This window comes from uncultured Marinobacter sp. (assembly GCF_913055835.1).
Lineage (GTDB): Bacteria > Pseudomonadota > Gammaproteobacteria > Pseudomonadales > Oleiphilaceae > Marinobacter.
The window spans coordinates 1-57,671 of sequence record NZ_CAJXKQ010000025.1 but is presented as its reverse complement, the minus strand read 5'-3'; the positions used below and the strand labels follow the sequence as shown (position 1 = coordinate 57,671).

Genomic DNA, 57,671 nt, shown 5'->3' with positions numbered 1-57,671 from the left:
GGCCATGAATTTCTTCCGCTTCGTGGCGGAGGAAACCCGTGAGTGGATGGCGAAACTGGGCGTACGGAGCCTGGAAGAGCTGGTCGGTCGCGTTGACCTGCTGGAACGTCTGCCGGGCGATACCGAGCGCCAGAAGAAGCTCGACCTGAGTCGTCTGCTGTCCAACGACCATATTCCCGCGGACAAGCCGCAGACCTGTCAGGTGGAACGGAATCACCCGTTCGATGAAGGCAAACTTGCGGAACAGATGGTTCAGGATACCGCTGCAGCCATCAAGGAGAAGAGTGGTGGAGCCTGGTCTTACCGTGTAACCAACTGCGATCGCTCCATTGGTGCCCGCCTGTCCGGGGAAATTGCCCAGATCCATGGCAACCAGGGCATGGTCGATGCGCCCATCACTCTGGATCTCACCGGTACCGCCGGCCAGAGTTTTGGTGTCTGGAACGTGGGTGGTCTCAATCTGATCCTTGAAGGGGATGCCAACGATTACGTCGGCAAGGGGATGACTGGTGGCAAGCTGGTGGTGAAGCCGCCCCGCGGCAGCACCTTCAAGACCCAGGAAACCTCCATCGTCGGTAACACCTGCCTGTATGGGGCAACTGGCGGCAAACTCTTTGCAGCTGGCACTGCCGGTGAGCGTTTCGCGGTTCGTAATTCTGGCGCACACGCGGTTGTAGAGGGCGCTGGCGACCACTGCTGCGAATACATGACTGGCGGCCTGGTCACTGTACTCGGTTCTACCGGGCACAATTTTGGTGCTGGTATGACCGGTGGCTTTGCCTATGTGATGGATCTCAACAACACCTTCGTGGACAAGTACAACCACGAGCTGGTCGAGATTCAGCGGATATCCAGTGAAGATATGGAGTCCTACCGTAATCACCTGCGCGGTGTTATCCGGGAACATATTTCGGAAACCGGCAGCGAGTGGGCTGAGCACATTCTTGAGAATTTCGACGATTACATCGGCCGATTCTGGCTGGTGAAACCCAAGGCGGCGAACCTGCGTAGCCTGCTGGCCAGCACCCGGGCCCGCCCGGAATAAGAAGCTGATAGGGTTCGGGGCGAGCAGCCTGGCTGCCGCCCTTGTCGAAATTGAGTTGATGAGAGCATCCAGATGAAAGAACGACTGAGTAACGACTTCCAGTTTGTTGAAGTAGGGCGGGTCGACCCGAAGAAGGTCCCGGCCAAGAAGCGGAAGAAAGAATTTGGTGAAATCTACCACCCCTTCACGGCAGACAACGCGGCATCCCAGTCTCACCGCTGCCTTGAGTGTGGTAACCCTTACTGTGAGTGGAAGTGCCCGGTTCACAACTACATTCCGAACTGGCTGAAGCTGGTTTCCGAAGGCAACATCATGCGTGCCGTTGAGCTGTGCCATCAGACCAACTCCCTGCCGGAGGTCTGCGGTCGCGTTTGTCCGCAGGATCGCCTGTGTGAAGGTGCCTGTACACTGAACGACGGCTATGGCGCAGTCACCATCGGGTCTGTCGAGAAATACATCACCGACACCGCCTTTGCCCTGGGCTGGAAACCGGATATGTCCGCAGTGAAGTGGACAGACAAGAAGGTTGCCGTCATTGGCGCCGGCCCCGCGGGTCTGGGATGCGCAGACGTCCTGGTTCGCAATGGCGTCAAGCCGGTTGTCTTCGATATCTATCCGGAAATCGGCGGTCTGCTGACGTTCGGTATTCCCGAGTTCAAGCTGGAAAAATCCGTCATGACCCGCCGTCGCAAGGTGTTCGAGGAGATGGGCGTAGAATTCCGCCTGTCCACCGAGGTGGGCAAGGACGTTCAACTGCAGGACATCATCGACGAGTACGATGCCGTTTTCATGGGCATGGGCACGTACACCTATATGAAGGGCGGTTTCCCGGGTGAGGACCTGCCGGGCGTGTATGACGCTCTGCCGTTCCTGGTTTCCAACGTCAACCGCCGTCTCGGCTTCGAGAAAGACGAAGCGGACTTCATTGACATGAAAGGCAAACGGGTTGTTGTACTGGGTGGTGGTGATACGGCCATGGACTGTAACCGCACCTCGATCCGTCAGCAGGCCGAAAGCGTTACCTGTGCCTACCGCCGGGATGAAGCCAACATGCCGGGTTCCCGTCGTGAAGTGGCCAATGCCAAGGAAGAGGGCGTTAAGTTCCTCTTCAATCGTCAGCCCATTGCCATCATTGGTGAAGACCGGGTTGAGGGTGTGAAGGTGGTCCAGACCCGCCTGGGCGATCCCGACGAGAATGGCCGTCGCCGTCCGGAAGTGGTTCCGGGCAGTGAGGAAGTCATTCCTGCCGACGCGGTTCTGGTTGCCTTCGGCTTCCGTCCGAGCCCGGCCGACTGGTTTGATGAACTGAAGGTGAATACCGACGATTCAGGCCGGGTAACCGCGCCGGAGGAGTCCGAGTTCATGTTCCAGACCAGCAACGAGAAAATCTTCGCAGGCGGTGACATGGTCCGCGGTTCGGATCTGGTCGTAACCGCTATCTGGGAAGGCCGTCAGGCTGCCGAAGGTATCATGGATTACCTCGATATCTGATTCGGGGATTGATCCTGATCAGAAGGGCGGTTTCCTAAGGGAAAGCCGCCCTTTTTTATTCCCGCAAACCGGGTATTATGGCTCCCCATCCAATTTTCCCCTTAGTACAGAACACGCTGGACTTCCTATGACCGAGCTGAAAAATGATCGTTTCCTGCGCGCCCTGATGCGCCAGCCCGTGGACCGCACACCGGTCTGGATGATGCGACAGGCAGGGCGATACCTGCCGGAGTACCGTGCGACCAGGGCCAAAGCTGGTGACTTTCTCAGCCTGTGCAAGAACACGCCGTTGGCCTGCGAGGTAACTCTGCAGCCTCTCGAACGTTTCCCACTGGACGCGGCGATCCTGTTTTCAGACATCCTGACCATTCCGGACGCTCTGGGTCTCGGCCTGTACTTCGAAACCGGGGAAGGCCCGAAATTCCGGAATACGATCCGCTCCGAAGCCGATGTTGCGGCTCTGCCGAAGATCAACGCAGAGGTAGATCTGGACTACGTCATGAACGCGGTTTCCACCATCCGCGGTGCCTTGAACGGCAGTGTTCCCCTGATCGGTTTCTCCGGCAGCCCATGGACCCTGGCGACTTACATGATTGAGGGTGGCTCTTCCAAGGATTTCCGGGAGGCCAAGAAGCTCATGTACGGTCAGCCTGAAGTTATGCACCGCTTGCTGGACCATCTTGCGGATGCGGTCATTGATTACCTCAACGGACAGATCAAGGCCGGTGCCCAGGCTGTTCAGATTTTCGACACCTGGGGTGGCGTTTTGAGCAGCTGGGCCTATGAGGAGTTCTCGCTTCGCTATATGAAGAAGATCGTCGACGGCCTGATTCGCGAGAACGATGGTCGCCGGGTGCCGGTAATCCTCTTTACCAAGAACGGTGGTCAGTGGCTGGAATCCATTGCCGATTCCGGTGCCGATGCCGTTGGCCTGGACTGGACCACCGATATCGGCAACGCCCGAGCCCGCATCGGCGACCGGGTGGCGCTCCAGGGCAACATGGACCCGGCCATGCTGTATGCACCGCCTGAGCGGATTCGCCAGGAAGTGGCCGATATCCTCCGGCGCTTCGGTTCCGGCAATGGCCATATCTTCAACCTTGGCCACGGCATTACGCCGGATGTCGATCCAGAGCATGCCAAGGCGTTCATTGAGGCTGTGGTTGAACTCAGCCCGGAGTATCACCGCTGAGGCTGAGGCGTCGTTCCTAGCCTTCGAGCCGGGAGTCTGAGTCTGTTGTGGGGCCCTTTCCAAAAACCGCTACGAGCACGTCCCTGTGGCTTGTCTCCGGCCGTCCATGGCCTCCAACATTTTTGGAAAGGGCCCCACAACAGCCTCGCTCATACATCGGAGATATGTCTGCCTATTCCACGACCCTTTCTGAGCTCAAGATCCCCTTGATGCATCAAACCGTCCGGACCATAGTCAGTACCGTAGGTCGGATTAGGTGCGCAACGCGTGCCGTAATCCGACGACCTCTATCCCACTCAAAAACTCCCCTGGATGCAATCTCCTGTCCGGTCTATAGTCAGGTAAAACAAGACCGGTAAACAGGAGTAACCCGTTGTCCACCAAAACCCCCGAAAAGCGCCGTTTTCACCGGATCGAGTTTGACGCGCCCTGCGAGCTTCACTGCCAGGAGTCTGTCTGGAAGACCGAGGTGCTGGATATTTCGCTGAAAGGTGTTCTGGTCAAACGGCCGGAGGGTTGGCAGGTCCCTTTAAAGCAGCCCTGCGAAGTGATTATTCACCTGAATGATCATGAGGCAGGTATTGTGATGGCTGTAGAGTTGCGGCACATAGAACCCCACCGGTTGGGGTTTAAGTGCCAATACATTGACCTCGACAGTGCCACTCATCTGAAACGTCTGGTTGAACTTAATCTTGGTGATCAAGCTCTTCTGGAGAGGGAGTTTGCGCATCTTATTGATTAGGCAGGTTTTGTCGGATTACGGCTTAGCCTAATCCGACCTACTTGGCTGTCTGTTACCAGTTTTCGCCTTCCGGAATCCGTCTTCTAGAATTTTAAAAATCGGAGTCCTGCACTGCAGTAAGCAGGATAGACTGGCATAGGAGCTTCCAAAAATGTCGGAGGCCAGGGATGGCCGAGGACAAGCGCACATGGGTGAGGCCGAGCGTTTATGAAGCGAAGCTTCATGCGACAGCCGAACGACAGCAATCTATGATTGCTGGCTGGACCCCGGAGGGGGGCTTGTAGCGGTTTTTGGAAGCTCCCCCTGCCAACCGCTCCGTAAACTCTGAACCACGAAGGCCTAGAGTTCCTCCAAGGCTGAGAGCGCATCACTCAGCTTGGTCACCGGAATCACCTTCATGCCTTCGATGGCCTTCCTTGGGGCATTGGATTTCGGCACCAGCGCCCGTGTGAAGCCGTGTTTGGCGGCTTCGTAGATTCGTTCCTGGCCGCTGGGCACCGGACGGATTTCGCCGGAGAGGCCGACTTCGCCGAAGATGACCAGATCCTGGGGCAGGGCGCGGTCTCGGAAGGAGGAGACGATGGCGGCCAGCAGGGCCAGGTCGGCGCTGGTTTCGTTGACCTTTACGCCACCCACCACGTTCACGAACACATCCTGATCGGACACGTGCATGCCGCCGTGGCGGTGCAATACGGCAAGGAGCATGGCCAGTCGGTTCTGGTCCAGGCCAACGGCAACACGTCGTGGGTAGCCGCCCTGGGCCATATCGACCAGTGCCTGGATCTCCACGAGCATCGGGCGGGTGCCTTCCCAGACCACCATCACCACGCTTCCCGGGGCCGCGTCTTCACCACGGTTCAGGAAGATCGCGCTGGGGTTCTTCACTTCCTTCAGCCCCTGCTCCAGCATAGCGAATACGCCCAACTCGTTTACCGCACCAAACCGGTTCTTGATCCCCCGAAGGGTTCGATAGCGGCTGTCGCTGGAGCCTTCCAGCAGGATCGAGCAGTCAATCATGTGTTCCAGGACTTTCGGGCCGGCCAGGCTGCCGTCTTTGGTGACGTGGCCAACCAGGAACAGGATGGTGCCGGTCTGCTTGGCGAAACGGGTCAGATAGGCTGCGCTTTCGCGTACCTGGGAGACACTGCCAGGGGCGGACTCGATGTCCGCCATGTGCATCACCTGAATACTGTCTACCACCAGAATCCGGGGTTTTTCGGTCTCGGCTACCTGCATGACCCGTTCGACACTGGTTTCGGACAGCATCTTCAGGTCTTTGGTGGGCAGACCCAGGCGTTTGGCGCGCATAGCGACCTGTTGCAGGGATTCCTCACCAGTAACATACAAGGCGGGGACCGTTGCGGCCAGATGGCAGACAGCCTGGAGAAGAAGGGTGCTTTTGCCGGCTCCCGGGTGGCCGCCCATCAGAACAGCCGAGCCTTCGACCAGACCACCGCCCAAGACCCGATCGAACTCCTGCATGCCGGAGCTGATACGGGGCTGCTCTGCGAGACTGACGTCATCCAGGCTCTGGACCCCGGACAAGCTGCCGGCGAATCCCTCAAAGCGGGCACCGCGCGCGCCTTTGCTGTTGCTGCTGACGCCGCGCACTTCGCTGATGGTGTTCCAGGCCTGGCAGGCGGTGCACTGGCCCTGCCATTTGGAATAGTCGGCACCGCATTCAGTGCAGACGTAGGCGGTTTTGGGTTTGGCCATGGGGTTGTTGCTACCTTCCGGGGTTGGCTGTCGGATTACGGCTGCGCCTAATCCGACCTACGCGGGATCTATCACCATTCTGGACCATAGGTAGGTCGGATTAGGTCCGCAGGGCCGTAATCCGACACAGGATCTTACGCGAGCTTTTTATACTTCATGCGCTGAGGCTGCATGGCTGAATCACCCTTGCGCTTCTTGAAGTCCTCATCGTACTCGGTGAAGTTGCCTTCGAAGTACACCACTTCGCCATCATCCTCGAACGCCAGGATATGGCTGGCCACACGGTCGAGGAACCAGCGGTCGTGCGAGATAACCAGGGCAGAGCCCGGGAAGTTCAGCAGGGCTTCTTCCAGGGCGCGGAGGGTTTCCACGTCGAGGTCGTTGGTCGGCTCGTCCAGCAGCAGGACGTTGCCGCCCTGTTTCAGCAGCTTGGCCAGGTGCAGGCGGTTGCGCTCACCGCCGGACAGGTCGCCAACCCGTTTCTGCTGGTCGCTGCCCTTAAAGTTGAAACGACCAACGTAGGCCCGGGAAGGTGTCTCGTAGTTGCCCACCTTGATAATGTCGTTGCCGTCGGAGAGTTCCTCCCAGACGGTTTTGCTGCCATCCAGATCGCGCATCTGATCCACGTAGGCCAGTTCCACGGTTTCGCCCACGGTGATGTCGCCAGAATCCGGCTTGTCGAAACCGGCGATCATCTTGAACAGGGTGGATTTGCCGGCACCGTTGCCACCGATAATGCCCACGATGGCGCCGGGCGGTACGCTGAAGGACACATCCTCATACAGCAGACGGTCACCGAAGGACTTGCTGATGCCGTCCACCTCGATCACCTTGTTGCCAAGCCGCGGCCCGGGCGGAATATAGAGCTCGTTGGTTTCGTTGCGCTTCTGGAATTCCTGGGAGCTCATCTCCTCAAAGCGGGCCAGACGCGCCTTGCTCTTGGACTGACGGCCCTTGGCGTTGCTGCGCACCCACTCCAGTTCCTGCTTGATGGCTTTCTGGTGAGAGGCTTCCTGTTTGGACTCCATCTCCAGACGCTTTTCCTTGTTCTCCAGCCACTGGCTGTAGTTGCCTTCAAACGGAATACCATGGCCACGGTCCAGTTCCAGGATCCAGCCGGCGACGTTGTCGAGGAAGTAGCGATCGTGGGTGATGGCGACCACGGTGCCTTCGTAGTCGTGGAGGAAGCGCTCGAGCCAGGCCACGGATTCGGCATCCAGGTGGTTGGTAGGCTCGTCCAGCAGCAGCATGTCCGGACCGGACAGCAGCAGGCGGCATAGAGCCACCCGGCGGCGCTCACCACCGGAAAGAACGCTGACTTTCTGATCCCATGGTGGAAGGCGCAGTGCGTCCGCGGCAACTTCCATCTTGCGCTCAATATCGTGGCCGTCAGTGGCCTGGATGTAGGCTTCCAGTTCGCCCTGCTTCTTGGCCAGGGCATCAAAATCCGCATCCGGTTCGGCGTAGGCGGCGTACACCTGGTCCAGTTCGGCCAGGGCGTCGTGGACGCCGGAAACCGCCTCGTCGACGATTTCCTTGACGGTTTTGTCTTCGTCCAGCTCTGGCTCCTGGGGCAGATAACCCACGTTGATGCCGGGCTGCGGGCGGGCTTCACCGATGTAATCCTGGTCCACGCCCGCCATAATGCGGAGCAGGGTGGATTTACCGGCACCGTTGAGGCCCAGTACGCCAATCTTGGCGCCGGGGAAGAAGCTCAGTGAAATGTCTTTCAGAATCTCCCGCTTGGGTGGAACCACCTTGCCCACGCGGTTCATGGTATAGACGTATTGAGCCATGTTGGCAGAATCCTTTTATCAAACAGTCGCTTGAGAAATGAATACACGTCAGGTGCCTGATCAAGGCCTTCGGGGCGGGCGGTCCGGGATCGTCAAAATCATGGATGATTTTGTCGAGCGTACAGGGACGTATTTACAGCGTATCCCGGATCGCCCGCCCCGGAGGCCGACACCACCGATGCCGGTACCTGAGAACAGTAATCGGCTAAGGTAACGAAACCCACCAGTGATAGCAATTGAGCAGAAACCGGAGTAGGCCGCATGCCGGTATCTGCGGACGGTATAAAGGGTGATTTTTCACCCGTTTGTGAGATAGAATAGCGGCCCAATTTTTCAGGGAGCCTGCGGAGATTGCCAATGCTCTCCGGGCCAGCCAAGCACACAGAGGCAGCGCATCCATGTTTAATCGTGAAATGAAAATCGCCGGCTTTGACGACGAACTCTGGAACGCCATGCAGGCGGAAGAGAAGCGCCAGGAAGCTCACATCGAGCTGATCGCGTCAGAGAACTATACCAGCCCCCGGGTGATGGAAGCTCAGGGCAGCGTGCTGACCAACAAGTACGCGGAAGGCTATCCCGGCAAGCGTTACTACGGCGGTTGCGAGTTCGTGGATATTGCCGAAGATCTCGCGATTGAGCGTGCCAAAGAGCTGTTCGGTGCTGCCTATGCCAACGTACAGCCGCATTCCGGTTCCCAGGCCAACTCGGCTGTCTTCATGGCTCTGCTCAAGCCCGGTGACACTGTTCTGGGCATGAGTCTCGCCCACGGTGGGCACCTGACTCACGGCGCCAGTGTCAACTTCTCCGGCAAGATCTACAATGCCGTTCAGTACGGTATCAATACCGATACAGGCCTTCTCGACTACGATGAAATCGAAGCGCTGGCTCTTGAGCACAAGCCGAAGATGATCATTGCCGGCTTCTCTGCCTATTCACAGGAGCTGGATTTCGCCCGTTTCCGCGAGATTGCGGACAAGGTTGGTGCCTACCTGTTTGTGGATATGGCCCACGTGGCTGGTCTTGTTGCCGCTGGCGTTTATCCGGATCCGATTCCCCACGCTCACGTGGTTGCAACCACGACACACAAGACCCTGCGCGGTCCCCGTGGTGGTCTGATCCTGGCCTGTGACGATGCCGATCTGCAGAAGAAGTTGAACTCCGCCGTTTTCCCCGGTGGCCAGGGCGGTCCGTTGATGCACGTAATCGCTGCCAAGGCTGTGTGCTTCAAGGAAGCCATGAGCGATGAGTTCAAGGCCTACCAGCAGCAGGTTGTGAAGAACGCTTCTGCCATGGCACAGGTTTTTGTTGATCGCGGGTACGACGTGGTTTCCGGTGGCACCAAGAACCACCTGTTCCTGGTCAGCCTGATCAAGCAGGACATTACCGGTAAAGATGCGGATGCTGCGCTGGGTCGTGCTCACATCACCGTGAACAAAAACGCGGTTCCCAATGATCCCCGGTCACCGTTCGTCACTTCCGGTCTGCGTATCGGCACCCCGGCGATCACCACCCGTGGTTTCGGTGAGTCCGAGTGTCGTGATCTGGCCGGCTGGATCTGCGATATCCTCGATAACGTGGACGACGAGGCTGTAAATAGCCGTGTTCGTGAGCAGGTGGGAGCGCTTTGCGCCCGTTTCCCCGTCTACGGCTGATCGTTTTATAGCTAGACTACAGGCATGACCTGCCGGGCCGACTTTTCGGCCCGGCTTCCTCTTCGGAGCTCCTGACTATGCATTGTCCCTTCTGTGGTGAAGCAGATACCAAGGTGATTGACTCCCGGCTGGTGGCCGAGGGTGATCAGGTGCGTCGCCGCAGGGAGTGTCTGTCCTGTCGGGAGCGGTTTACCACTTTCGAGTCTGCCGAGCTGGTGATGCCAAGGGTCGTCAAGCAGGACGGTACCCGGCAACCGTTTGATGAGGAAAAGCTGCGCGCCGGGCTGATGAAAGCGCTCGAAAAGCGTCCTGTGAGCATCGAGCAGATCGATGCTGCCCTGAATCGTATCAAATACCGTCTTCGGGCAACGGGTGAGCGGGAAGTGAAATCCATGCAGCTGGGCGAGGAGGTCATGACCGAATTGCGCCAGTTGGACAAAGTTGCCTATGTCCGCTTCGCTTCGGTGTATCGCAGCTTCCAGGATATCAACGAGTTCAAGGAAGAAATCGAGAGGTTATCGGCAAGCAATGGCGAGGCTGCTGTGGATGTCGCCAAAGCACTGGCGGATAACCACGCCCCGAAAGGCAAGGCATGATCGAGAACCGCGACAGGGCCATGATGGCGCGGGCTGTCCAGCTTGCCTGGCGCGGTCGGTACTCTACCCATCCTAATCCCCGAGTTGGCTGTGTCATTGCCCGGGGAGATCTGGTGCTTGGTGAGGGCTGGCATGAGCGTGCCGGAGAGGCCCACGCCGAGACTCGCGCTCTGAGTCAGGCAGGTACTGACGCCCGTGGCGCGACAGCGTACGTAACACTGGAGCCCTGCAGCCATTTCGGTCGCACGCCGCCCTGTGCCAGAGCGCTGATTGATGCCGGTGTCGCGCATGTGTACGCCGCGACCAAGGACCCGAATCCCTCAGTGTCTGGCCGGGGGCTGGATATGCTGAGGGATGCAGGTGTGCGGGTTACCGAAGGCCTGCTGGCGGAAGAAGCTACCCGCCTGAATCCGGGGTTCATGAAGCGCATGAACACCGGGCGCCCCTGGGTGCGACTTAAAATGGCGGCAAGCCTGGATGGTCGAACCGCCATGGCCTCCGGTGAGAGCCAGTGGATCACCGGCTCAGAGGCTCGCCGGGATGTTCAGCGCCTGCGGGCGATCAGCGATGCCATTCTCACTGGTGTAGGTACAGTGCTGGCCGACGACCCGTCACTGACAGTCCGGCGGGAGGAGCTTGGGGATATTGGCGACGCGACGGAGCCGTCCAGACAGCCGCTTCGGGTAATTGCCGATCGCGATGCGCGTACACCATCCTCCGCGAAGATCCTCCAGGGCGGCAACGTGCAGGTGTTCTGCGCGTCATCGACCCTGGCGACAGCGCCAGCTCAGGATCTGGCGGCGCTGGGCATCAGCCTTACTGGTGTGGCCTGGAAGGATAACGGCATTGATCTTGCCGAACTGCTGGACTCGCTGGGAGAGCTGGGGATCAACGAGCTGCTCGTTGAAGCAGGCCCCACTCTGGCTGGCACATTCATAAGCGAAAATCTGGTCGACGAACTCTGGCTCTATCAGGCGCCGGTTTTCCTCGGCAGTACGGGACGTCCAACCGCAAATCTGCCGCTGGAGACCATGGCAGATAAAGTACAATGGAAAGTGCTGGACCGACGTCAGGTAGGTGAGGATCAGCGTCTGATCCTTGCCCGCCGGTAATCCATAAACTCAGGATGTTCCGGACGCCAATAGTTGCCGGAACGCCGCAAGGGTGCAAAAACCATATGGCACTGAACAGCATTGAAGACATCATAGAAGATATCCGTCAGGGCAAGATGGTCATACTGATGGATGACGAGGATCGCGAGAATGAGGGCGATCTCGTGATGGCTGCTGAGCATTGCACGGCCGAGGCAATCAATTTCATGGCCCGTTTTGGGCGCGGCCTGATCTGTATGCCCATGACCCGGAACCGCTGCGAACAATTGGGTTTGCCGCTAATGGTCCAGCAGAACGCCTCCGGTTTCGGAACCAAGTTTACCCTTTCCATCGAAGCGGCAGTGGGCGTGACGACTGGCATCTCCGCGGCAGACCGGGCTCGCACGGTGCAGGCAGCAGTGGCCCGAAATGCCAAGGCTAGCGATCTGGTCCAACCTGGCCATATTTTCCCGCTAATGTCTGATCCGGGCGGCGTATTGAGCCGTGCAGGGCACACCGAAGCATCCTGTGATCTTGCCGCACTGGCCGGCTGCGAGCCGGCGGGTGTGATCTGCGAGATCATGAATGACGATGGTTCAATGGCCCGCCGGGAAGATCTGGAACGATTCGCCGAAGAGCACGGCCTGAAGATTGGTACCATTGCCGACCTGATCCACTACCGCACCATGAACGAGCGCACCGTTGAGTGTGTGGAAGAGAATGACCTGGACACCGAATACGGTGTATTCAAGCTTCGGACCTATCGCGACAACATCCAGGGAGCCACTCACCTGGCCATGTTGATGGGGGATATCTCTCCCGACGAACCGGCTTTTGTACGAGTTCATATCACAGATACTCTTCGGGACCTCCTGGGGGCCCGCCGCAAGGATTCCCGCAGCTGGCCTCTGCATCACGCCCTGGAAAAAGTGGCGGAGGAAGGCAAGGGCGTGGTTGTCCTGCTGAACAGTGCCGAGGACAGCTACAACCTGGAAGACCGGATCCAGGAATTCTTTGATGAGGGTAAGGGTTCTTCCGGTAAGGGGAGTTCCGGTGTTTACTTCACCGTAGGTACTGGCTCCCAGATTCTTCGGGATATCGGCGTCGGCAAGATGCGCCTGCTAAGCCCGCCGATCAAATTCTCGGCCATCTCCGGATTCGATCTGGAAGTGGTCGAATACGTTCCCTATACCCCCGAATGATCAACCCGGTCGTGGCTCCGATGCCGCGACACGTGAAGGAGCCATCAATGGCAGATATCAGAGTAATAGAAGGTGATTTTACCGAATGCAGCGGACGTTACGCACTCGTGGTGGGCCGTTTTAACGGCTTCGTGGTGGAAAGCCTGGTCGAGGGCGCGTTGGATACCCTGCGCCGCCACGGTATTTCCGATGACGATGTCACCATCGTTCGCGTACCAGGGGCCTATGAAATGCCCCTGGCCGTCAAGCGCGTCGCCGAAACCGGTGACTATGATGCGATCATCGCCCTGGGTGCGGTCATCCGTGGTGGAACGCCCCATTTCGAGTACGTTGCTGGCGAGGCCTCCAGTGGCCTTGGCGCGGTCAGTCTGGATACCGATGTGCCGGTGACTTTCGGTGTACTGACGGTGGATTCCATCGAACAGGCCATCGAGCGCTCCGGAACCAAGGCTGGTAACAAAGGTGCTGAGGCGGCAATAACGGCCCTTGAAATGGTCAGCCTGTTCAAGAAACTGGGTGAGTAATGAGCGAAACCGAAGGTACATCGCCGCAGCCGGCTCCGTCCGGCCAACCGAAAGCCGGTGATCGACGCCGCGCCAGAGCCCTGGCCATGCAAGGGCTTTACCAGCGTCATTTCAGCAAAACGGCGATTTCTGACATTGAAGCCGAGTTCATGGTCGACAATGACATGAGCAAGGTTGATCTGCTGTATTTCCGCGATCTGCTTCGTGGTGTCCATCGAGAACAGGGCGAGCTGGACAAGCTGATCGAGCCTTTTCTTGATCGGCCGATCAACGAGGTTGACCCGGTGGAGCTGGCCATCGTCCGTTTGGGGGCCTATGAGCTCAAGCATCGGCTCGATGTGCCCTACAAGGTGGTGATCAACGAAGGCATTGAAATGGCCAAACGCTTCGGTGGCACCGAGGGCCATAAGTTTGTAAACAGCATCCTCGACAAGCTCAGCGGCCGACTCCGCCTTGCCGAGACCCGCGCCCGCTAGCCGATGGGTGAGTTCGAGCTGATTCGGCGTTACTTTCTGCCGCTTGGCGAGCGGCAGGAATCCCGTTCTCTGATCCTGGGGCTCGGAGATGATTGCGCGATTCAGCGAATTCCCGCTGGCCGGGATCTTGTCTTTTCCGTGGATGCCCTCGTGGAGGGTGTTCACTTTCCCCGAAATTATCGCCCGGATTACCTGGGGTGGCGTGCACTCGCTGTCGCAGCCAGTGATCTTGCTGCCATGGGTGCCGACCCGGAATGCTTCACGCTTGCGCTGACGCTGCCGGTGGTGGATGAGCAGTGGCTTAAAGATTTCTCCAAGGGGCTGAAAGCGGCCAGCGACGCATTTGGTCTTGAACTTGCTGGTGGCGATACCACCTCTGGCCCCCTCGCTCTGAGCCTGCAGGTCCATGGCAGTTTGGAGCAGGGGGCCGGAGTTCGGCGTTCTGGCGCCCGCCCGGGTGATCTGATTGCCGTTTCCGGAACCCTCGGTGATGCCGGCGCCGCCCTGGGCTATCTCACGGAATCTGCCCCCTCCGCCGACATGGTCGCCGTGCTCGAACGCTACCACCATCCCCGGCCCAGGCTGGATCTGGCACAGTCTGTCCGCCAATATGCCAGCGCGGCTATTGATATCTCTGATGGCTTGCTAGCCGATCTTGGCCACATTCTGGCTGCCTCCGGAGTTGGTGCCCGCATTGACAGTGCCCGCCTGCCCCTTTCGCCAGCTCTGATGAGGCTGAAGGGCGTTGACGCCGTCAACTACGCATTGCGTTCCGGGGACGATTACGAACTTTGCCTGTGTTTCTCACCGGCAAACTGGGAGCGCGCCCCGGAGTCACTGAAAAGCCAACTTACCGTGATCGGATCTGTTGAGGTGGAGCCGCGCCTCTATCTTGATGGTGTCGATTGCAGTGTGGAAGCGGTGCCCGCGGGGTTTGATCATTTCAGGAGTGAATCATGAGTCAGGAAGGCGGGACCCCGGAACCGGAGGCGCCGGCAGTCATACTGCCGCCAGGTTTTTTGCGAAACCCGGTGCATCTTTTGGCCTTTGGGTTTGGCAGCGGCGCAACCGCGAGGGCTCCCGGTACCTGGGGCAGTCTGGCAGCGATTCCGCTCTGGTACGGTTTCGCCTGGTTGCCGCCTGTCGGCTACTGGCTGGTGGTCCTGATTGCGTTTATCGTGGGTATCTGGCTGTGCGGAAAGACCGCCGAAGACCTCAAGGTGCACGACCATGGCGGCATCGTCTGGGATGAATTCGTCGGGATGTGGATTGCGCTGGGCCTGTTTCCCGACACCATTTACGGGGTTCTGGGCGCTTTCGCGCTGTTCCGGCTCTTTGACATCGCCAAACCCTGGCCCATAAATTGGCTAGACCAGCACCTGCCTGGCGGGCTGGGTATTATGGTCGACGATGTTATTGCCGGCTTCATGGCCCTGATCTGCTTGTGGGCAGTGGACGTGTGGCTGGTGCCCGTCATGGTCTAGACGGGCACGCAGTGACTGTCAATGAAGCTGCTGTTCTTCCGGCAGCATCCGAACAACATGCAGAAACCTTTTGAGGCCTGTTTCCGCCCGCTCTCGAGAAGCGAACGGGCCACTGTCAAACCCTTCCCGGGTGGTGAAGTACCATTTGCTCCCCACGCAGAAGAATCGACTGCTGCGAAAGGGAACCGGCCCTTCTTCTCCGGTCCTGCGTTGGGTGTCCATGGCGTCTCCTGTACTGCCCGCTTTTCGTTCTTGCTTCTCGGGCGCCGCGTTAATATCTGCCGATCTGTTTAAAATTAACCCAATTCAGGGCGAATTCAACATTTTTTTACAATTTTACGGGTTGGTTCTCAATAGAGATCAGCGATCAAACATCCGTAGTGAGCCAGAGAAGCGCGCGGTTGTCTTGCCCTTGTCAGATCCACTCGTCAGAATGCTACGAAACTGGCGCCAGCCTGACGCCATTTCCATCCTCATGCCAAGGAGAGTAAATGAACATTTCTCACGTCATCGGTGTTTTCCAATCAATAAGACAGGGGGGGTGGCGAGGCGTAGCTCGCGTCCGCGCTGCACTGGTTGCGGTGTTTGTCATGTCTCTGGTGGGGTGTGCTTCCAGCGTCAGCGTTGTGGAAACCTGGGAAGGCGATCCAGCAGCTGCGTCCAATGCCGCCACGCTCCAGACACCGGGAGAAATCCGTGTGACCCGGGTGAATGGCCGGGTCATGACCAACTTCCTGATGGACGACCTGGCACTGGACTACGCCCTGTTACCTGGTGAGAACGAGGTTGTTTTTGTCTACAAGACTATCTGGGCGAAAAGTGGTGTGGTGAGAAATGGGGAATCGAAAGTTCACGTGATTGAGAGTGAGCCCCAGGTCGTTCGCTTTGAAGCGGAAGCCGGTGAGACCTATGGTTTCGAATTCGACAAGCCCGAGTCGCGCCAGGAAGCCGAGCAGGAAATGCCGGAATTCTCGGCAGAGATCGTCTCGTCGGCAGGAATCGCTGTGGCCAGTTCAGCGGTTTGGGATCCGAGTGAGCAGATGACGGCCTCTCGCACGCCGATTCCGGCCTCTAGCCCGGAGAGCTCTGCGGCAACGGGTGATAACGCGCTGGAACAGCTCAAAACCATCTGGGAAACAGCGAGTGACGAAGAGAAGAAGGCGTTTCTTCGCTGGGCGTTCGAATAGCCTGACCCGCCCCCAAACGTTTCCGGAGCCGCTTCAGGCCCGGAAACGTTTCAAGGCTTTCTTTAGCAGCCCCTCCAGGGCCGTCATGGCATCATCCGCAATGGTCTGTGTTGGCGAGGCGGCAATCGGCTCACTGGTGTCGTCGGCCCCCAGCCGTTGCATGGCTGTTTCTATGGCCTGGAGACTTTCATCCACGTGAGCCTTCAGGGACTCTCCGTTAGCCACCACGTCCGGACAGGTGGTGAAATTAAGTGTCAGCCTTCCTTCATAGCTCACCGCAACAATCACCAGCCCCATGCTGTCGAAAAGCGGCGCCGTATTGTATTGCTGAACCAGCCGCGCACCCTGCAGGTACAGTGGCACCTGTGGTCCGGGAACATTGGTGATGGGCAGGTTGAAGACCGGCTGGTAACGCTGGGCAATCTGCAGTTCCGAGTAGAGTCTCGCGGACAGCGCCAGCATTGTGGACGGCAGCAGTTCCGTCAGGCGGTCGGCGGCAATGGCCTCCCGGTAGGGTTCCGACGCAACCGCGTTCCAGTGTATTCGGCGGATCCGGTGGGCAGGATTGCTTTCATCAGTCGCCAGATCCAGCAGCATGGCGGACATCTGGTTCCCGGTTGCCCGGCGCAGGCTGTTGGAGCGGACAGAAATCGGTGTCATCGCTACCAGAGACTTGTCGGCATTGGCGCCCTCGCTGATCAGGTGGCGCTTCAGAGCTTCGGCGCACAGGCCTAAAACCACATCGTTGAGCGTGACGTCTCCGAGGAAGGCCTTGATGGCTTTCAACCTGGAGAGTTCCACACTGGCAGCGACAATTTGCCGGTTTGCGGTAATCTGACGGTTAAAAGGGCTGTGCGGTGCTGAGAAGAATGGTAGCGGAAGTGGCAGCTTTTTGAGCTGCTTCTGGATAAGGCCTCGGGCCGTGGCTTCGGCGGCGTTAAACGCTAAAGAGGTGAACTGCAGTGGTGTGCGAATAATGTTCGCGCCCGCCTGAAGCATGACCCGCTCTTCCGAAGGTTCGGGCCTGGGCTGCCAGGGTCGCGGTGGCGCAATGGGGCTGGGCTGCGGCGTGTACTCGAGCAGCTTGCCAATTATTTCTTCTCCGCTGAAGGCATCAATGGCAGCGTGATGCAACTTGATGATCAGTGCAAAACCGTCGCTACCAGTGTCTTCCTCGTCCAGTTTGAAGCCATCAACGAAGGTGATGTGCCAAAGGGGGCGATCCCTCTTTAGCGGTTCTTCAAGAATCCGGGATGCCAGGGTCATCAGGCTGGCCCTGCGGCCCTGTTCGCCCAGGTTGACGTAGGCGAGGTGGCGCTCGATGCTGAAGTCCGGATCGTCGATCCAGTAAGGTCGGCCCAGACGAAAGGGTATCTCTTTCAGGCGCTGGCGGAATACCGGTACGACATGCAGGCGGCTTCGAAGGTAGGCGACAAAGGTGCTGAAGGCCAGGGGTTTTTCCCGATCACTGGCATCGAACAGATAGATGCCTCCGATGTGCATCGGTGTTGTTTCCGATTCCAGATACAGGAAAGAGGCATCCAGTTCCGACAGTTGCCGCATCAGAGAGCTCCCTTCGGCGTTTGTTTCAGCTGCAGTATAAACGAAGTGCCGCGGCAAACGGTTGACTCATTTGCCTGGCTTGCCTTCGACCTGCAGCCATGTCGTTTGCTTTATTTTCAGCCTGTTAGCCAGCCTGAAACGGCTCCCTCTGAGCTGAGCCGCTCCCAGAACCACATCAGGGCCTTGCCCTGGTCCTCGGCATGCCTGGCCAAGTGAAGCGTAATTGGCTGGCGGGATTCCTGGACTTCCTTGATAACCAGTTTTCCCTGCTTAAGCTCTTCGCCGATTCTTGCCCTGGGTAACCATCCAACCCCGAGGCCGGCAACCTGGATGGCGATCTTCTGATCGATGTTGGCGACTGTCAGGGTTCTCTGCCGGTGAAATATGCCTGCGTGTCCCGGGGGCAAAGAGCGAGAAGTGTCCGCAGCCACAGCTGCGGGATAACGCGAGATGTCTTCCTCGGAAAGCGGCGTGTCAGAACCTGCCAGGGGATGATCGGCGGCAACGGCAAACACGAACGGCATGTCCCCCAGGGGCTTTGTGGTGTAGTTCCCCGCAGGCTTGCTGAAATTATCGGCGCCGATGATCAGATCTACACGGCGGCTTTGCAGCGCATCCCAGGTGCCCGCGAAAACCTCCTCCACAATCTGTACATCCACCGGTACACCCAGGCCATAGAACTCCTGAATTGCGGGAAACAGGCATTCCGCGGGCAGCAGTGAGTTGAAGCCAATCCGTAGCCGGGTTTCCCAGCCCTGGGCGACCTGGCGGGTGGTGTGTGCGAGGTTCTCCGCAGCTTCGAGCAGGGTGCGGCCTTCTTCCAGGAGGTATCGGCCGGCTGGTGTCAGTCGGGCGCGATGGCCAGTGCGATCGTAAATGGCGACATTCAGGTCTTCTTCCAGTTTCTGAACGGTGTAGCTGATGGCGGAAGGAACCCGGAACAGTTCGTTGGCGGCCCCGGCGAAACTGCCTTTGCGGTCTATGGCATCAAGGACTTTCAGGGCGTCTATGGTGATGGCTGTATGCATGTTCGAATTATCTGAGGTTGTTGGCCAGAAATGCTTGTTTGAGAGGGTAGCAGGGTCCCCGTTATTCTGCCTGTATTGATTTCATCATGTTCAGGAATTTTAACGGGAGGGCTTTATGGGCCTGCTGATTGATGGCAAATGGCACGACAAGTGGTATGACACCGACAAGACCGGTGGCAAGTTTGAACGGGAAGCGGCGCGTTTCCGGAACTGGGTGACCGCTGATGGCTCGCCGGGGCCGGATGGCGAAGGCGGTTTCAAGGCGGAATCCGGGCGCTACCACCTGTATGTATCCATGGCCTGCCCCTGGGCGCACCGGACGTTGATTTTCCGGAAGCTCAAGGGCCTGGAGAAGCACATTTCGGTATCAGTGGTGCACCCTGACATGGTGGAGAATGGCTGGGAGTTCAGGCCGGACAGTGAGCAGCATCGGGATCATCTGCATGGGTTCAGGTTCATGCATGAGGTCTATACCAAGGCGGCCCCTGAGTACACCGGTCGGGTGACCGTCCCGACTCTCTGGGACACGAAGAAAGAGACGATTGCGAGCAACGAGTCGGCCGAGATTATCCGGATGTTCAACTCAGCGTTTAATGGCCTCGAGGGTGTTCGAACTGACCAGGACTTCTATCCCGAGGCACTGCAGGGGGAGATTGACGAGGTAAACGCCCGAATCTATGACACGGTCAACAATGGTGTTTACAAGTCTGGCTTTGCTACCGCGCAGGACAAGTACGAGGAAGCGTATAGTGCGCTGTTCGACTCTCTCGACTGGCTTGAGGAACGGTTGTCCTCTCAGCGTTATCTGGTGGGCGGCCAGTTGACGGAGGCAGACTGGCGGTTATTCACCACGCTGATCCGGTTCGATGCGGTGTATTACAGTCACTTCAAGTGCAACCGCCAGCGAATCAGTGATTTTCCGGCGCTCTCTGCCTACGTTCGGGATCTTTACCAGATGCCGGGCGTTGCGGAGACTGTCGATATCGATCAGATCAAACGCCATTACTACGTGAGCCAGAGAACCATCAACCCGACTCAGATCGTGCCGGTTGGGCCGGAGCTGGATTTTGATTCACCCCATGGCAGGGAAAAACTGGGGTGATTTGCTGGTGAGCATTGTCGGATTACGGCTCCGCCTAATCCGACCTACCCGGGACCAGATAGCAGTAGAGAAACGTAGGTCGGATTAGGCAAAGCCGTAATCCGACAAACCGCAATCAAAAAAGGCGCGCTAGCTAACCCGCGCAACCGCGAGATCAGTCAGCAACACCATCGCTTGTTTGTGGGCTGATTCGGGAAGGCATTTCAGGCAATCAGCGGCTAAAGCTGCCTGCTCCCGGGCCTTGGTCATGGTGTATTCGATGGCGCCCGAGCGCTCAACGATCTGGAGGATGCGTGGCAGGTCGTCCAGGCCGCCCTTGCGAATCGCCTGGCGAATAAGCTGCCTTTCATCCTCGGTACCATGGGTCATGGCGTAAATCAGGGGCAGGGTAGTCTTGCCTTCGGCCAGATCGTCGCCAACATTCTTGCCCATGGCTTCGGCGTCGCCACGGTAGTCAAGGACATCGTCAACCAGTTGGAAGGCCAGGCCCAGATGCATGCCGTAGTCTTTCAGCCCCAGTTCCTGCTCCTCTTTGGCATCGGCGAGCAGGGCGCCGGTGTGGGAGGCGGCTTCGAACAGCATGGCGGTCTTGTTGTGAATGACCTTCATGTACTGGTCTTCGGTCAGATCCGGGTTTTTAACGTTCATCAGCTGCATGACTTCGCCTTCGGCGATTACCGCCGTGGCGTGGGACAACACGTCCATAATGCGCAGGCTTTTCAGCTCCACCATCATCTCGAACGCCCGGGCATAGAGGAAATCACCTACCAGTACGCTTGGCGCGTTGCCCCAGCGGGCGTTGGCGGTGCTCCGGCCCCGGCGCATGTCCGAGGTGTCTACTACATCATCGTGTAGCAGGGTGGCAGTGTGCAGGAATTCGATCACGGCGGCGAGCTTGAGGTGGTCGTTTTCCTGGTAGCCGGCGGCCTGGCTGGAAAGCAGAACCAGTAACGGTCTCAAGCGCTTACCGCCGCTTTCGATGATGTACTGGGCGATTTTCTCCACCAGGGGAACATCTGAGGAAAGCCGCTGGATGATCAGATCATTAACGCGGCTGAAGTCGTCGGCCACGGTGTCGTAAATGCGCTGGGCTGTCATGCGGCTTGTGGATCCCTTGCTGGTGTTATCGTCGTTACGATCGTTGATATTAAAGGCAGGTCGCGGCAATGCTAGGTATTGCCGAAGGGAGTGTCAACTTGGCTTGTGTTGCGGTGCGTCTTTTCGTACAATCACGCGCCCAACTCATCCCAACCTGCGCTCCCTGCTATAGGGTCGCCAGAGCGCCTCCCTTAGAACCAGGTGGATAAGAGCAGGGATGGGTCAATCGTGGAGAACGAGTGAATGTACGCAGTTATTGTTAGCGGTGGTAAGCAGCACCGTGTAAAAGAAGGCGAAACCCTGAAGCTGGAAAAGCTGGAAGTTGAAACTGGCGGCAACGTTGAGTTTGATCGCGTTCTGCTGATCGCCGATGGCGACAAGGTTCAGGTAGGCGCGCCGGTAGTTGATGGTGCCAAAGTGACCGCTGAAGTGGTTAGTCACGGCCGTCACGACAAGGTTCAGATCATCAAGTTCCGTCGTCGTAAGCATCACATGAAGCGTCAGGGCCACCGTCAGTGGTTTACTGAAGTCAAGATCACGGGTATCAAGGGCTGAGGCTCTCGAATTACCCCTTAAATAAGGAGGCTGGTAATGGCTCATAAAAAGGCAGCAGGTAGTACCCGTAACGGTCGCGATTCCGAGTCGAAACGACTTGGTGTGAAGCGCTTCGGCGGCGAGACTGTATCTGCAGGTAGCATCATCATCCGTCAGCGCGGCACCCGTTTCCACGCTGGCAGCAATGTTGGCATTGGCAAGGACCACACCCTGTTTGCGAAAGCAGACGGCCAGGTGAAGTTCGAAACCAAAGGCCCGCAGAGCCGTAAGTTCGTGAGCATCGTTCCGGCTGCGTAAGCAGCGGCGATCCGGTTCTGTCGAACCTTGGGTGGCGCTGTTATCCTGATATCATCAGGTGTCCAGAGCCATCCGGAGCCCCGCAAAGCTTCCTTGAGGCTGCGGGGCTTTTTAGTTTATGCGCAGGGCGCAAAGGGTTGATTCATGAAATTCGTAGACGAAGCCACCATCATTGTGGAAGCCGGCAAGGGCGGTCACGGCTGTCTGAGCTTTCGGCGTGAAAAATACGTTCCCAAGGGTGGCCCCGACGGTGGCGACGGGGGCGATGGTGGTTCCGTGTATCTGGAAGCCGAAGAGTCGCTGAACACACTGATCGACTACCGGTTCCAGCGCAAGCACAAAGCCCAGAATGGCGAGCCAGGCGCCGGTCGCAACTGCACCGGCAACAAAGGCCAGGATCTGGTGTTGCCGGTTCCTGTCGGCACCACGGTTGTTGATATGGATACTCATGAGGTGCTGGGGGATCTGACCCACGCTGGCCAGCGCCTGAAAGTTGCCCAGGGCGGATTCCATGGCCTTGGCAACACCCGCTTCAAATCCTCTGTGAACCGTGCGCCACGCCAGACCACCAAAGGCTCCGAGGGTGAACTACGCAACCTGAGGCTCGAGCTGAAGGTGCTGGCGGATGTGGGTTTGCTGGGCATGCCCAATGCCGGCAAGTCCACCTTCATCCGTTCGGTCTCCGCGGCCCGGCCGAAAGTGGCAGATTATCCGTTCACCACGCTGGTGCCCAATCTTGGTGTTGTCAGTGTACAGGCGCACCAGAGTTTCGTGATTGCCGATATTCCCGGTCTGATTGAGGGTGCCGCTGAAGGTGCCGGGCTGGGCATTCGCTTCCTGAAGCACCTCGTTCGTACCCGGCTGCTCCTTCATCTGGTGGATGTGGCGCCTTACGATGGCTCTTCCCCTGCCGATGCTGTCCGGGCAATTGAGCACGAACTGGAGAAGTTCAGTGAAACCTTGGCCAATCGCCCGCGATGGCTGGTGCTGAACAAGGTCGACATGGTTGCCGAGGAAGACCGCGATGCTCACTGCCAGGCCATTATTGATGAGCTCGGGTGGCAAGGGCCGGTGTTCCGGATTTCAGCCCTCAGCGGCGAGGGTACCAAGTCCCTTGCCCAGGCCGTCATGCGCTGGATTGAGGAACAGGCCGAAGAAGAGGCCCAGAACCCCGAATTCGCCGAACGGGAAGCCGAGCGGCGCCGGCAGATGGACGACGAGGCGCGCGCCCGTATTGCCGCCGAGCGCCAGGCTCGACGCGCGGCCCGGGAAGAAGACGATGACGACGACTTTGACGATGATGATTACGACGTTGAAGTGGTTTACGCCCCGGAGTAAAAGCAGGACTGATACCAGAGAGATCGCCCACGCACCATGACTGAACGCCTACAGCTGCGCCAGGCCCGCCGCCTGGTTATCAAGATCGGAAGCGCCTTGCTGACCAACGACGGCCGTGGCCTGGATGTGGCAGCGTTGGGTTTGTGGGTGGATCAGATCGCTGAGCTGATTGAAGACGGCGTGGAAGTGGTTGTTGTCTCCTCTGGTTCGGTAGCGGAAGGAATGAGTCGGCTCGGTTGGACTGTCAGGCCCGAGCAGCTCCATGAGCTTCAGGCGGCCGCGGCGGTTGGCCAGATGGGCCTGGTACAGACCTGGGAAGCACAGTTCAAGCGCCACGATATTCATACCGCCCAGATTCTGCTCACCCATGACGACCTCTCCGACCGCAAGCGTTATCTGAACGGCCGAGGCACTCTTCGCGCGTTGCTGAATCTGGGTGTGGTGCCAATCGTTAATGAAAACGATACCGTTGTCACTGACGAAATCCGGTTTGGCGATAATGACACCCTGGGCGCACTGGTTGCCAATCTGATTGAGGCGGACGGCCTGATTATCCTGACCGACCAACTGGGGTTGTTTGACAAGGATCCGAGGACGCATTCGGATGCCCGCCTGGTGACCGAGCGCCGGGCCGGCGATCGCGAACTGGATGCCATGGCTGGTGGTGGTGCCGGTGTTCTCGGGCGCGGCGGCATGCAGACCAAGTTGCGGGCTGCGCGGCTTGCTGCCCGGTCAGGGGCATTTACCGTCATTGTCGGTGGTCGCATCGAAGATGTGATTGGCCGATTGAGACAGGGTGATGTGATTGGCACTCTGTTATTGCCCGAGCAGGGCCGGATTGCGGCCCGAAAGCAATGGCTCGCCAGTCATTTGCAGACCCGTGGCAGGCTGACCCTGGATGATGGTGCTGTGAAAGTGCTCTGTCTGGGTGGGCGTAGCCTTTTGCCGGTGGGGGTTAAGGGCGTGTCCGGTCAGTTTCGCCGTGGGGAGATGGTGTCTTGCTTCGATCAGAGTGGCCGTGAAATTGCCCGGGGTCTGGTAAATTACGACGCCGATGAAGCCAGAGCCATTGCCGGCCGGTCCAGCGACCGGATTGCCGAAATTCTTGGTTATACGTCAGGCGAGGAGATGATCCATCGGGATAATATGGTGATCGTGTAATCGCTTTTCGCCCATAAAAAAAACCGGCCGACTGGCCGGTTTTTTTGTTCCTGAAAGAAGCGGATCAGGCGCTCTTCAGGGACTTGATCTTGGCACTCAGGCGGCTCTTGTGGCGAGCAACCTTGTTTTTCGCGAAGATGCCTTTGTTGACCATGCTGTCCAGAATCGGCTGGGCCTGCTGGAAAGCAGCCTGGGCTTCTTCGTAGTTGCCGGCTTCGATCTTGGATTGGATCTTTTTCATGTAAGTACGAGCCATGGAACGCAGGCTTGCATTGTGCTTGCGGTTCTTCTCGTTCTGACGTGCGCGCTTCTTGGCTTGCGGGGAATTTGCCACCGTAAAACTCCTGAAAATCTCAAATTCGTTGCTGAATGATTCGTTACATCGCGGGCGCGCCAAAACCAGCGCGTCGAAATAAATGACGCGGAACTATGCCGCTCAAACCTCCAAATGTCAAGGCTAAAACCCATTTCATGCCCCGACACAGAAGGCCTGTGGTAAACTCGCGGCTCACTGAACGCGGGCTTGACCGGGAAGCAGGTAATTCCCGAAATACCCGCGCCAAAAGGATGTCCAGAATGTCAGACAAGGGCCTGCATGTCGTCGGAACCTGAATCAACCCCGGAACAGAAACAACTGCCCAAGGCGCCCGGCCTGCTCAGGTCGTCGGGGCTTGTGGGTATCATGACCATGCTGTCCCGGGTGCTGGGTCTGGTTCGGGATATGGTTATCGCCCGCTATTTCGGCGCCGGTGCCGGGGCGGATGCTTTTTTTGTTGCCTTCAAGATTCCAAATTTCCTTCGTCGACTATTTGCCGAGGGCGCCTTCTCCCAGGCCTTTGTGCCCGTGTTGTCATCTTACCGGGAGAAACAGTCACTCTCGGACGTACAGCGGTTGGTCAATGCCGTAGCTGGCTCCCTTGGCTTGGTGTTGTTGGGCGTCACGCTTGTGGCCATCCTCGGAGCGCCGGTGCTGACGGCGGTTTTTGCCCCGGGCTTCCTGGACGATGATGTGAAATTTGCGCTTACCAGCGACATGCTTCGCATCACCTTTCCCTACTTGCTGCTGATATCCCTGACCGCCTTCGCGGGGGGCATCCTCAACAGTTACGATCGCTTCGCTGTACCCGCGTTTACCCCGGTACTTCTGAATCTGGCGATGATTGGGGCCGCCATCTGGCTGACGCCGCTGATGGATGAGCCGGTGATGGCCTTGGCCTGGGGCGTTTTCATTGCCGGGGCTCTGCAGCTGTTTTTCCAGTTGCCGTTTCTGATGCGCCTGGGCCTGTTGCCAAGGCCTCGAGTGGACTATCGCCACGAAGGCGTCAGCCGGATCCTCAAGCTGATGGCGCCTGCGCTGTTCGGGGTGTCGGTCAGCCAGATCAACCTGTTGCTTGATACGGTTCTGGCGTCTTTTCTCCAGACCGGCAGCGTTTCCTGGTTGTATTACTCTGATCGGCTCTCGGAATTGCCTCTCGGCGTGTTCGGCATAGCGATTGCGACAGTCATTCTGCCGAGTCTTTCCCGTAAACACGCAGCGGCGTCCGCGGACCAGTTCGCGGCCACCCTGGACTGGGCGGTTCGGGCGGTTCTGTTGATTGGTCTCCCGGCCGCCCTGGCGCTTGCGCTGTTGGCCGAGCCGCTGATTGCCACTCTGTTTCACTATGGTGCGGTTACCGATCGGGATGTGGCCATGTCGGCCCAGAGCTTGCGAGCCTATTCCGCAGGGTTGCTGGCGTTCATGCTGATCAAGGTTCTGGCGCCGGGATTCTTCGCAAGAGAAGACACCAAAACGCCGGTCAAGATCGGCATCATCGCCATGGTGGCCAACATGGTGTTCAACCTGATTCTGATATTTCCCCTGGCTCATGCCGGTCTAGCGCTGGCCACCTCCCTGTCGGCCTGGCTCAATGGCTATCTTCTGTGGCGTGGGCTGCGCAAAGAAGGGGCCTGGCAGAGTCAGCCCGGCTGGCCCCGTTTCCTGCTGCAGTTGCTGTTTGCCAACGGCGCCCTGGCGGCCGTCATTGTCTGGCTCAACGCCCCGGTGTCGGTGTGGCTGGCAAACGGCGGCTATCAGCGGGCAGCGGACATGGCGATGCTGGTAGGGGCGGGCGTCGCCGTCTACTTTGTTGCACTGGCGCTGGCCGGGGTTCGGGTAAGACATTTCCGCCACAGGTAAGGTATAATCGCGCGTTTTCTCACCAGCGTTGCGGTAAAAGTGAGCGCTGAAAGCTAGCTGGCAATTGAAGGTTCGCATTGCATGCGTCTGATCCGGGGCCTGACCAACCTGAAAATGCTTTCCCGTCGGGAAGACTCACCGCTCGCTAACGGGTGTGTCGCCACCATTGGTAACTTCGACGGCGTGCATCTTGGCCACAAGACCATTATTGACCAGGTCAAAAGCAAGTCTGAAGCTCTGGGCGTGCCCTCGGTCGTGATGATTTTCGAGCCCCAGCCCCGTGAATTCTTCCAGGGCAGTGAGGCACCACCAAGGCTGATGGGATTTCGCCAGAAGTTCGAGGCCCTGCTGGCGGAAGGCATCGATATTGTGCTTTGCCTTCGCTTTAATCAGGCGTTTCGTAGCTATTCCGCCATGGGCTTTATAGACGATGTTCTCATTCAAGGGCTTGCAGTTCAGCATCTGGTTGTGGGGGACGACTTTCGTTTTGGCTGCGACCGGGCCGGAGACTTTGCGCTCCTTGAAAAGGTCGGCAAAGAGGCCGGATTCACCGTTGAGAACACGCGCACGGTGACGGTAGGTGGGGAGCGGGTAAGTAGCACCCGGGTCCGGGATTCGCTCACAGTGAACGGGCTGGAGAAGGCTGAGTCACTCCTCGGTCACCCTTACCGAATCCGGGGTCGGGTCGTCTACGGGCGTCAGCTGGGGCGCCAGATTGGCGCGCCAACCGCGAATATTCTGTTACACCGGACACCCGCCCTGCGCGGTGTCTATGTGGTTGCCGCTACCCTGGATGACGGTTCCAGGTTCGATGGCGTTGCTAACATCGGTGTACGCCCGACCGTTGACGGCAAGCGGCCCTCACTGGAAGTGCACCTGTTTGACTTTGCTGGCACACTTTATGGTCAGCATCTGGAGGTGGTGTTCCGCCAAGGCCTGCGGGACGAGGAGAAGTTCGATTCCGTGGATGAGCTGAAAGAACAGATTGCCCGGGATTTCGAGCATGCCCGGGCGTGGATTGCCGAAAACGGCTCTGTGAAAAGCGCGGATTGAAACGCCCGGCTGCGCCCCAACGAATAAATGACTGACTCAAACTGACCAAGACCAAAAGAGTACGCACACAAACCATGAGCGACTACAAGCACACCCTGAATCTGCCGGAAACCGCCTTCCCCATGCGCGGCAACCTGGCCAAGCGCGAGCCGGAATTGCTCAAGCGCTGGCAGGATCTCGACGTCTACGGCAACCTGCGCAAGCAGCGTGAAGGGCGGGAAAAGTTCATCCTTCATGATGGCCCTCCTTACGCCAACGGCAGCATTCACATTGGTCACGCGGTCAACAAGATTCTCAAGGACATGATCGTCAAGTCCCGCAGCTTTATGGGCTATGACGCGCCTTATGTGCCGGGCTGGGACTGTCATGGTCTGCCGATCGAGCACAAGGTGGAGCAGGAGATTGGCAAGGCCGGTGTGAAGGTGGATTACAAGACCTTCCGCCAGGCCTGTCGCGACTACGCCACCAAGCAGATTGCAGGTCAGAAAACCGATTTCATCCGCCTCGGCGTGATGGGGGAGTGGGATAAACCCTACCTGACCATGGATCCCAAAGTTGAGGCGGGTATTGTTCGTGCCCTGGGCAAGATTGTCGCCAAGGGCCACCTCGTGCGTGGTTACAAACCGGTTTACTGGAGTGTGGTGGGTCAGTCGGCACTGGCAGAAGCCGAGGTTGAGTACCAGGACAAGACCTCGACCCAGATTGATGTGCGCTTCACCGCGGTTGACCAGGCAAAAGCCCTGTCACTGTTCGGCACCGATAATGGCAATGGTGATGTCTCCGTGGTTATCTGGACCACCACGCCCTGGACCATTCCGGCTAACCAGGCCGTTTCGCTCAATGCCGATCTGGACTACGCGTTGGTGCAGACCGACGTTGGCCAGGGACCTGAGCGCATGATCCTGGCCGCCGAGATGGTGGAAGACATCATGGCTCGTTGGCAGGTTGAGAGCTACGAAGTGCTGGCAACCTGTGCTGGGGCGGCTCTTGAGAATCTGGTTCTCCAGCACCCGATCTACGACAAGCAGGTCCCTGTTATCCTGGGCGACCATGTGTCCACGGACGCCGGTACCGGCGCTGTTCATACCGCGCCCGATCACGGTATGGAAGACTTTGAGGTGGGCAAGGCCTACAACATCGGCACCATCAACCTGGTTCAGGCGGATGGCACCTACACTTCGGCCGCCGGTGAGCTGGCCGGTGTACACGTTTACAAGGCCGATGAGCCGGTTTGCAGCGCCCTCGAGCGCGAGGGCAAGCTGGTCCGCTCCGAGAAGTTCCGTCACAGCTATCCCCACTGCTGGCGTACCAAGACCCCGCTGATCTACCGGGCCACGCCCCAGTGGTTTATCAGCATGGATAAGGAAAACCTGCGCGCTGATGCCCTTGAAGCGATCCAGGGTGTACGTTGGGTGCCATCCTGGGGTAAGAACCGTATCGAAGCCATGTTCAACCAGTCGCCGGACTGGTGTATCTCCCGTCAGCGGACCTGGGGGGTGCCCATCACCCTGTTTATCCATAAGGAGACGCAGGAGCTGCACCCGGACACCCAGAACCTGATCGAGCAGGTGGCCCAGCAGATCGAAGAGGGCGGTATCGATGCCTGGTACGAGCTGGACGCGTCTTCCCTGCTGGGCAGTGATGCCGAGCAATACGAGAAGGTAACGGATACCCTGGATGTCTGGTTCGATTCCGGTGTCACCCACGAGTCAGTCCTGCGGGTTCGCGAGGAACTGGGCCAGTTCCCGGCGGATATGTACCTCGAAGGCTCAGACCAGCACCGTGGCTGGTTCCAGTCGTCCCTGAAGACCTCCATTGCCATGAATGGCGTGGCGCCTTATAGGCAGGTTCTGACCCACGGCTTTACCGTCGATGGCAAGGGCCACAAGATGTCCAAATCCCTGGGCAACGTCATCGCGCCCCAGGAAGTCATGAACGAGCTGGGCGCCGACATCCTGCGCTTGTGGGTGGCCGCAACCGACTACAGCGGCGAAATGACCGTGTCCAAGGACATCCTGCGCCAGACCGCCGATGGTTACCGCCGGATCCGGAATACCTCCCGCTTCCTGCTGAGCAACCTGACCGGGTTTGATCCGAAGCAGCACATGGTGGCACCGGAAGACATGATCGCGCTGGATCGCTGGATGGTAGACCGTGCCCTGCAATTGCAGAAAGAGCTGCATGAGGACTATGGCAACTACGCCTTCCTGCGGATCTACCAGAAGGTGTACAACTTCTGTGAAGCCACCCTGGGCGGCTTCTATCTGGATATCATCAAGGATCGCCAGTACACCACCCAGGCCGATAGTCTGGCGCGTCGTTCCTGCCAGACGGCCCTGTACCATGTGGCCGAAGCGCTCGTTCGCTGGATTGCCCCGATTCTCAGCTTCACCGCTGATGAAATCTGGCAGCATCTGCCGGGTAAGCGCAGCGATACCGTATTCTATGAAACCTGGTACGAGGGCCTCACGCCACTGCCGGAAAACGCTGAGCTTGGCCGCGACTACTGGCGCGAGATGTACAGTGTGAAAGAGACCGTCAACAAGTGCCTGGAGGAAGCCAGGGCGAGGGGTGAAATCAAAGGTTCGCTCAGTGCCGAGGTGACGCTGTTCTGCGAAGGCGACCTGGCTGCCGATCTGAAGCACCTGGGTGAGGAGCTGCGGTTTGTCCTGATCACCTCCGAAGCTAGTGTCAAACCGGTGTCAGAGGCTGGCGATGCGGAAATGACCTCCCATGAAGGTCTCCGCGTGAAGGTGACGCCTGCTGCTCACACCAAATGCGAGCGCTGCTGGCACCACCGGGAAGACGTCGGCCGCAATGCCAAGTACGACGATCTCTGTGGTCGCTGCGTGACCAACGTGGAAGGGCCCGGCGAAGCCCGCGCCTACGCCTGATGGACGCGACCATGACGGAGCAGGTCACCGGGAGCAAACTGAAATGGCTGTGGCTGGCGGTGCTGGTGATCGCTCTGGATCTCGGCACCAAGGCCATGGCGAGCGCCATGCTGACCTATGGCGACCCGGTCCCGGTGATTCCGATGTTCAATCTGACGCTGCTTCACAACACCGGCGCCGCGTTCAGCTTCCTGGCCGAAGCCGCTGGCTGGCAACGTTGGTTCTTTGTCACCCTGGCGCTGGTGGTCAGCGTGGTACTGATCTACTGGCTGAAAAACCTGCAGCGCCACGAAACCTGGACCGCCATTGCCATCGTACTGATACTCGGCGGCGCCCTTGGCAACGTCTACGATCGGGTGGTGCACGGCTACGTGGTCGATTTCCTGCACTTTTACTGGCAGGACTGGCACTTTCCCGCCTTTAACCTGGCCGACACCGCGATCACCATCGGTGCCGCCATGATGATTCTCGATATGTTTCGCAAACCCGCCGACTCGGACGGGGATGCGCAAAGGAGTGAGTAACTCTTATGAATGAACTGCCTGTCGACAAGGGTACCCGGGTAAAACTGCACTTCGCCCTGAAGTTCCCGGATGGCGAAGTGATTGATTCGACTTTTGAGAATGAGCCGGCTTCCCTGGAAATCGGCGATGACAACCTGCCGGAAAACTTTGAAGCCTACCTGATGGGCATGAAGGTCGGTGACAGGGACAGCTTTGAGGTTCCGCCGGAGAAAGCCTTTGGCCAGCACAATCCGAATAACGTCCAGACCTTCAAGCGCCATGAGTTCAGCCCCGATATGGTTCTGGAGCCGGGCGTGATGATCTCCTTCGCCGATGCGCGCCAGAGTGAGTTGCCCGGTGTGGTCAGTCGCGTGGAAGGTGATGAAGTCGAGGTGGATTTCAATCACCCCCTGGCAGGGCGTACACTGACGTTTGAAGTAGAAATCATTGACGTGGAACCGGCAGGCCCGGCCCACTAACCAGAGCAGCAGGTTGATATGCAGATCCGACTCGCCAATCCCCGAGGTTTTTGTGCCGGCGTGGACCGCGCCATTGAAATTGTAAACCGGGCGCTGGACGTGTTCGGAGCGCCGATCTACGTAAGGCACGAAGTGGTCCACAATAAATTTGTGGTGGATAACCTGCGCAACCGTGGCGCCATTTTCGTGGACGAGCTGGACGAAGTGCCAGACGACAAACTTGTCATCTTCAGCGCCCATGGCGTTTCCCAGGCGGTACAGAACGAAGCCGCCCGCCGCGGTTTGAAAGTCTTTGACGCCACCTGTCCACTGGTTACCAAGGTTCACCTGGAAGTCATGCGTTATAGCCGCGACGGCCGGGAATGCGTATTGATCGGCCACCACGGCCACCCGGAAGTGGAAGGCACCATGGGGCAGTACGACCACAGCAATGGTGGTGAAATCTACCTCGTGGAAAACGAGGAGGATGTTGCCAACCTCGAAGTTAAAGACCCCGGCAAGCTCTCCTACGTGACCCAGACCACCCTCTCCATGGACGATACCGCCCGGGTTATCGATGCCCTCCGAGCAAAGTTCCCGGAGATTCAGGGCCCGCGCAAGGACGATATCTGCTATGCCACCCAGAACCGTCAGGACGCCGTGAAGCAGTTGGCCGGCGACTGCGATCTTATGCTGGTGGTTGGCTCGCCGAACAGCTCCAACTCGAATCGTCTGCGTGAGCTTGCCGAGAGAATGGGCACGCCTGCGTATCTGATTGATGAGGCTTCCCAGATCGATGCTGCCTGGCTGGAAGGGAAGACCTCGGTTGGAGTTACCGCTGGCGCCTCTGCGCCCGAGGTTCTGGTAAACGATGTGATTACTCGCCTGCGAGAGCTTGGTGGGAGCGTTCCGGAGGAGATTGCCGGGCGTGAGGAGAATATTGTGTTCTCCATGCCAAAAGAGCTTCGGATTGATGCGGTCAATGTTGGGTAATTGACTTTCTATAACACTATTTGACTGATAGTAGTCCTGCATACTTAGCGTAAGCATTACGGACAGAACAAGTTTCGAATTAGCCTACCACTCGAAAGTCATCTGATGAGAGATGGGTCATGTTCTAGTGACCTCTCGAACCACTTGTCAGGCAAATTTTGCCGTTTATCGTGACGTGCTGGAGTGCTAGTTACCTTGCTTCTACCCTTATGATAATCAAAAAAGGGTTGAAATATGGCAGAACTCCAGCGCCAATCGGGCTTCACACTTCTTGAGCTTATTATCACGATAGTCATTCTTGCGATCGTGGCTTCCTTTGCTGTGCCCTCATTTAGGGAAACTGTTCTGAATAATCGCCTTACTGCCCAGATCAATGAGATCTCGAGTCTAATCAGCTATGCGCGGAGTGAGGCATCAAAGCTTCAGGGCGGGGTCGTCACCGCCTGTTCATCAACCGATAGTGCTTCCTGCAGTGGAAATGCAGCTTGGGAAACTGGCTGGATTATTTTCCGTGATATGGATGGAGACCGGTCTGTTGACAGTGGTGACGGTGACGAAGTCCTTAAAGTCGGAGGATCGCTCTCAGGGGGTAACAGTTTTCGCATAGAGGGGTTGACGAGTGACGGTGGAGGATTTGTCCAGTTTGCCAGCAACGGGTTTCCCATACCGTCGGCCACTGGCAGCAATGCAGGTACCTTTATCGTATGTGATGAGCGTGGCGCTGCTGAAGCCAGAGCTGTCGTTGTTAATGTCTCGGGTCAAACCCGCTTAGCACGGGATACCGGTGGGACAGCTGGGGTTTTGAATGATCACGATGACGCAGACATTACTTGCCCGTAAAGATGGAAAGAAAAATGGCTAAACAATCGTCCGGACAAATATTGATAGCTTTTAGCCCCGGCAGAATGAGAGCCGGCGGTTTCACTATGATTGAAATTCTGGTGACGCTTTTCATCCTGGCAATCGGGTTGCTGGGGCTCGCCGGTTTGCTTTTCGAGGGCATGCGAAACAACCAGGGTTCCTATTTGAGAACGCAGGCCAGCATCCTGGCATACGATATGGCTGATCGTATGCGAGCTAACAGAGCTGAAGCGCAAGGTGGTAGCTATGGGGGCTTTTCCACCGCGACCATTCAATCCACGACGCTTCCGGCGTGCACCGGCCAGGCCGCAGGCTGTACTCCTTCTGATCAAGTAACCGTCGATCAGGTTGAATGGACGCTCCAGGTGCAGGGCACGGGAGGGGATATGGCAATGCTTCCCGGTGGTGTGGGAACCATTGCACATGATGCAGCATCCGGAATATACACTGTAACTATCCAGTGGGACGAGGCCAGTCGTGCAGGTGATGCTGGTGAAGATATTGCGGGAGACAACTCCTATGCCGTCAGGTTTTCGTTGTGAGGTGCTCTATGAGAAAGACTAAAGGCGGCGCAGGACTGTCGACAAAGCCGATGCGGCAAAAGGGGCTTTCTCTCGTAGAACTGATCATAGCCCTGGCGCTCAGCGCAACACTGATACTGGGCGTATTTACGGTTTATATGGATTCGAACCAGACTTCTCGTCTGGCGACTTCCCTGGCGAGAATTCAGGAGTCTGGTCGTATTGCTACGGATATTATGGCCCGGGATATGAGAATGGTGGGTTATCAGGGATGTGCAGATCCAGATGATGTTGCTCTAAATGTAATTGCTGAGAATCCCCCGACCTCTGATTTCTTTTCCACTACATTGCGCGGATGGGAAGTTGACGACGCGAATTGGGCGAGTGGCACGGAGTTTGACGGCCATTCAATTGAGTCCAGGGCTTTGATCGGCAGTGATGTGCTCGCGGTGCAGCGAGGCGAGTCTGTTGAGGTTGAAATTACAGGCAACATGACTGCGGATAATGCCAATATCCAGGTTGGCGGTTCAGAGGTCGGTCTTTTCTCTCAGAATGACATCGTCCTGATTTCCGATTGCGAAGCCGCTGACCTCTTCCGCATATCCAGTCAACCGACCTCGAACACTTGGGCGCATGCGAATAACGTCAACACCGACAATCGTTTGAGCCAGGCTTACACCGAATCAGCAAGGATTATGCGTTTTTCAGCCACGGTCTATTTTGTAGCAGACACCGGTCGGGATGATGCACAAGGCAACGATATCAGAGCGCTTTATCGGGGCACTAACAACCTGCTTAATCAGGCAACGCCAGACTTCCAGGTAGACGAAATTGTTGAGGGTGTTGAAAGTCTCCAGATTGAGTATGGAGAGCTGCTCGCGACGAACAATATAAGGTACACGACCGCCGACAATGTAGGCGACATGGCGAACGTCGTGGCTATTCGTGTTGGCTTGTTAATCAGCGACTCTGATGGCGCCCGGAACAGCGCAGATACGGCAACTTACGCTCTGCCGGGGGAGCAGATTGTTGGAACAACAGGAGCGGGTGCTTCTGCTGTGACCCATCCTGAGGATCAGCGATTGCGACGTGCGTTTGTTTCAACCGTTATGTTACGCAACCGCGACTAAAACGAGCGAAGGGTAGTTTGATGACAAACAGAGCGAAGCAGTTCGAGTTTATCGATCGACAAAATGGCGCTGCTCTTATTGTGAGTCTCATTGTGTTGTTGGTGCTCACTCTGATTGGTGTGGCTGGAATGAACACTTCCGTCATGCAGGAGCGTATGGCTGTTAACTCGCAGAATGCGAACCGGGCCTTCCAGGCAGCTGAAAGTACTGTAAGTGCATTAACCAATCAACTGTACGCAAACGATTTGACCTTACTGCGTGAGTCGATGCAGAACGCTAGCGAAGAGAGCAGCGTCGTTACGGTAACCACGCTGGACTCAGGGAACGGGATCACTGGTAGCTATCAGGCACGGTTCCTCGGGGAAATCATTATAACGAGTGGTAGCTCAATGAATGCCGATGAAAGCTCAAACCAGTTGAAAGGCTATCGGTATGAGTTGATTGGCGAAGCAACGATGGCGAACACCGGCGCCGAAGCGCGTGTTTTCAAAGGCATTGAATATTATTGATTCCCGCTTGGTCGGGAGGGAGAGAATGATGAGATATTCATTGGTGTATTTGCTGCGGATTAGCGCAGCTCTACTTCTACTTGGCGTGGCCGCCGGGACTGCCAATGCCGAAACCGCTCGGTCGATGCTAGATGGTGATGTTTTCGCGGCAGAGGCGAATCAGGTAGAGCTAGTTTTCAATGCATCAGGAGAAGTGGTTCAGGTGCGGGTTGAGGGCTGTGAGTCTTGTGCGAAGTCCAGCTACTTGCCGGCTAGGGAACTGTCGATTTCCCGGCAAGGAAAGACGATTGACATGCGTAGGACCAGTGGCCTTATTGGGAACCCCGCGACCTTGGTGATTGGAAGTGGCTCCGAATTGGTAGAGCAGGTGGACTTTTGGGTGCCGCGTGGCGATGGAGGTGATCAATGAAAAGTTTCAGTCGCGTTCTCACTACTGCACTTTCGGCAGCATACTTCTCCATGGCCGGTACTGCGGCATTGGGTGATGACACAGAGATCTTTTTCACCAATGCGCAAAAGGTAGTCCAGCCAAACATCATGCTCATTCTGGATGCCTCGGGAAGTATGAGCACCCAGGATGTCGACGGGGACACGCGCCTCAACGTAATGAAGCAGGCAGCCAAAGATCTTGTAAACAGCTTAAACGACGTGAACGTTGGACTTATGATTTTCGGGGGCAACGAGGGTGCATACTTTAAGGCGCCCGTGGCCGATATTGATACTCAAAGGTCTTCATTGATCACCAAGATTGATGGTCTGTTCGCGGGTGGCAACACTCCGTTGTCCGAGAGTCTATTTGAGACCATGCGCTACTATCAGGGGGAAGATGTTTTCATTCGAAGCACCGATGAGGATGGTTCCCAGCGCAGTGGCGTTGTATCTTCAACTGATTCATCAGTATTCGATAGCCCTGTGGAGTATTCCTGTCAGCCGAACTACGCATTGCTTCTGACGGATGGTGAGCCCACGTCCGATACAAATTGGCAGACAGAGATTGAGTCGGAAGTCGGAAGCTGCACTGGCAATTGCCTTGATGAAATTGCCGAGCACATGTGGACTGAGGATATGATCCCGGCCGCAAACGATCCGAACGATGATTTTCCAGGCCAGCAGAAGGTTGCGACCTTCACTATTGGTTTTAAAACAGATCAGACGCTTCTGAGTGACGCGGCTACCAAAGGTGGTGGGCAGTATTTGCTTGCCGATAACGCTACGCAATTGACCTCAGCCCTTCAGCAGGTTTTTGATGAAGTTAATGCGCGGTCAACAACATACGTCGCTCCCGGCATCGCGGTTAATACCTTCGACCGCCTTAATCACCTGAACATGCTTTACTACGCGTTGTTCCAATCCCAGAAGGGCGCTATTTGGAACGGTAATCTGAAGCGCTACAAGCTTGAGATTCGGACGAATTCCTCGGGCGAGGCAGAAGCAGTTATCGTCGATGAGAATGGTAACCCGGCGATTGACCCAGCAACCGGATTCTTTAAGGACACGGCGCAAAGCTGGTGGAGCCCAACCGCTGATGGACCGAATGTGAAGCTCGGAGGCGCAGCGTCTCAACTGCCGGATACAACTGCTGACCGTAACGTGTTTTCGAACCTTGATTCCAGAAAGTCTCTTCTATCCGACAACAACAATGCTGTTGTGGCGACCAACAGTAATCTGACAAAAGCTCTTTTTGGTGACACCAATATGTCAGATGCCGAATTCGCGAAGCTTGTTCAATGGACGCGTGGGGTGGACGTTACTGATCAGGACGGCGATAACGACTTGACGGAAGCCCGAAAATTGTTGGCAGATCCTCTCCATTCAGTGCCGCAACTGGTAATTTACGACGGAACCACTGCGACCAATCAGGACATCACTATCTACTATGGTGACAATCAAGGCTATATTCATGGTGTAGATGGAGAGACTGGCAAGAGTTATTTCTCTTTCATTCCCAAGGAGTTGTTGAAGAAACAGCCGGCAATGATGAATAGCACCGAAAAATCCAGCAAGGAGTACGGTATGGATGGTACCGTCGTCAGCTGGGTACATGACGATAACTTTGATGGTGCAATCAAGTCGGCAGATAACGACTTTGCCTATATCTACTCAGGTATGCGTCGAGGCGGCAAGAGCTATTACGCTCTGGATGTCACCAACCGGAACGCGCCGTCTTTGCTTTGGCAGATCACAGGAGGTATTGCAAACACCAGCTTCGCGGAGATGGGGCAAACGTGGTCCAAACCCGTAAAGACTAAAGTCAATATAAATAACAAGTTGTATGAGGTGCTGATCTTTGGTGGCGGCTACGATACGAACCAGGATTCGGTAACAACGCGTACCGCTGACAGTATGGGACGTGCGGTATATATCGTTGACGCCGAGACTGGAGTCCGGCTCTGGTGGGCCGGGCCAACAGGCAGTGGCGCAGATCTGGAACTGCCCGAAATGAAGTACAGCATACCGGCCTCGCCTAAGGTTCTAGACGTAAACGGGGATAAGTTGGCGGACCAGATCTATGTTGGTGATATGGGTGGGCAGATTTTCCGGTTCGATTTAAGTAATACGGCAAAACTTACAAGCTTTGCCACTGGTGGACGAATTGCGGATCTGGCGGACTCGACTGAAGCTGGCAATCGTCGTTTCTACCATAGCCCTGATCTGTTTGGGGTTAAAATCGGTGGAGCGCGCTATCTTGGACTGATCATTGGTTCGGGTTACCAGGCCCACCCGCTGGATACTGACATCAAAGACCGGATTTACATGTTGAAAATACCGGCTGTCAGCTCCGCGCCCCTCGATCCGAAAGATGCGACACAAACTCGTGTCCTCTATCAAACGATTACTGAGTCTAACCTGTTTGATACCACGGATAACCTGATTCAGCAGGGCACTGATGCCCAACGCACCACAGCTGCACAGGATCTGGCGGCTTCCAAAGGGTGGTTTATCGACCTGAGTAGCAACCCTGGTGAAAAAGTACTGGCGGAGAGCGTGACTGCAAATAATGAAGTATTCATTACGACTTACGAACCTAAAGCGAGCTCTGATCCGTGTTTGCCTCCGACTGGGACATCAAGGCTTTATCACCTGTCCGTGCTCGACGGGCGAGCCGTTCGTAACTATTACACGGGAGATGGAAAGCCGGCTGATGAATTAACCCGGGAAGATCGGCCTGTAGAGCTTGGAATTCCTCTGCCTTCGAGCCCTCAACGGATGCGGGTGGATGATACCGACGTAATTTGTGTCGGTACAGATTGCCAGACCATTGAGACCGTACAGGGCGTTGTGGAAACCTATTGGTATGAGGATTGATGATTGAAACTCGGTGATGTTCGGCAACGCGGCTTCACGCTGATAGAGCTGCTTATTGTTGTAGTTATTGTCGGCGTAATAGCGGCTTTCGCCTATCCCAGCTATGTCGAGTACGGGGAGCGTACTCGGCGTGCTGACGCACAGGGGGCCTTAATGGAATTTGCAGCGGCGATGGAGCGCCATTATGCGTCTCAAAATACCTATGAGGGCGCGGCAACTGGTGGCAGTGATACGGGAAGCCCGGGTATTTTTCCAGACGAAGCACCCCTCGAGAGCGATAATAAGTTTTATGATCTAACAATTACTGCTGCAACAGGTAGTTCTTACACTCTTAGGGCAACTCCAAAGAGTGTCCAGGCGGGCAATGGCATTCTGGAGCTCGATTCTACGGGAGCTCGGCGCTGGGACGAAAGTGGTGATGGTAGCTTCGGGGCTGGAGAAAACGATTGGCAATGATTGGTTCGGGAGGTCGTTTCGTGATGATTTCGACCTCCCAGCTGTTTGAAACCTAGCAACTAAGCTTTGTTCCCCATGGCAAGCGTATTATGCCATCTCCATCCTCGTCGTGTTCGGCCCGGAATCGTCCAGCAATATTCACAGGCATGTAGCTCATCACCCCGTTTTTGAAGTTTTGGGGACAAAGAATCAGACTTCCCATTGCTCCGTGGGTCATTCCTCTGCTGTTAAACTGGAAATATCCTCGCCCGGCAGTTCGCGATCTCAGACTGTAATCGCCCAGATTTACGTTTATTTGATTAAGTATCTGGCCTCCATCCGGTGCCTTATCGTTGTCTGAATCCAAAAAAACCGATACGGGTTGTTCCCAGGCGTCAACGCACCGGTTCTTGATGGAAAGTGGGCATACTGTCACTAATGTGTTTTGGCTGGCGGCGGTCCATCGAGCGTAGGCGAAAAGAGTATGGTAGCTTTCGAGGATGACCCGATGTCTGGTCTTGCTTATCCACCATTCCCACGCCTGACTGGTGAAGCCGGCAGCGATTGAGAGGATGACAATGGTAATGATTAGCTCAAGCAGGCTAAAGCCTGCCTCGCGTTTTTGTGAGGGCATATGAACGTTCCTTGTTCGTTTAAAGGAGAGTCTCTCCGGCGTCCTGTCGGAGTCAGACCTGCCGCAAGTCTACCATGGGCTTTATTGTCTGCGAACTTTCCCTGGAATATGAGCTTTATTCCATTCCCAACTTCTTCAGCCGATATCGAAGCGCGCGAAAACTGATACCCAACCTCTTCGCCGCCGCCGTCTTGTTCCACCGAGTCGCTTCAAGCGCTTTCTCTATGGCTTGCCGCTCGATACCCTCCAGATACCCCTCCAGATCGATTTCACCATCAGGAACGGCAACACCCTCTCCCTCGCCAGCCTGGCCTTCAGCAATAATCTGTGTGGCAGACGAGGCATGTTGCACTCCGTTCCCCAGGTGAAGATCCTCAGCATCAATCTGGTCAGCGTCGCAGAGAGTGAAAGCCCGCTCCAACACGTTTTCCAGTTCCCGAACATTGCCGGGGAACTCATAGCTTCTCAACCTTTCGACGGCGGCAGGTGTTAACGAAGCCGGTTCACACTCATACTCTTTCGCAATGCGTTTAAGAATATGATTCGAGAGCAGGGGAATATCATCCGGCCGTTCTCTCAGTGGCGGCACGGCCAGCTCGATCACGTTAATCCGGTAGAAAAGGTCCTGGCGAAAGCTGCCTTCCTGCACCAGCTCCGGCAGGTTCTTGTGGGTAGCGCTCAGTACCCTGATGTCGACGGGCACTTCCTTGGTATCGCCAACCGGCCGAACGGCTTTTTCCTGAATCGCGCGGAGCAGTTTCACCTGCATGGCCAGGGGCAGGTCGGCCACTTCATCAAGGAACAAGGTGCCGCCGTTGGCTGAACGGAACAAGCCGTCTTTATTCTCCACGGCACCGGTAAAGCTGCCTTTTTTGTGGCCAAAAAATTCGCTTTCCATCAGCTCTGAGGGAATCGCGCCGCAGTTAACCGCGATGAATGGTCCTTCGCGGCGGGGGCCCTGCAGATGAATCATGCGGGCGACCAGTTCCTTGCCACTGCCGGACTCGCCGCTGATAAACACCGGTGCCTGGCTCCGGGCCAGCTTGCGGGTCTGGTTCCGGAGTTTGCGTATCTCTGTCGATTTACCCAGTAGCAGGCCCGGCTCATCTGCCACTTCTTCTACGTCCGCCTTGGGTTCAGATAGCTTGAGAGCACTACTAACCAGCTCCCTGAGTCGGGGCAGCTCCACCGGTTTGGACACAAAATCAAAGGCTCCGGCCTTAAGCGATTCAATCGCGGTATCCATGTTCCCGTAGGCAGTGATCACGGCGACAGGCGTAGCGGGCGAGTGTTTTTGGATCCACTGGACCAATTCGATGCCGTTGCCGTCTGGCAGGTTCATGTCCGTCAGGCAGAGATGGGTGGTGTTCTGTTCCAGCAATTTCCGGGCGCTGCTTAGGTCGGGCGCCGTGAGGGTCGATATACCCATCCGGGTGAGGGTGATCTCAAGTAATTCCCGAATGTCCGGTTCATCATCAACGATCAGCGCTGTGTATGTGGTCATCTTTATTCGTCGGTTCCGTGTCGTTGTTCAAGCGCCCGATATCCGCCGGCGCCGGTTCAGATCATTCGCCCCGGGTGGGCAAATGTGATGCGAAAACAGCAGCCGGGCTTGTTATCTTCTACCAGGGAAAGATGCGCCTGGTTAGCCTCGCACAGTTCCCGGGCCAGATAAAGCCCGAGCCCGGTTCCCGTCTTGTCAGTGGTAAAAAACGGTTCGAACACAGAATTCCTGTTCTCCGGAGCAATTCCGGGACCCATATCGCGCACATCGATGTAGGCCCTTTCACCATCCTCGGTTGCCCCTGCGTGGATGCCGATCTTACGCTGTCCCGAGTGCTGTTCACTGTAGCGTAATCCGTTGTCGCAAAGATTCACCATCACCTGTTCAATCTGGCTTTTATCGAAGCGCGCCGGCGGTAGTTGCGGATCGATCTTCAGAACAATATTTGCCGCGGTGCAGCCCTCGTCCTGTGTTTGCAGGAAGTCTTCTCGAAATTCCTGGAGCCAGGGAGCCACTTCGATCAAATCTGCATTTGCGGCCCGGCGCCTCGAGAGGTCCAGAACGTTCTCAATGATGCCGTTTACTCGTCGGGAATGACGCCGGATGATCTCCAGCATCTGGCGGTCGCCGGGCTCGAGGTTGGGGGATTCCTCCATGAGTTGGGCAGCGTGGCTGATCGCCCCCAGGGGATTGCGGATTTCATGGGCGATGCCGGCTGTGAGTCTACCCAGTGATGCCAGCTTCATCTGCTGGGCCTGTTGGGTGACTTTGCTCATGTCTTCGATGAACACGAGGATCTGGTCGCCCCGTTCCTGATCCAGTTGGGTAAAGTTGGCCTGCAGCAGTGGCGAAGTTGGTGAGGGCTGGAACGGGTCGATTCGCTGTGAAGGGTCTTTTAGCCATGCATCCAGACCCTGCTTGAGCGGTTTGGGTAACACGTTTGCGCGCTGGTTGATCGGTACTGAGGTTTTGGGAGCGCCGTATAAAAGTTCTTCGGCGGCCGCATTGGCAACGCGGATCTGGCCGAAACGGTCCAGTACGAGTATGCCGGTACGCATGCGCTGGATAATCTGCTGATTGATCTGCTCCAATTCGGCAATGCTGCGGGCGCGGCTACTGGCCAGAGCCTCGCTGCGCATCATTCGACGGGAGATGCTCTGCAGGACAAAAGCGGCTGCAAAATAAAGGATGCCCAGCGAACCGGCCCGTACGATATCGTCGGCGGACTCTCCCAGCGCCAGCACGGCCCATCCGGATATGCCCAGGGAGCAAATCGCAGCCAGAGCTGCGTAGAAGGTTCCCATTCGGCTTGGCGTCAGAATGTTGCCAGCTGCCACGGACACGATCACCAAATTGGCGAGGCCGTTGGTAATACCTGTGCTGGTAAGCAGCAGGCCATGCATGATCAGGATATCCAGCAGGATCGAGAGAGTGATGTGGCGCTGGCTGGGGTGAAAGCCGGCCACCAGGAGCAGGGCAATAAATGCGTTCAGGCCCAGGTAAGCGGAGACGCCTGCCTGGTAGTAATCCAGCAGCCGGAAACGCATGTCGAAGTTGACGGGGTCCACGAATAACAGTGCCACCAGCATCAGGCTCACCACCAGGCGGTAGTGGTTGTAGATCCTGAACAGCTTCGCCTGCTGCGGGCCGGACGGTGTTGAAGGGTGCTGGCCGAGCATTTCGGCCGATTGTGCTGGTGTATCTGCTGCCATGAGTTACAGGGATCCGCTGTTGATCGGAAGAAATCCACGCCTATGCGGGGTTATAATAGCCTTTTCATGGCAATGAGTTACAGGAGCCGATTTATGTCCGTGTCCGGAAACCAGGCAGCGACCGGGGTGTCAGCTAAAAAATTGCGGGTGGTGATGGCCCAGCTGGATTTTCTGGTGGGAGACATTCCCGGCAATACCGAGCTTATCCTGGAGGCTGCCCGCCGGGCATCATCCGAGCATCATGCGGACATCGTGGTTTTCCCGGAGCTGTGCCTGACCGGCTACCCACCGGAAGATCTGCTGTTGCGCCCGAGCCTTGAAGTGCGGGTCAACGAGGCGCTGGAAAGGCTGCAGGCGGAAAAGCTGGACCCGGTGATCGTTATCGGTGCTCCACTTCGCCATGGTGCGCTGTTGTACAACGCGGCGGTGGTCATCGACGGCGGCGAAATGACTGGTCGGTATTTCAAGCGTTTCCCGCCCAACTACCAGGTATTTGATGAAAAGCGGTACTTCGCCGAAGGCCAGGATGTCCTGACTCTGGATATCCGGGGCGTTCCGGTAGGGATCACCGTGTGTGAAGATCTCTGGAAGGAGGGGCCGGTGGAAGACTGTGCAGTCGCTGGCGCCCGATTGATCCTGAATCTCAACGCCTCGCCCTACGATATCGACAAGCAGGCCCGTCGCAAAGCCCTGCTGGAGCGTAAATCCAGGGAAAACCTCGTCAGCATTGTTTACGTGAACCTGGTGGGCGGCCAGGACGAACTGGTTTTCGATGGCGGCTCCATGGTGTTTGACCATTCCGGTGTGCTGACCGCGGAGGCTCCCCAATTTGCAGAAGGCCTATATCCGGTCGACTTCCTGTGCGAGCACCATTGCCAGCCAGTATCCCAGCCGTTGCCTGAAGAGCCTTCTCTTGAGGCCAATGTTTACAGCGCCCTCGTGACCGGCGTTCGGGACTACGTTAACAAGAATGGTTTCAAGTCGGTGGTTCTGGGTCTCTCAGGTGGCATCGACTCGGCGGTGACTCTGGCGGTTGCAGTGGATGCCCTGGGCAAGGAACGGGTCCGCGCGGTGATGATGCCGTTCCGCTATACCTCGAGTATGAGCCTCGAGGATGCCGAGGCCGAGGCGGTTGCGCTGGGTGTGCAGTACGATGTGTTTTCCATCGAGCCCATGTACGACGCCTTCATGGAAACTCTGGCCGGGCCTTTCGAAGGCACCACGCCGGACGCAACCGAGGAAAACCTGCAGGCCCGTCTGCGCGGCGTATTGCTGATGTCCCTGTCCAACAAGTTCGGTTCGCTGGTGCTGACTACCGGGAACAAGAGCGAGATGGCAGTGGGCTACTCAACGCTCTATGGTGATATGGCTGGCGGTTTTGATGTGCTTAAGGATGTGCCCAAAACCCTGGTATTCCGCCTGGCCAAATACCGCAATACGCTCTCGGACGGCGAAGTGATCCCCGAACGTGTGATCACCCGCCCGCCTTCGGCAGAGCTTGCGCCAGACCAGAAAGACGAGGACAGCCTGCCCGGTTACGATGTGTTGGATCAGATCCTGAATCTTTATGTAGAGCGGGATTTCAGTTCCGATGCGATCGTTGCCGAAGGTTTTGAACGGGCAGATGTTGAGCGGGTTATCCGCCTGGTGGACATTAACGAGTACAAGCGTCGGCAGGCGCCGATTGGCGTGCGGATTACCGAGCGCGGGTTTGGCAAGGACCGGCGCTATCCGATCACTAATGGCTGGAAAAGCGGGAAGTAAGCAAGGGAGTCGGGGTCAGATGAAAATTTCATCTGACTCCAATTTCAGCCTGTTCGGCCTTTATTCGTCGCCCATCAAGCCAAAGGTGACAACGTTCGTCAGCGAACGGTTTTCGCCCTGCAGCAGATCCACCTCAAACTCGCCGTCCGCATTGAACGCGTCGCTTTCCGGGAAGTTGGTGCGGAGCATGGCGATCGCGTCCTGCGAACCTTTATTCAGCTCCAGGAAGCGAAAGGTTTCGGCGAGGATGATCAGGGCCTCTTCGGTAACGGTGGCAGTCGGGAAATTCTCGATGATGTACCGCGCCCGGTTGTTGGCCGCCACGTAGGCCTGGCGCTTGATGTAATAGCGGGCCGCGTAGAGTTCCAGTTCAGCCATGCGATTGCGCACCGCGATCATTCGCTGGCGGGCATCCGCGACGTACTGGCTGTCCGGATAGCGGTTCAGCAGTTCAGAAAAATCGCGGAAAGACTGCAACTGCTCGCCAGGATCCCGAGCCGCGACATCAATCGGGAAATAGCGGGCCGCAAGTCCGATGTCCAGGTTATAGGAAGCCAGACCGCGCATGTAGAGTGCGTAGTCTGCATGGTCGCTTTGCGGGTTAAGACGCAGGAACCGGTCGGCGGCAGCACGGGAGCCCTCGAGGTCGAGGTTCTGGTAGCGGGCATAGATCAGGTCAAGCTGGGCCTGCTCTGCGTAGCGACCGAAGGGGTAATAGGTTTCCAGGGCGTCCAGGTTCTGCTCTGCCTCGTTGAAGTTCCCAGAGCTCATGGCCTGGCGGGCATTTTCATAATAGGTCTTCTCCGGAAGCACTTCCTCCTGCTTGTTGGAGGCGCAGGCGCTGACCAGAACAACCAGTGTGGAAAGTAGCAATAAACGAAGACCTGATCTCATTCCGGAATCCCGTATAATGTCGATTAATTCAAGGGCAGTCATTGTAGCGGGGAAGTGGCTCCATGTGCAGAGCAATCCCCACGGTTTCCAATAATCTGACCGAAACGTAACACACACAGGCCCTGGGGGCTTAATGTCATCTGAAAAACGAATCCTCGCCAACTTTGTTGTGCCGCCGGAATTGAGTGATCGGCGTCTTGACCAGGCTGCGGCAGAGCTGATGCCCGAACACTCCCGTTCCCGCCTGCAGTCCTGGATCAAAAGCGGTGCATTAACGGTAAACGGTGAGGTGCGGAAGCCTCGGGACAAAGTGATGCTGGACGATCGCCTGGAGCTGGATGCCGAGCCGGAAGCTCAGGTGAGCTGGCAGGCCGAGGAAATATCCCTCGATATCGTCTATGAAGACGAACACTTGTTGGTCATCAACAAGCCGGCAGGCCTTGTGGTCCACCCTGCTGCCGGCCACGCCGATGGAACCCTTGTCAACGCCCTGTTGAATTACGCACCGGAAGTCGAGAATCTGCCCCGAGCGGGCATCGTTCACCGCCTCGACAAAGACACCTCCGGTATTATGGTCGTCGCCCGAAGCCTGATTGCCCATACGTCTCTGGTCGATCAGCTACAGACCCGAACCATGGGCCGCGAGTATGAGGCCGTCGTTGTTGGCACCCTCACCGGTGGTGCAACGGTGGACGCGCCCATAGGCCGGCACCCGCGGGAACGCAAGAAAATGGCTGTCGTCGCCTCCGGCAAGCCGGCGGTCACCCACTACCGACTGGTGGAGCGTTTTGCGGCTCACACCCACGTCCGCTGCAAGCTGGAAAGCGGTCGAACCCACCAGATCCGGGTTCATATGGCCCATGTAAAACACCCGCTGGTCGGAGACCCTCTGTATGGAGGCCGTTTGCGGCTGCCCAAGGGAACCACAGAAGAGCTTCGAGAGGCGCTTTCTGCGTTCAACCGCCAGGCTCTCCACGCCCGGCAACTGACCCTGGAGCATCCGGAAACCGGTGAAATCCTGACCTGGGAAGTGCCACTGCCTGACGATATGGTTGCCTTGATCGAAGCCCTGCGCAAACACGCCCGGGAGCTCGAAGCGCGTGACTATTGAACCCGTAACTATTGAAAGCAACGCCCTGAAGCCGGACTGGTCCGCGCCCGATAAAGTGCGGGCCGTCAGCACAACCCGCGCCGGCGGCGTTAGCGGGCGACCCTGGGCCAGTCTTAACCTCGGTAGTCACGTCGAAGACAACCCGGATCATGTGCAACAGAATCGACGAAGACTCGCCGAGTCCACCGGGCTTAAAAGCGAGCGGATCGGCTGGCTAAATCAGGTGCACGGTACCGATGTTGTCGAACTGACCCCGGATAACGTTGGACAAGTCGCCAAGGCTGACGCCAGCTACACCCGTCATCCGGGCATCGCCTGCGCCATCCTCACCGCCGACTGCCTGCCCGTTCTCCTTGCCGATCGCGAAGGAACCGTCGTCGGCGCCGCCCACTGCGGCTGGCGAAGCCTGTGTGATGGCGTTATCGAGAATCTGGTGAGCGCCATGGCCGTTGCACCCGAAACCCTACAAGCCTGGCTCGGCCCGGGCATCGGACCGGACAGCTTCGAAGTCGGCCCGGAAGTCCGCGACGCCTTCATCAAGCATGATCCGGAAGCCGTCCACGCCTTCAAAGCGGAAGGCGCTCGGCCAGGGCACCTCATGGCAGATATCTATGCACTTGCCACCTTGCGGCTAAATCATCTTGGCGTTTCCAGCGTGTCTGGCGGTGGCCTGTGTACCGTTCAGGATCCGGATAGGTTTTTTTCTTACCGCAGGGATGGTCAAACAGGACGGATGGCCACGTTGATTTGGTTGAATTAATCATTAATAGTCAATTGAGTGGTCATCTTTGCGTTATTACCAAAGCTCGGGCCTGGGGCGGGAATGACTCTCCAGAACTGGCTGCAGCATGGATGCTGCAGCCAAGCCTACATGGACGTATTTACGGCGTGTTCTGGAGAGTCATTCCCGCCTCAGGCTTCCACAAAACTCAAACCTGACGGCCGTCAATTTTCTGACGAATACACCGAGCCCCCGCTTGAAGTCCACCTACTTGCCCCTACATTAACTGTCAAAGCAATCGAATATCCGCCGCCGATGGCACCATGGTATTCGCAGAAATTTGGGGAAAGTACACATGAGAATCGACAAACTGACCAGCAAGTTGCAGACCGCCCTAGCGGATGCACAATCCATTGCTGTCGGAAAAGACCACAACTTCATTGAGCCGGTTCACCTGCTGCAGGCACTACTCGACCAGGAAGGCAGCGCCATCAAACCACTGCTCAAACAGGCCGGCGCAGAGCCCGGACGCATTCGCCAGGCGATTGCCCGGGAAATCGAGAACCTGCCGGAAGTGCAGGGATCAGCTGGCGACGTCTCCATGTCCAATGACATGGGCCGACTGTTCAACATTGCCGACAAACTCGCCCAGAAACGCAAAGACCAGTACATCTCCAGCGAGCTGATGCTGCTGGCAGCCCTGGAAGACCGGGGCACGCTTGGCCGGGTGCTACGGGAGCAGGGCGTTGATAAAGCGGCCCTGGAAAAAGCCATCGACGAGGTTCGGGGTGGTGAGGCGGTTAACGATGCCAGTGCCGAGGAAAACCGCCAGGCCCTGTCCAAATACACCATCGACCTTACCGAGCGAGCTGAGGCCGGCAAGCTGGATCCGGTAATCGGTCGGGATGATGAAATCCGCCGCACCATTCAGGTATTGCAGCGCCGGCGGAAAAACAACCCGGTTCTGATCGGTGAGCCCGGCGTTGGTAAAACCGCCATCGTCGAAGGGTTGGCCCAGCGCATCGTCAACGGCGAGGTGCCCGATGGCTTGAAAGACAAAAAAGTCCTGTCACTCGATATGGGTGCCCTGATTGCCGGCGCCAAGTTCCGGGGTGAGTTTGAAGAGCGCCTGAAAGCGGTTCTGAACGAGCTTTCCAAGCAGGAAGGCCAGATCATCCTGTTCATCGACGAGATCCATACCATGGTGGGTGCAGGCAAGGCCGAAGGCTCCATGGACGCCGGCAACATGCTCAAGCCGGCCCTGGCCCGCGGCGAACTCCACTGTGTGGGCGCGACCACCCTTGATGAATACCGTGAAAATATCGAGAAAGATGCCGCCCTGGAGCGCCGCTTCCAGAAGGTACTGGTCAGCGAACCCAGTGAGGAAGATACCATTGCAATCCTGCGTGGCCTGAAAGAACGCTACGAAGTACACCACGGCGTGGAAGTGACCGACGGAGCCATCATTGCGGCCGCCAAGTTGTCACACCGCTACATCGCCGACCGGCAGCTGCCGGACAAGGCCATTGACCTGGTGGATGAAGCAGCTTCCCAGATCCGCATGGAAATGGATTCCAAGCCCGAGGCCCTGGACCGTCTTGAGCGTCGACTGATTCAACTGAAGATCGAGCGCGAAGCCCTCAAAAAAGAGACCGATGCCGCTTCGAAAAAACGCCTGTCGGAGCTGTCCGACGTCATCACCGGTGTCGAGCGTGAATACGCCGATCTGGAAGAAGTGTGGAATACCGAAAAGGCGGCGTTGCATGGTTCTCAGAAGATCAAGAGTCGCCTGGAGCAGGCCCGGATTGATCTGGAGAACGCCCGTCGCGCTGGCGATCTTGGCAAGATGTCCGAGCTCCAGTACGGCCAGATTCCCGAGCTCGAGCGCCAGCTGGATATGGCCAGCCAGGCCGAGATGATGGAGATGAAGCTGCTCCGGAACCGGGTAACCGACGAAGAGATTGCCGAGATCGTTTCCAAGTGGACCGGCATTCCGGTGTCGAAGATGCTCGAGGGTGAGCGCGACAAACTGATGCGCATGGAAGAGGCGCTCCACGGTCGGGTTATCGGTCAGGATGAGGCGGTTGAAGCGGTATCCAACGCAGTGCGTCGGTCTCGGGCAGGGCTGTCTGATCCCAATCGCCCCAACGGGTCGTTCCTGTTCCTCGGTCCGACCGGTGTGGGCAAGACCGAGCTATGTAAGGCCCTGGCGTCCTTCCTGTTCGATACCGAGGAAGCCATGGTTCGGATTGATATGTCCGAGTTTATGGAGAAGCATTCCGTGGCCCGTCTGATTGGTGCGCCTCCTGGCTATGTCGGCTACGAGGAAGGTGGCTACCTGACCGAAGCCGTTCGTCGCAGGCCGTACTCCGTGTTGCTGCTGGATGAGGTGGAAAAAGCCCACCCGGACGTGTTCAACATCCTTTTGCAGGTGCTTGAAGATGGCCGCTTGACCGACGGGCAGGGCAGGACAGTCGACTTCCGGAACACCGTTATTGTGATGACCTCAAACCTGGGCTCGGACATCATCCAGCAGCAGGCTGGCGAGGAGAACTACGAGGTCATGAAGAATGCCGTCATGGAAGTCGTCGGCACTCATTTCCGCCCCGAGTTCATCAACCGGGTGGACGAAGTGGTGGTGTTCCATCCGCTGGCGGAGAACCAGATCCAGGGTATTGCCCGGATCCAGATCGAGTCTTTGAGCAAGCGCCTGAAAGAGCAGGATATGAAGCTTGAGCTGGATGATGCGGCGATGGAGTTGCTGGCCGAAGTCGGGTATGACCCGGTCTACGGCGCGCGGCCTTTGAAGCGGGCCATCCAGAAAATGATCGAAAACCCGCTGGCCCAGCGTCTGCTTCAGGGAGAGTTCGTGCCCGGGGATGTTATAAAGGGGACGGTGGAGGACCACCACCTGGCATTCGCCAAGGCTTGAGCTTGAAATCGGGGTCAGATGAAGACTTTCATCTGACCCTTTTTTCACCTTACTGTTCTTCTGGACCGCAGTTCTCTTCCGCAATCCTCTCAAACTCTGCCCGTTTTTCAGCAATCTCCTCTGGGGTGAGGTAGCGTTGTTCGCCATTCTCCTCGACCCGAATCCGGGCATTGCGCTCAATTACTTCCAGATTGGAGCGGGCTGTCGCACAGTTTGCTTCCCGCTGTTTTCTGCGTGCCTCCTCAACGGCCGTCTCCTGGCGCTGTTCTGCCTCCTCATTTTGCTGTTCCTGCATATTCTGCAGACGCTCTTGAGGGCTCTGCCGGTTGCCGGACGCATCGGTAGAGGTGCCGGAGCGAACGTTGACTCGTTCGGCCTTCGAGCCCGTAGGCTGTCGGTCGCCAAAATGGGTAACCCCGTTTTCATCGGTCCATTTATAGACAGAGGCGCTCATGGCGACACCAGGTACAACGGCCAGTAATAAGGTCAGCGTCAGGATTTTTCTGTTCATGGCTCTACTCGCGTATGTTCACTGCTCCCGGGCAGGCAGACAACCTGGATAAACCGGGCCCGTTTTTTCTCAGCTTATTATTCCCTATCATGCCACCAGTGTTGCGGATTTTCTTCTGTCTGGTTCAAATCTTTGTATCGGATTTGTGTCAAGTATGGCAGACCTTCGGCGAGTATAGGCACAGAAACCTGCAGCGGCTATTGACAGGGAGTTTCGCGCTGTCAGAATTACCGATTGCCTGAAGACTGGGGTCAATACGGCAGGCAATCCCGAGCGAGTATCCCCCATCAATTACCACACTGAACGCGCCGCGCATCCGTCGCGGGATGGTTGTTGCTTACGTGCAACCCGTTGATTGGCCGTTCTCCGCAACCCTCAGGAGGGCGGCTGGCCAGGAGACAACCTCTTAACAAGGTGTGGAGGAGCAGCCGGTTCCGCTTCCACAAGAAGCATGGACACCGTGAATCCAGGCAACCGGGACCCGTCCCGGCTCATTCACTCGTAGAAGAGGGTAGAAAATCGTGGAGTTATTGTCTGGCGCCGATATGCTGATCCGGTCCCTTCAAGATGAAGGCATCGAATACATATACGGCTATCCGGGTGGTGCAGCCCTTCATATTTATGATGCGCTGTTCAGGCAGGACAAAGTCAAGCACATTCTGGTAAGGCACGAGCAGGCGGCGGTCCATATGGCCGACGGCTATGCCCGCGCAACCGGAAAACCAGGTACCGTACTGGTGACCTCGGGTCCTGGAGCCACCAACACCATCACCGGCATTGCCACCGCATTCATGGATTCCATCCCCATGGTGGTTCTGTGCGGCCAGGTTGCGTCCACTCTCATTGGTGAGGACGCGTTCCAGGAAACCGACATGATGGGTGTTTCCCGTCCCGTGGTTAAGCACAACCTCAGTGTCCGTCATCCTGAGGAAATCCCGGAGATTATCCGCAAGGCCTACTACATTGCTGCCACCGGTCGTCCTGGCCCCGTTGTTGTGGATATCCCCAAGGACATGACCACGCCGAACGAACGGTACGAGTACGCCTATCCCAAGAAGGTCAAGCTGCGTTCCTACAATCCCGCTATTCGCGGCCATGCCGGCCAGATCAAGAAAGCGGTCGACATGATGCTGGCCGCCAAGCGACCGGTTATCTACGCAGGTGGCGGGGTTATTCTGGGGAAGGCCTCGGATCAGTTGACGGAACTTGTCCGGATGCTGGGCTACCCCATCACCAACACCATTATGGGCATCGGTTGTTACCCGGCCAGCGATAAGCAACACCTTGGCTGGCTCGGTATGCATGGTACCTATGAAGCCAACATGGCCATGCACCATTCGGATCTGATTCTCTGTGTCGGGGCCCGTTTTGACGATCGGGTTACCAACGCAACCGAGAAGTTCTGTCCGGGCGCGCGCATTATCCACATCGACATTGACCCGGCATCAATTTCCAAAACGGTGGATGCGGACGTGCCCATCGTTGGCCCGGTAGACGCCGTGCTCAAGGAAATGCTGGCGCTGGTCAAGGAAGCCAAGGAGAAGCCGGACGCAGACGCGATCGCTTCCTGGTGGAAGCAGATTGACGAATGGCGGGCATTCCACGGCATGCGTTACGAGACCAGCCCGGATGTGATCAAGCCCCAGGAAGTCATCGAGATGCTGTGTCGCCTGACCAACGGCGAAGCCTTCGTGACGTCCGATGTCGGTCAGCACCAGATGTTTGCGGCCCAGTACTACAAGTTCGACAAGCCCAACCGCTGGATCAACTCCGGTGGTCTGGGCACCATGGGCTTCGGTTTGCCGGCTGCCATGGGGGTCAAGCTGACCCATCCCGATGACGAAGTGCTGTGCATTACCGGTGAGGGCAGTATCCAGATGAACATCCAGGAGCTGTCTACCTGCAAGCAGTACAATCTGCCGGTGAAGATCATCAATCTGAACAACCAGGCGTTGGGTATGGTCAAGCAGTGGCAGGACATGAACTATGAGTCGCGTCATGCCGAGTCCTACATGGAATCGCTCCCGGACTTCATCAAGCTGGCGGAGGCCTACGGCCACAAGGGTGTCCGGATCGAGAAGAAAGAAGATCTGGAGACCAAGCTGAAAGAAGTGCTGGCAATGAAGGACGATCTGGTATTCGTGGATATTTACGTGGACCGCTTTGAACACGTGTATCCGATGCAGGTTGCCCGAGGTTCCATGAAGGATATGTGGCTCAGCAAGACGGAGAGGGTCTGATCATGCGTCGAATCATTTCTGTTTTGCTTGAAAACGAGCCCGGCGCCCTGTCACGGGTTGTTGGTCTGTTTTCCCAGCGTAACTACAACATTGAAACACTCACCGTGGCGCCAACTGAAGACGAGACTCTGTCCCGTCTAACCGTGACCACCACGGGGTCTGACAAGGTGATCGAGCAGATCACCAAGCAACTGAACAAACTGATCGAAGTCGTTAAACTGGTGGACCTGACCGAGGGCGCCCACATTGAGCGCGAGCTCATGCTGGTCAAGCTGAAGGCCACCGGTTCCCAGCGTGCCGAGATCAAGCGTACGGTGGACATTTTTCGCGGCCAGATCGTGGATGTGACTAGCTCCGTCTACACGGTTCAGTTGGCAGGTGACAGCGACAAGCTGGACGGCTTCATTCAGGCCGTTGGCACGTCGGGTGTGCTGGAAGTGGTGCGCAGCGGTGTATCCGGTATCGCCCGGGGCGAGAAGGTGCTCAGCCTTTAACGATTTCAAACAGGTTTTGAACATTATGGCCCTCTGGGGTCATCACAAATAACAGAGGTTTCTCATGCAGGTTTATTACGATAAGGATTGCGATCTTTCCATCATCCAGGGCAAGAAAGTTGCCATCATCGGCTTCGGCTCCCAGGGCCACGCTCACGCGTGCAACCTGAAAGAATCCGGCGTTGACGTTACCGTGGGTCTGCGCCCGGGTTCTTCTTCCATTGCCAAGGCGGAAGCCTATGGCTTGAAGACCAGCGACGTGCCCTCTGCCGTTGCCGCTGCTGACGTTGTTATGGTCCTGACTCCGGACGAGTACCAGGCCCAGCTGTACAAAGCGGAAATCGAACCGAATCTGCAACAGGGCGCCACTCTGGCATTCGCCCATGGTTTTGCCATTCATTACAACCAGATCGTTCCGCGCAAGGATCTGGACGTGATCATGATTGCTCCAAAGGCTCCGGGCCACACAGTGCGCACCGAGTTCGCCAACGGCGGTGGTATTCCTGACCTGATCGCCATCTTCCAGGACTCTTCCGGCAACGCCAAGAACCTGGCGCTGTCCTACGCCAGCGGTATCGGTGGCGGCCGTACCGGCATCATCGAAACCACGTTCAAGGATGAGACCGAAACCGATCTGTTTGGTGAGCAGGCGGTTCTTTGCGGTGGTACCGTAGAGCTGGTTAAAGCGGCATTTGAAACGCTTGTGGAAGGCGGATACGAGCCGGAAATGGCTTACTTCGAGTGTCTGCACGAGCTGAAGCTGATCGTCGACCTGATGTACGAAGGCGGCATCGCCAACATGAACTACTCCATCTCCAACAACGCGGAGTATGGCGAGTATGTGACTGGCCCGGAAATCATCAACGAGCAGTCCCGTGAAGCCATGCGCAACGCGCTGAAGCGCATCCAGAGCGGCGAGTATGCCAAGATGTTCATCTCTGAAGGTGCCCTGAACTATCCGTCTATGACGGCGCGTCGTCGCCAGAACGCGGAACACCAGATCGAAGTCGTGGGTGAGAAGCTGCGTGGTATGATGCCGTGGATCTCCGCGAACAAGATCGTGGATAAGGACAAAAACTAAGCGGAATTCCGCCTGGTTTTGAAAAACGCGGCCCGGGTGGCCGCGTTTTTCGTATATACTCCGCCCAAACGCTTTCCGGAGTAATGGGAATGACTGAAGAAAGAAAAACCGCCGACGGCAAGCAGAACCCGGACTATGAGGTAGAGGCTGGGGAAGTGGTTGAAGAAGAGCTGGTGGAAGGTGCGCCGGTTCGCCGCAAGGGTATCTACCTGCTGCCTAATGCGCTTACAACGGCGTCGCTGTTTTCAGGCTTCTACGCCATAGTCTCTGCCGCGAACGGCGTCTTTGATAACGCCGCGATTGCCATTTTTGTCTCCATGATACTGGATGGTCTGGATGGCCGTGTTGCCAGGATGACGAATACCCAGAGCAAATTTGGTGAAGAGTACGATAGCCTCGCCGACATGGTGGCTTTTGGTGTCGCCCCCGGGCTAGTCGCCTTTTTCTGGTCGCTGAACGCCTTCGATAAAGTCGGTTGGGCCGTTACTTTCATTTACGTGGCTGGCGCCGCACTTCGTCTGGCTCGCTTCAACACCCAGATTGGTTCGGTCGACAAGAAGTTCTTTGTTGGATTGCCCAGCCCGGCTGCCGCAGCGTGCGTTGCTGGCCTGGTCTGGTGTTTCCATCTCTTTGAGCCCGCTGCCTGGCTCACTCTGCTTACCATGGTGGTGGTTGCCGGTACGGGCGTGCTGATGGTCAGCAACATTCTCTATCGCAGTTTCAAGGATCTGGACCTGCGTGGTCGGGTACCTTTTGCTGCTATTCTGCTTGTGGTCCTGGTGTTTGTAGTGATCGCGCTGGATCCGGCTACCGTACTCTTTACCGGATTTCTGATATACGCGTTGTCCGGCCCTGTTCGTGCGTTGTTCCGTGGCAAGCCCCGGAAAGCTTCAGGCGCCGCTGACTGAATTCTCGTTTCCCGGATCTTCGTGGTGGGGTCCGGGAATTTTCACCACAGTCTCCGGTCAACGCCCTAGCTGGCTGACGCCCTGACGGAGACTTTTCATGTTCATCAAGAAGCGCCCATCCTGGGCACTGCCTCACTCAGAAGTTACCCCCGAATCTGTCTACCTCGATCGACGGAAATTCATGTCCGGCACTGTCGCTGTTGCCGCAGGCCTGTCCATGCCGGGTTTGTTATCGGCTGCGAAGCTACCGGTGCCCGGGGAAGCGCTGGACTATGTTGTAATGCCGGGCTTTTCTACCGATGAGGAGAAAACACCTTTCGAGGATGTGACCCGCTATAACAACTTTTACGAATTTGGCACAGGTAAAGGCGATCCGGCCAAGTACGCCGACGAAATGAGCGTTAATCCCTGGTCTGTAGTGGTCGAAGGTGAATGTGAGCGGCCCGGTGAGTATGCCTTGGAAGATCTTCTGAAGCCTCACGATTATCAGGAACGGGTATATCGCCTGCGTTGTGTCGAGGCCTGGTCCATGGTGATTCCCTGGATAGGGATTCCTTTGGCCGACGTTTTAAAGCGGCTTGAGCCGAATCCCCGGGCGAAGTACGTGTATTTCGAGACGCTGTATGATCCGGATCAGATGCGAGGGCAGCGTTCACTGTTCAGCACCATCGACTGGCCATACCAGGAAGGTCTGCGCATCGACGAGGCAATGAATGAACTAAGCTTTCTGGCGGTTGGGCTCTACGGTAAGACCATGCCAAACCAGAATGGCGCACCCATTCGCCTCGTGGTGCCCTGGAAATACGGTTTCAAGAGCATTAAGTCGATCGTCAAGATACGGTTCCAGGAAGATCGGCCAAGAACCACTTGGGAGATGCTCGCGCCCCAGGAATACGGCTTCTACGCCAATGTTAATCCAGAAGTTGACCACCCCAGATGGAGTCAGAAGCGGGAACGGAGGCTGCCTTCCGGTTTGCTTTCGCCTAACTGGATGGAGACCGTCAAGTTCAATGGTTATGGGGAGCAGGTCGCCGATCTGTACAAGGGTATGGACCTGAGCAAGTTCTATTGATGAACGGTAAGCGAATGGTGGATCGCCCAGGCTTTGTCTTGGCTTTCCGTCTTCTGGTCGCGTTTCTCGCCTGCGTCCCTCTTCTGGTATTGGCTGCCAATATTGCCAGGCAGTCGCTGGGGCCTGACCCGGGGCAGGAAGTGACGGAATCACTCGGGATTGCCGCATTCCAGTTATTAATCGTGACCTTGTGCATGACTCCGCTAAAGCGCTGGTCAGGCTGGTCAGGCTGGATCCGGGTTCGCCGAATGCTCGGCCTGTTTGCATTCTTCTATGCCGTACTGCACGTGTTGGCGTTTCTGCAATTTATCCTGGGCTGGAGTGATCTTTGGGCTACATTTACCAAGAGGCCCTACATAGTGGCCGGTGCAGTTTCGTTTCTCATGCTGGTACCTCTGGCTCTGACCTCCACCAAGGGAATGATGAAGCGGCTGGGTAAAAGCTGGAAAGGTTTGCACAAGCTGGTCTACCTGATCGCCATTACCGCGTGGGTCCACTTTATCTGGCAGGCAAGAAGCGATATTGGTGAGATGATCGCTTACGGCCTGGTTATCGTGGGTTTGCTGGCATTGCGCTGGAAATGGAGTGGGGCTCGAGGGCTGATTCCCTTTGCCAGAGGCTGATTTCAGGTTGAAAACCGAACGAAATGATCAGTGTTTGAGCAGCGAAGTACGTGGAAACCGAGACCGCTATAAATTAATTCAAAAACCTCGTTGACAGTTTTCCTGACGCCTGTAGAATGCGCACCACTTCTGAGGGACAAGCCACTTACAGCGGTCTTCCCGCAAGAAGTAACCGTTTGAAAATACTGAAGAAAACGAGTTTTAAAATTCTTCAGATTAACGGTTGACAAGGCGGCGGAACGATGTAGAATACGCGGCCTTGATTGAGCAACAGCTCAAACGCTCTTTAAAAAGT

52 protein-coding genes (1 of these 52 running past the window's edge) are annotated in these 57,671 nt (G+C 56.9%); 40 read left to right on the top strand and 12 right to left on the bottom strand.

Going from position 1 to position 57,671, the window contains the following annotated elements:
* The 4 genes from gltB to QZ534_RS13595 all read left to right on the top strand — a co-directional run.
* A protein-coding gene (gene gltB / locus QZ534_RS13610) for a glutamate synthase large subunit (RefSeq protein WP_296935072.1) crosses the window boundary here: on the top strand, positions 1-1,045 show its end. Its footprint begins 3,404 nt before the window's first position; only the last 1,045 of its 4,449 coding nucleotides appear in the window; its start codon lies off the left edge, out of view; it ends in the stop codon at positions 1,043-1,045.
* Between the two features lie 72 nt (positions 1,046-1,117).
* The gene (locus QZ534_RS13605; protein ID WP_296935069.1) at positions 1,118-2,536 is read left to right on the top strand and encodes an FAD-dependent oxidoreductase; all 1,419 of its coding nucleotides are present in this window, start codon (positions 1,118-1,120) and stop codon (positions 2,534-2,536) included.
* 127 nt (positions 2,537-2,663) lie between these two features.
* Entirely contained in the window at positions 2,664-3,728 is a 1,065-nt protein-coding gene (hemE, locus tag QZ534_RS13600; protein WP_296935067.1) for a uroporphyrinogen decarboxylase, read from the top strand.
* 373 nt (positions 3,729-4,101) lie between these two features.
* Positions 4,102-4,470, top strand: coding sequence for a PilZ domain-containing protein (locus QZ534_RS13595; RefSeq protein WP_296935063.1), 369 nt, complete (start codon positions 4,102-4,104; stop codon positions 4,468-4,470).
* A gap of 339 nt (positions 4,471-4,809) precedes the next feature.
* Here QZ534_RS13595 and radA read toward each other — a convergent pair whose 3' ends face one another.
* Both radA and ettA read right to left on the bottom strand, forming a co-directional pair.
* Positions 4,810-6,186, bottom strand: coding sequence for a DNA repair protein RadA (gene radA / locus QZ534_RS13590; protein ID WP_296935061.1), 1,377 nt, complete (start codon positions 6,184-6,186; stop codon positions 4,810-4,812).
* Positions 6,187-6,320: 134 nt separating this feature from the next.
* Entirely contained in the window at positions 6,321-7,982 is a 1,662-nt protein-coding gene (gene ettA / locus QZ534_RS13585; protein WP_291909376.1) for an energy-dependent translational throttle protein EttA, read from the bottom strand.
* 398 nt (positions 7,983-8,380) lie between these two features.
* Here ettA and glyA point away from each other — a divergent pair, with 398 nt between their 5' ends.
* The 8 genes from glyA (at position 8,381) to QZ534_RS13545 (ending at position 15,007) form a co-directional block, all read left to right on the top strand.
* Positions 8,381-9,634, top strand: a complete 1,254-nt coding sequence (gene glyA / locus QZ534_RS13580; RefSeq protein WP_296935055.1) for a serine hydroxymethyltransferase — start codon at positions 8,381-8,383, stop codon at positions 9,632-9,634.
* A gap of 77 nt (positions 9,635-9,711) precedes the next feature.
* Positions 9,712-10,230, top strand: coding sequence for a transcriptional regulator NrdR (nrdR, locus tag QZ534_RS13575; RefSeq protein ID WP_008170769.1), 519 nt, complete (start codon positions 9,712-9,714; stop codon positions 10,228-10,230).
* Positions 10,227-11,342 (top strand): bifunctional diaminohydroxyphosphoribosylaminopyrimidine deaminase/5-amino-6-(5-phosphoribosylamino)uracil reductase RibD, encoded by a 1,116-nt coding sequence (ribD, locus tag QZ534_RS13570; protein WP_296935054.1) that lies wholly within the window; start codon positions 10,227-10,229, stop codon positions 11,340-11,342. The genes nrdR and ribD overlap by 4 nt, the downstream gene beginning before the upstream one ends.
* 65 nt (positions 11,343-11,407) lie before the next feature.
* Positions 11,408-12,523 carry a bifunctional 3,4-dihydroxy-2-butanone-4-phosphate synthase/GTP cyclohydrolase II gene (gene ribBA / locus QZ534_RS13565; RefSeq protein WP_296935053.1) on the top strand — a complete coding sequence of 372 codons (1,116 nt, stop codon included), beginning with the start codon at positions 11,408-11,410 and terminating at the stop codon, positions 12,521-12,523.
* Between the two features lie 47 nt (positions 12,524-12,570).
* On the top strand, positions 12,571-13,047 hold the full coding sequence (gene ribE / locus QZ534_RS13560; protein WP_296935052.1) for a 6,7-dimethyl-8-ribityllumazine synthase: 477 nt from the start codon (positions 12,571-12,573) through the stop codon (positions 13,045-13,047).
* Positions 13,047-13,523 carry a transcription antitermination factor NusB gene (gene nusB, locus QZ534_RS13555; RefSeq protein ID WP_104323162.1) on the top strand — a complete coding sequence of 159 codons (477 nt, stop codon included), beginning with the start codon at positions 13,047-13,049 and terminating at the stop codon, positions 13,521-13,523. Before ribE ends, nusB begins: the two co-directional genes overlap by 1 nt.
* A 3-nt stretch (positions 13,524-13,526) precedes the next feature.
* Positions 13,527-14,483 carry a thiamine-phosphate kinase gene (gene thiL / locus QZ534_RS13550; RefSeq protein WP_296935051.1) on the top strand — a complete coding sequence of 319 codons (957 nt, stop codon included), beginning with the start codon at positions 13,527-13,529 and terminating at the stop codon, positions 14,481-14,483.
* Positions 14,480-15,007 (top strand): phosphatidylglycerophosphatase A, encoded by a 528-nt coding sequence (locus QZ534_RS13545; RefSeq protein WP_296935050.1) that lies wholly within the window; start codon positions 14,480-14,482, stop codon positions 15,005-15,007. Before thiL ends, QZ534_RS13545 begins: the two co-directional genes overlap by 4 nt.
* An 18-nt stretch (positions 15,008-15,025) precedes the next feature.
* Here QZ534_RS13545 and QZ534_RS13540 read toward each other — a convergent pair whose 3' ends face one another.
* The gene (locus QZ534_RS13540) at positions 15,026-15,229 is read right to left on the bottom strand and encodes a DUF6316 family protein (RefSeq protein WP_064230225.1); all 204 of its coding nucleotides are present in this window, start codon (positions 15,227-15,229) and stop codon (positions 15,026-15,028) included.
* 368 nt (positions 15,230-15,597) lie between these two features.
* Here QZ534_RS13540 and QZ534_RS13535 point away from each other — a divergent pair, with 368 nt between their 5' ends.
* Complete coding sequence (locus tag QZ534_RS13535) at positions 15,598-16,194, top strand: DUF2057 family protein (protein WP_296935082.1); 597 nt, start codon at positions 15,598-15,600, stop codon at positions 16,192-16,194.
* A gap of 33 nt (positions 16,195-16,227) precedes the next feature.
* Here QZ534_RS13535 and QZ534_RS13530 read toward each other — a convergent pair whose 3' ends face one another.
* Together QZ534_RS13530 and QZ534_RS13525 are read right to left on the bottom strand one after the other, a co-directional pair.
* Positions 16,228-17,757: a wax ester/triacylglycerol synthase family O-acyltransferase gene (locus tag QZ534_RS13530; protein WP_296935049.1), complete on the bottom strand. Its 1,530-nt coding sequence runs from the start codon at positions 17,755-17,757 to the stop codon at positions 16,228-16,230.
* Positions 17,758-17,873: 116 nt separating this feature from the next.
* Positions 17,874-18,785, bottom strand: coding sequence for a LysR family transcriptional regulator (locus QZ534_RS13525; protein ID WP_296935048.1), 912 nt, complete (start codon positions 18,783-18,785; stop codon positions 17,874-17,876).
* Positions 18,786-18,900: 115 nt separating this feature from the next.
* On the opposite strand from QZ534_RS13525, the gene QZ534_RS13520 reads away from it, so the two are divergent.
* Positions 18,901-19,887 (top strand): glutathione S-transferase family protein, encoded by a 987-nt coding sequence (locus QZ534_RS13520; protein WP_296935047.1) that lies wholly within the window; start codon positions 18,901-18,903, stop codon positions 19,885-19,887.
* Positions 19,888-20,016: 129 nt separating this feature from the next.
* Here the strand turns inward: QZ534_RS13520 and ispB are convergent, their stop codons facing one another.
* Entirely contained in the window at positions 20,017-20,985 is a 969-nt protein-coding gene (gene ispB / locus QZ534_RS13515; protein ID WP_296935046.1) for an octaprenyl diphosphate synthase, read from the bottom strand.
* A 243-nt stretch (positions 20,986-21,228) separates the two neighbouring features.
* Between ispB and rplU the strand changes: the two genes are divergently transcribed.
* The 4 genes from rplU to proB all read left to right on the top strand — a co-directional run bounded on the left by rplU (position 21,229) and on the right by proB (position 24,336).
* Entirely contained in the window at positions 21,229-21,540 is a 312-nt protein-coding gene (rplU, locus tag QZ534_RS13510; RefSeq protein WP_008170744.1) for a 50S ribosomal protein L21, read from the top strand.
* Positions 21,541-21,576: 36 nt separating this feature from the next.
* Complete coding sequence (gene rpmA / locus QZ534_RS13505) at positions 21,577-21,837, top strand: 50S ribosomal protein L27 (RefSeq protein ID WP_008170742.1); 261 nt, start codon at positions 21,577-21,579, stop codon at positions 21,835-21,837.
* 144 nt (positions 21,838-21,981) lie between these two features.
* Complete coding sequence (gene cgtA, locus QZ534_RS13500) at positions 21,982-23,175, top strand: Obg family GTPase CgtA (protein WP_296935045.1); 1,194 nt, start codon at positions 21,982-21,984, stop codon at positions 23,173-23,175.
* Positions 23,176-23,211: 36 nt separating this feature from the next.
* Positions 23,212-24,336 (top strand): glutamate 5-kinase, encoded by a 1,125-nt coding sequence (gene proB / locus QZ534_RS13495; RefSeq protein ID WP_296935044.1) that lies wholly within the window; start codon positions 23,212-23,214, stop codon positions 24,334-24,336.
* 64 nt (positions 24,337-24,400) lie between these two features.
* Here proB and rpsT read toward each other — a convergent pair whose 3' ends face one another.
* Positions 24,401-24,670, bottom strand: a complete 270-nt coding sequence (gene rpsT / locus QZ534_RS13490; RefSeq protein WP_099619844.1) for a 30S ribosomal protein S20 — start codon at positions 24,668-24,670, stop codon at positions 24,401-24,403.
* 261 nt (positions 24,671-24,931) lie between these two features.
* Between rpsT and murJ the strand changes: the two genes are divergently transcribed.
* The 12 genes from murJ to QZ534_RS13430 all read left to right on the top strand — a co-directional run bounded on the left by murJ (position 24,932) and on the right by QZ534_RS13430 (position 39,196).
* Entirely contained in the window at positions 24,932-26,512 is a 1,581-nt protein-coding gene (gene murJ, locus QZ534_RS13485; RefSeq protein WP_296935042.1) for a murein biosynthesis integral membrane protein MurJ, read from the top strand.
* An 81-nt stretch (positions 26,513-26,593) separates the two neighbouring features.
* Entirely contained in the window at positions 26,594-27,565 is a 972-nt protein-coding gene (gene ribF / locus QZ534_RS13480) for a bifunctional riboflavin kinase/FAD synthetase (RefSeq protein WP_296935041.1), read from the top strand.
* A gap of 74 nt (positions 27,566-27,639) precedes the next feature.
* Positions 27,640-30,459 (top strand): isoleucine--tRNA ligase, encoded by a 2,820-nt coding sequence (gene ileS, locus QZ534_RS13475; protein ID WP_296935040.1) that lies wholly within the window; start codon positions 27,640-27,642, stop codon positions 30,457-30,459.
* Positions 30,459-30,983, top strand: coding sequence for a signal peptidase II (gene lspA, locus QZ534_RS13470; protein ID WP_296935039.1), 525 nt, complete (start codon positions 30,459-30,461; stop codon positions 30,981-30,983). Before ileS ends, lspA begins: the two co-directional genes overlap by 1 nt.
* A gap of 5 nt (positions 30,984-30,988) precedes the next feature.
* Positions 30,989-31,441, top strand: coding sequence for an FKBP-type peptidyl-prolyl cis-trans isomerase (gene fkpB, locus QZ534_RS13465; protein ID WP_296935038.1), 453 nt, complete (start codon positions 30,989-30,991; stop codon positions 31,439-31,441).
* An 18-nt stretch (positions 31,442-31,459) separates the two neighbouring features.
* Positions 31,460-32,413, top strand: a complete 954-nt coding sequence (gene ispH, locus QZ534_RS13460) for a 4-hydroxy-3-methylbut-2-enyl diphosphate reductase (RefSeq protein WP_296935037.1) — start codon at positions 31,460-31,462, stop codon at positions 32,411-32,413.
* A gap of 234 nt (positions 32,414-32,647) precedes the next feature.
* Positions 32,648-33,253 (top strand): GspH/FimT family pseudopilin, encoded by a 606-nt coding sequence (locus tag QZ534_RS13455; protein ID WP_296935036.1) that lies wholly within the window; start codon positions 32,648-32,650, stop codon positions 33,251-33,253.
* 14 nt (positions 33,254-33,267) lie between these two features.
* On the top strand, positions 33,268-33,816 hold the full coding sequence (gene pilV / locus QZ534_RS13450; RefSeq protein WP_366935822.1) for a type IV pilus modification protein PilV: 549 nt from the start codon (positions 33,268-33,270) through the stop codon (positions 33,814-33,816).
* 8 nt (positions 33,817-33,824) lie between these two features.
* Positions 33,825-34,925 (top strand): PilW family protein, encoded by a 1,101-nt coding sequence (locus QZ534_RS13445; RefSeq protein ID WP_296935035.1) that lies wholly within the window; start codon positions 33,825-33,827, stop codon positions 34,923-34,925.
* Positions 34,926-34,945: 20 nt separating this feature from the next.
* On the top strand, positions 34,946-35,434 hold the full coding sequence (locus QZ534_RS13440; protein ID WP_296935034.1) for a PilX N-terminal domain-containing pilus assembly protein: 489 nt from the start codon (positions 34,946-34,948) through the stop codon (positions 35,432-35,434).
* A gap of 405 nt (positions 35,435-35,839) precedes the next feature.
* Complete coding sequence (locus QZ534_RS13435; protein ID WP_296935033.1) at positions 35,840-38,740, top strand: PilC/PilY family type IV pilus protein; 2,901 nt, start codon at positions 35,840-35,842, stop codon at positions 38,738-38,740.
* 3 nt (positions 38,741-38,743) lie between these two features.
* On the top strand, positions 38,744-39,196 hold the full coding sequence (locus tag QZ534_RS13430; protein WP_296935032.1) for a type IV pilin protein: 453 nt from the start codon (positions 38,744-38,746) through the stop codon (positions 39,194-39,196).
* A gap of 52 nt (positions 39,197-39,248) precedes the next feature.
* Here the strand turns inward: QZ534_RS13430 and QZ534_RS13425 are convergent, their stop codons facing one another.
* The 3 genes from QZ534_RS13425 to QZ534_RS13415 form a co-directional block, all read right to left on the bottom strand.
* On the bottom strand, positions 39,249-39,809 hold the full coding sequence (locus tag QZ534_RS13425; RefSeq protein WP_296935030.1) for a GspH/FimT family pseudopilin: 561 nt from the start codon (positions 39,807-39,809) through the stop codon (positions 39,249-39,251).
* Between the two features lie 115 nt (positions 39,810-39,924).
* The gene (locus QZ534_RS13420) at positions 39,925-41,313 is read right to left on the bottom strand and encodes a sigma-54 dependent transcriptional regulator (RefSeq protein WP_296935029.1); all 1,389 of its coding nucleotides are present in this window, start codon (positions 41,311-41,313) and stop codon (positions 39,925-39,927) included.
* A gap of 56 nt (positions 41,314-41,369) precedes the next feature.
* Positions 41,370-43,025, bottom strand: coding sequence for an ATP-binding protein (locus QZ534_RS13415; protein ID WP_296935028.1), 1,656 nt, complete (start codon positions 43,023-43,025; stop codon positions 41,370-41,372).
* Positions 43,026-43,118: 93 nt separating this feature from the next.
* Between QZ534_RS13415 and QZ534_RS13410 the strand changes: the two genes are divergently transcribed.
* Positions 43,119-44,789, top strand: coding sequence for an NAD+ synthase (locus QZ534_RS13410; protein ID WP_296935027.1), 1,671 nt, complete (start codon positions 43,119-43,121; stop codon positions 44,787-44,789).
* A 60-nt stretch (positions 44,790-44,849) separates the two neighbouring features.
* Here QZ534_RS13410 and QZ534_RS13405 read toward each other — a convergent pair whose 3' ends face one another.
* Positions 44,850-45,683: an outer membrane protein assembly factor BamD gene (locus QZ534_RS13405; protein ID WP_296935026.1), complete on the bottom strand. Its 834-nt coding sequence runs from the start codon at positions 45,681-45,683 to the stop codon at positions 44,850-44,852.
* Positions 45,684-45,816: 133 nt separating this feature from the next.
* Here QZ534_RS13405 and rluD point away from each other — a divergent pair, with 133 nt between their 5' ends.
* From rluD to clpB, 3 genes are all read left to right on the top strand, one after another.
* Complete coding sequence (rluD, locus tag QZ534_RS13400; protein ID WP_296935025.1) at positions 45,817-46,794, top strand: 23S rRNA pseudouridine(1911/1915/1917) synthase RluD; 978 nt, start codon at positions 45,817-45,819, stop codon at positions 46,792-46,794.
* On the top strand, positions 46,784-47,554 hold the full coding sequence (pgeF, locus tag QZ534_RS13395) for a peptidoglycan editing factor PgeF (protein WP_296935024.1): 771 nt from the start codon (positions 46,784-46,786) through the stop codon (positions 47,552-47,554). Before rluD ends, pgeF begins: the two co-directional genes overlap by 11 nt.
* Positions 47,555-47,870: 316 nt before the next feature.
* Positions 47,871-50,447: an ATP-dependent chaperone ClpB gene (clpB, locus tag QZ534_RS13390; protein ID WP_296935023.1), complete on the top strand. Its 2,577-nt coding sequence runs from the start codon at positions 47,871-47,873 to the stop codon at positions 50,445-50,447.
* Positions 50,448-50,496: 49 nt separating this feature from the next.
* On the opposite strand, the gene QZ534_RS13385 is transcribed toward clpB, so the two are convergent.
* Positions 50,497-50,958: a DUF4124 domain-containing protein gene (locus QZ534_RS13385; RefSeq protein WP_296935022.1), complete on the bottom strand. Its 462-nt coding sequence runs from the start codon at positions 50,956-50,958 to the stop codon at positions 50,497-50,499.
* Positions 50,959-51,479: 521 nt separating this feature from the next.
* Here QZ534_RS13385 and QZ534_RS13380 point away from each other — a divergent pair.
* The 6 genes from QZ534_RS13380 (at position 51,480) to QZ534_RS13355 (ending at position 57,376) form a co-directional block, all read left to right on the top strand.
* Entirely contained in the window at positions 51,480-53,198 is a 1,719-nt protein-coding gene (locus QZ534_RS13380) for an acetolactate synthase 3 large subunit (RefSeq protein ID WP_296935021.1), read from the top strand.
* A gap of 2 nt (positions 53,199-53,200) precedes the next feature.
* Positions 53,201-53,692 carry an acetolactate synthase small subunit gene (ilvN, locus tag QZ534_RS13375; protein ID WP_296935020.1) on the top strand — a complete coding sequence of 164 codons (492 nt, stop codon included), beginning with the start codon at positions 53,201-53,203 and terminating at the stop codon, positions 53,690-53,692.
* Positions 53,693-53,756: 64 nt separating this feature from the next.
* On the top strand, positions 53,757-54,773 hold the full coding sequence (gene ilvC, locus QZ534_RS13370; RefSeq protein ID WP_296935018.1) for a ketol-acid reductoisomerase: 1,017 nt from the start codon (positions 53,757-53,759) through the stop codon (positions 54,771-54,773).
* Positions 54,774-54,862: 89 nt separating this feature from the next.
* Positions 54,863-55,681, top strand: a complete 819-nt coding sequence (gene pssA / locus QZ534_RS13365; protein ID WP_153637182.1) for a CDP-diacylglycerol--serine O-phosphatidyltransferase — start codon at positions 54,863-54,865, stop codon at positions 55,679-55,681.
* Between the two features lie 97 nt (positions 55,682-55,778).
* Positions 55,779-56,753: a protein-methionine-sulfoxide reductase catalytic subunit MsrP gene (msrP, locus tag QZ534_RS13360; RefSeq protein WP_296935017.1), complete on the top strand. Its 975-nt coding sequence runs from the start codon at positions 55,779-55,781 to the stop codon at positions 56,751-56,753.
* Positions 56,753-57,376, top strand: coding sequence for a sulfite oxidase heme-binding subunit YedZ (locus tag QZ534_RS13355; protein WP_296935016.1), 624 nt, complete (start codon positions 56,753-56,755; stop codon positions 57,374-57,376). Before msrP ends, QZ534_RS13355 begins: the two co-directional genes overlap by 1 nt.
* The last annotated feature ends 295 nt before the right edge of the window (positions 57,377-57,671 follow it).

Coding starts and splice junctions, on each gene's coding strand:
- radA (WP_296935061.1), bottom strand. CDS start 6,186: ATGGCCAAACCCAAAACCGCCTACGTCTGCACTGAATGCGGTGCCGAC.
- QZ534_RS13385 (WP_296935022.1), bottom strand. CDS start 50,958: ATGAACAGAAAAATCCTGACGCTGACCTTATTACTGGCCGTTGTACCT.
- pilV (WP_366935822.1), top strand. CDS start 33,268: ATGGCTAAACAATCGTCCGGACAAATATTGATAGCTTTTAGCCCCGGC.
- rpmA (WP_008170742.1), top strand. CDS start 21,577: ATGGCTCATAAAAAGGCAGCAGGTAGTACCCGTAACGGTCGCGATTCC.
- QZ534_RS13540 (WP_064230225.1), bottom strand. CDS start 15,229: ATGGACACCCAACGCAGGACCGGAGAAGAAGGGCCGGTTCCCTTTCGC.
- QZ534_RS13525 (WP_296935048.1), bottom strand. CDS start 18,785: ATGCATACAGCCATCACCATAGACGCCCTGAAAGTCCTTGATGCCATA.
- msrP (WP_296935017.1), top strand. CDS start 55,779: ATGTTCATCAAGAAGCGCCCATCCTGGGCACTGCCTCACTCAGAAGTT.
- thiL (WP_296935051.1), top strand. CDS start 13,527: ATGGGTGAGTTCGAGCTGATTCGGCGTTACTTTCTGCCGCTTGGCGAG.
- hemE (WP_296935067.1), top strand. CDS start 2,664: ATGACCGAGCTGAAAAATGATCGTTTCCTGCGCGCCCTGATGCGCCAG.
- QZ534_RS13425 (WP_296935030.1), bottom strand. CDS start 39,809: ATGCCCTCACAAAAACGCGAGGCAGGCTTTAGCCTGCTTGAGCTAATC.
- QZ534_RS13405 (WP_296935026.1), bottom strand. CDS start 45,683: ATGAGATCAGGTCTTCGTTTATTGCTACTTTCCACACTGGTTGTTCTG.
- nusB (WP_104323162.1), top strand. CDS start 13,047: ATGAGCGAAACCGAAGGTACATCGCCGCAGCCGGCTCCGTCCGGCCAA.
- cgtA (WP_296935045.1), top strand. CDS start 21,982: ATGAAATTCGTAGACGAAGCCACCATCATTGTGGAAGCCGGCAAGGGC.
- murJ (WP_296935042.1), top strand. CDS start 24,932: ATGTCGTCGGAACCTGAATCAACCCCGGAACAGAAACAACTGCCCAAG.
- pssA (WP_153637182.1), top strand. CDS start 54,863: ATGACTGAAGAAAGAAAAACCGCCGACGGCAAGCAGAACCCGGACTAT.
- ribBA (WP_296935053.1), top strand. CDS start 11,408: ATGGCACTGAACAGCATTGAAGACATCATAGAAGATATCCGTCAGGGC.
- fkpB (WP_296935038.1), top strand. CDS start 30,989: ATGAATGAACTGCCTGTCGACAAGGGTACCCGGGTAAAACTGCACTTC.
- QZ534_RS13435 (WP_296935033.1), top strand. CDS start 35,840: ATGAAAAGTTTCAGTCGCGTTCTCACTACTGCACTTTCGGCAGCATAC.
- QZ534_RS13355 (WP_296935016.1), top strand. CDS start 56,753: ATGAACGGTAAGCGAATGGTGGATCGCCCAGGCTTTGTCTTGGCTTTC.
- QZ534_RS13520 (WP_296935047.1), top strand. CDS start 18,901: ATGGGCCTGCTGATTGATGGCAAATGGCACGACAAGTGGTATGACACC.
- QZ534_RS13545 (WP_296935050.1), top strand. CDS start 14,480: ATGAGTCAGGAAGGCGGGACCCCGGAACCGGAGGCGCCGGCAGTCATA.
- ispB (WP_296935046.1), bottom strand. CDS start 20,985: ATGACAGCCCAGCGCATTTACGACACCGTGGCCGACGACTTCAGCCGC.
- proB (WP_296935044.1), top strand. CDS start 23,212: ATGACTGAACGCCTACAGCTGCGCCAGGCCCGCCGCCTGGTTATCAAG.
- QZ534_RS13420 (WP_296935029.1), bottom strand. CDS start 41,313: ATGACCACATACACAGCGCTGATCGTTGATGATGAACCGGACATTCGG.
- QZ534_RS13530 (WP_296935049.1), bottom strand. CDS start 17,757: ATGCGGCAACTGTCGGAACTGGATGCCTCTTTCCTGTATCTGGAATCG.
- rplU (WP_008170744.1), top strand. CDS start 21,229: ATGTACGCAGTTATTGTTAGCGGTGGTAAGCAGCACCGTGTAAAAGAA.
- nrdR (WP_008170769.1), top strand. CDS start 9,712: ATGCATTGTCCCTTCTGTGGTGAAGCAGATACCAAGGTGATTGACTCC.
- ribE (WP_296935052.1), top strand. CDS start 12,571: ATGGCAGATATCAGAGTAATAGAAGGTGATTTTACCGAATGCAGCGGA.
- QZ534_RS13440 (WP_296935034.1), top strand. CDS start 34,946: ATGACAAACAGAGCGAAGCAGTTCGAGTTTATCGATCGACAAAATGGC.
- QZ534_RS13415 (WP_296935028.1), bottom strand. CDS start 43,025: ATGGCAGCAGATACACCAGCACAATCGGCCGAAATGCTCGGCCAGCAC.
- QZ534_RS13605 (WP_296935069.1), top strand. CDS start 1,118: ATGAAAGAACGACTGAGTAACGACTTCCAGTTTGTTGAAGTAGGGCGG.
- rluD (WP_296935025.1), top strand. CDS start 45,817: ATGTCATCTGAAAAACGAATCCTCGCCAACTTTGTTGTGCCGCCGGAA.
- clpB (WP_296935023.1), top strand. CDS start 47,871: ATGAGAATCGACAAACTGACCAGCAAGTTGCAGACCGCCCTAGCGGAT.
- QZ534_RS13445 (WP_296935035.1), top strand. CDS start 33,825: ATGAGAAAGACTAAAGGCGGCGCAGGACTGTCGACAAAGCCGATGCGG.
- QZ534_RS13455 (WP_296935036.1), top strand. CDS start 32,648: ATGGCAGAACTCCAGCGCCAATCGGGCTTCACACTTCTTGAGCTTATT.
- ettA (WP_291909376.1), bottom strand. CDS start 7,982: ATGGCTCAATACGTCTATACCATGAACCGCGTGGGCAAGGTGGTTCCA.
- ribF (WP_296935041.1), top strand. CDS start 26,594: ATGCGTCTGATCCGGGGCCTGACCAACCTGAAAATGCTTTCCCGTCGG.
- glyA (WP_296935055.1), top strand. CDS start 8,381: ATGTTTAATCGTGAAATGAAAATCGCCGGCTTTGACGACGAACTCTGG.
- lspA (WP_296935039.1), top strand. CDS start 30,459: ATGGACGCGACCATGACGGAGCAGGTCACCGGGAGCAAACTGAAATGG.
- QZ534_RS13410 (WP_296935027.1), top strand. CDS start 43,119: ATGTCCGTGTCCGGAAACCAGGCAGCGACCGGGGTGTCAGCTAAAAAA.
- QZ534_RS13535 (WP_296935082.1), top strand. CDS start 15,598: ATGTCTCTGGTGGGGTGTGCTTCCAGCGTCAGCGTTGTGGAAACCTGG.
- ileS (WP_296935040.1), top strand. CDS start 27,640: ATGAGCGACTACAAGCACACCCTGAATCTGCCGGAAACCGCCTTCCCC.
- ilvC (WP_296935018.1), top strand. CDS start 53,757: ATGCAGGTTTATTACGATAAGGATTGCGATCTTTCCATCATCCAGGGC.
- ispH (WP_296935037.1), top strand. CDS start 31,460: ATGCAGATCCGACTCGCCAATCCCCGAGGTTTTTGTGCCGGCGTGGAC.
- ribD (WP_296935054.1), top strand. CDS start 10,227: ATGATCGAGAACCGCGACAGGGCCATGATGGCGCGGGCTGTCCAGCTT.
- ilvN (WP_296935020.1), top strand. CDS start 53,201: ATGCGTCGAATCATTTCTGTTTTGCTTGAAAACGAGCCCGGCGCCCTG.